Here is a 56509-nt window from a genome sequence, read left to right on the forward strand (position 1 = left end):
TGGGAGGACATCAAGGACGGCTTCGACGCGGCCGGCTGGGTGGACCTCACCAACACCCGCGGCCGGCTCAAGCTCCCGCAGGCGGACCTCGCGTTCACCGGCGTCGACGACCCCCACATCAAGCGCGACCGGTACGAGCGGGTGGCCGGCGGCCCCGACGCGACGGCCGACTTCTCGGTGGGCGTGGTCCACGCCCCGTACCTGCGCGCGCTCGACGCCTTCACGGGCGACGGGTACGAGCTGCTCCTCGCCGGGCACACCCACGGCGGACAGCTGTGCATCCCCTTCTACGGGGCGCTCGTCACCAACTGCGACCTGGACACCGACCGGGTGAAGGGCCTCTCCACCCACACGGTGGGCGACCGCACGTCCTACCTCCACGTCTCGGCGGGCTGCGGCACCAGCCGCTACACCCCGGTCCGCTTCGCCTGCCCGCCCGAGGTCACCCTCCTCACGCTGACCGCCCGCGCCTGACGCCCGGCGGCGGGGGCGTGGCCGGACCGCATCCGACCTGCGCCGCGACCGCCGGGAAACCGGATTTCGCCTCAGCGCGCGCGTGGGCTAAAGTAATCGATGTCGCCGCGACGTGAACAACAGAGCAGCGACATCGGGGTGTAGCGCAGCTTGGCAGCGCGCTTCGTTCGGGACGAAGAGGTCGTGGGTTCAAATCCCGCCACCCCGACAGCCGTAAGACCAGTTCAGGGGCCTGATCCGAGACATCGGATCAGGCCCCTGAGTGGTTTCCGGGGTCATGGCGCCACCCGGGGATCCGGGGTCCACCGGATCCACCAGAGGTGGGCGCGTCGGTGGGCCGCCGCCCGTGGGGCGGGCGGCGGCCTGTGGGTCAGATGACCGGCGGGCGGCCCAGGCGGGTCATGTGGCGGACCGTGGACCAGCGCATCGGGTGGCGGGGGCCGCACGAGCGGCGGACGCCCTCCGCGAAGCCGGCGAACCAGGACGCGAGGCCCGGCAGCGAGCGGGTGCGGGCCAGCGTGAGGAGGGTCCAGACGCCCAGGTAGACGGGGACCAGCAGGGCCGGCAGGTTGCGCTTGGCGAGCCAGACGCGGTTGCGGGCCGTCATCCGGTAGTAGACGGCGTGCCGCGCCGGGCTGGTCTTCGGGTGCTGGAGGAGCAGTTTCGGCTCGTAGACGACCTTCCAGCCCGCGTCGAGGGCGCGCCAGGCCATGTCGGTCTCCTCGTGGGTGAAGAAGAAGTCCTCCGGCCAGCCGCCGATCTCGTCGAGCATCGCCATCGACAGGCCGTGGCCGCCGCCCAGGAAGGTCGTGACCTCGCCGCCGCGCATCGGGTCCTTCGCTCCGAGGCGCGGGACGTGGCGGCGCTGCGTCTCGCCCGTCTCGTCGGCGATGCGGAACGACACGACGCCCAGGGCGTCGTCCCCCTCGTACAGGTCGGCCAGCCGGCGGAAGACGTCCGTGTCGACGAGCAGGCCGTCGTCGTCGAGGTCCACCAGCACGTCGACGTCGCCGAACGCGCGCAGTGTCTCGATCGCGACGTTGCGGCCGCCGGACACCCCCCGGTTCTCGGGAAGTTCGACCCCGGTCACGCCCTCGGGAAGCTCCGGCAGGGTCCCGGTGCCGTTGCCGACGACCACGATCCGGGTGGCGGCCTCGTCCTGCGCCGCCACGGCGTCGAGCAGGGCCCGCAGCTCGTCGGGGCGCGTGCCCATCGTCAGTACCGCCACACCCACACGCGGTCGCGCCACGGCTCTCTCCGTTCCACGGTCACCGGCGTCCGCCGGCACTCATTTCCGGACTCACTCCGGTCCGCGATGCTAACCGGCCGACGCCACCCTCCGTTCACCCGAGCCTCGGTTGTCGTCCATCACCCCGCCCGTATCACCGGGGCGGGCGTGCCGGACGTGGGCTTCTTCACTCGGGTCGGCGGACGCCCCGGGGGGAGCGCGGCGAACGGCGCCGCCCGGCGGCTCTACGCTGGTTCCCTTCCGTCAAGTTGATCGATCGTCGAAGGGGTGGTCTCCAGGTGCTGGTCGCGGACCGATATCGGCTTCATGTGTGTATCGGCCGGGGCGGCATGGGCGAGGTGTGGCAGGCCACCGACGAGGTGCTCGGCCGGGACGTCGCCGTGAAGCTGATGCTGGCGCACGGGACCGACCCCTCCGCCGCCGACCGGTTCCGGCTGGAGGCGCAGACCGCCGCCCGGCTGAGCCACCCGCACGTGGTGGGCGTCTTCGACTTCGGCACCTGGGACGGAAAGCTGTTCCTCGTCATGGAGTTGGTGGAGGGCGACAGCCTCGCCGACAGCCCGTCCGATCCGCTGCTGCTGCCCGCCGAGCGGGTCGCCGTGGTCGCCGCGCACGCCGCCGCCGGACTCGCCGCCGCGCACCGGCAGGGTGTCGTGCACCGGGACATCAAGCCGGGCAACCTCCTGGTCGACGCCGACGGGACGGTGAAGCTCGCCGACTTCGGCATCGCCCGCTTCGTCGACGACCCCTCGGCGGCGCTCACCACGACGGGCCAGATCGTCGGCACGGGGCTCTACCTCGCCCCCGAGCGGGCACTCGGGCAGCCCGCCTCGCCCGCCTCCGACGTGTACTCGCTCGGCTGCGTGCTCTACCAACTCCTGACCGGTCGGCCGCCGTTCCGCGCGGACACCGCGACGGCCCTGCTGTACCAGCACATCGACACCGCCCCGGTGCCGCCCGGCCGGCTGGGGGTGGCGCTGCCGCCCGAGTTCGAGACGTATCTGCTGACCCTGCTGGCCAAGCAGCCGGAGCAGCGGCCGCCGGCGCAGGCCATCGCGGACTGGTTCTCCTCCGGCGCCTGGCGCGCCTACGCCGCACCCGCCCCGGCGCGGCACACCCCGCACCACACCCCCGGCCGCCCGTCGGGCGCCGCCACCCGCTCCGCCCCGATGCCGGGGACCGGCCAGCTGCCGGGATCGGGCCAGATGCCGGGATCGGGTCGCATACCCGGGGCCGGCCCGATGTCCGGCTCCGGGCCCCTGCCCGTACCGGCGCCGATGCCCGGGCAGGGCGCCCGAAGAGCCGCGCCCGCGCCGGCCCGCAGACCCTCCTCCGCCGGGGCGCCCGCCTCCCGGCGGCGTGAGCGGCCCGGCAGCAGCACCAGCGGGCTCGCGGAGCTCTCCCGGCGCCGCCCGCGCAAGACGGCCGCCGTCGCCGGTGTCATCGCCTTCGTGGTCTTCATGATCATCGGGATGGCCTGGCTCTCCTGACCCCCGGCTCCCGGCCCCGGCTCCTTGCCCCGGCCCCGTACGGCCACCAGTACCGCCCCGGGCGGCTCAGTACGGCCTCGGTGCCATCGTCCGGGGCTCCCCGTCCGCCGTCGCGAGGAGCCGGCAGCTCGGCTCGTCCGGCCCCGTGGAGGCCAGCACGGTCACCGTCACCGGCGGATCGGTCGGCAGCTCGACCGGGACCGGGACCGGCTGGTCGCCCTTGATCGCGGCATGGCCGGTCTCCTTGCCGTCGACGAGTACCTCGACGACGGACCGGTGCCCGGTCTGCACGGTCGCGGAGACCGAGTGCCCGAGGTGGTCGATGTGGAAGTGGTGCCGTCGGCTCATGGGGTGACCTCCGTACCTCCAGAGTAGGTACGGACCCCCGATCCCGCCGCTCCCGCGGCGCCCGGGAGGGGCTACGGCCGGAATGCGGCCCCGCCGCCCCGGTGGTCAGATGGACCGGTACGCCGATCAGCGCCCCCGCGGAACGGAGCCCCCCGCATGTCCGAGCGCCGGCCTCAGCGGCTCGCCCAGACGAGTGCGCCGAGCAGGATCAGGGTCCCCAGCGTCCCGAGGTTGACCACCTTGTACTGGAGGAAGACCGCGGCGAACTCGCGCATGGTCGCCGACGGCCAGAAGTAGGCGGCGGTCGGCGAGCCCACCACCTGCCCGTCCACACCCGCGCGGCGGGCCAGGATGGCGGCCCTGAAGGCGTGGAAGTTGTTGGTGACGATCACGCACGAGGAGCCCGGCCGGTCCCGCTCCATCAGCTCCCTGCTGAAGAGCATGTTCTCCTCGGTGGTGCGCGAGCGGTCCTCGCGCACCAGCGCGTCCTCCGGGAAGCCCCGCTCGACGAGGTAGTCGGCCATCGCGTGGGACTCGGGCAGCTCCTCGTCGGGCCCCTGGCCTCCCGAGACGATGAGGACGGGAGCGCTGTCGCGCCCCTCGTACGCCGCCAGCCTCGCGTGCACCTCGCGCCCCCGGTCCAGGCGGCTCGCGAGGAGCGGGGGCACCTTGCTGCCGCCGATCAGGCCGGAGCCGAGCACGACGACGTAGTCGGCGGAGCGGCGGAGCCGCATGCGGCCGTACAGGAAGGCGTAGCCCACGAAGCAGACGAAGAGGAAGGAGACGTACCCGAGGACGAGGAGGAGGGTGACGACGACTATCCGCAGGGCCCACGATTCGGTGGCGGCGGCCGTCACCGCCAGGACCATCACGCCGAACATGCCGAGGCCGGCGAGGAGCGACAGCAGGTTGGACGGGCTCCGGCCCTCCTTGCGGACCATCTTCACGCCGTTCGCGGTGAGCAGTCCCGCGAGGACGACCGGACCGATGCCCAGCACCAGCAGCCCGCCGACCATCACCGTCTCGGCGACACCGGCCGGGGCGTCCTCGACCCCGGCGAGCAGACCGATCCCGAAGAAGGTGACGGCGAGGCCGAGGAGCACGGCGTTGCCGAAACGGCGCCGGTCCCGCCGTACACCGAGCGCGAACAACAGCAGGAAGACCGCGGCGACGGCGAAGGCGTACGACATGACGGCATCGTAGGCGGGCCCCGGCTCAGGCCTCTCCCGCCAGCGCGAACAGTCCGCGCCGCGCGCCCTCCTCGTAGGCGTACCGGAGCTCCCTGCCGCCGAGCAGCAGCCGCAGCGCCCGTTCGCTCCTGGCCCGGGTCACCACGCAGAACTCCGCCGGCCGGTACGAGGTGTCGAAGACCGAGGTCCGTAACAGGTCGACCGCGCCCAGGAGATGGGCCGCCGCGTCCCGCCGGCCCGCCGACACCCTGACCTGGGCGAGGAGTTCCGCCGCACCGGCCGCGCCCGCCGCCGACCCCATGCGCAGATGCTCCCGGAGCGCCCGCCGGGCGTGCTCGGCGGCCCGCTCCAGATCCCCGTCCCAGGCCGCGAGCTCGGCACGGGCGATGGACGCCCAGGCCTCGGCGTGCAGGTCGCGGCCCCGCCGCGACCACCGGCTCTCCCGGTCCAGGTCGGCCCGGTCGAGGGCCTCCTGCGCGGCCTCCGGGTCCGTGCGGCACAGGGCGAGCGCGATGCCGGCCCAGCACGCGTGCCGGGTCGGGCCGAACTCCGGGTACTCCTCCATCAGCGCGAGAGCCTCCCGGAACTCCTCGGCCGCCGCGCGCGTGCGCCCCTGGTAGAGCGCGGTCGAGCCGCGCAGATGGGCGAGGAGCCCCAGGGCCCCGCCGTCCCCGTCCCGTACGGCCGCCGCCCAGGCCCGCACGAGGAGCGGATCGGCCTCCTCCGGGCGGCCCGACTCCAGCTCCAGGAACGCGGCGAGCCACAGGGCGCGGGCCGTCGGCTCGCCGCCGAGCAGGGCGAGGGCGTGCCGCAGCCGTGTCCGGCCCTCGGCGACCCGCCCGCAGACCACCCACAGGAACCAGAGCGAGACCGCGATCTCGACGGCGGTGCCCGCCTCGTCGTCCCGCGCGTGCGGCGCGGTCGTCGGGTCCATGGCGGCGGCAAGGTCGGGGAGTTCGCGCAGGGCGAGGTCGCGGGCGTCGAGCTGCCGGCCGCTCTGCCACCAGTCGGCGGCCCGCCGGGCGAGCGTCACGCACCACCGGCGGTGGCGCAGGAGGAGGTCCGGGCGGTCGCCGCGTTCGGTGAGCCGGCGGGCGCCCACGGCCCGCATCGGGTGCGGCATCCAGTAGCGGGGGACGTCGTCCTCGCCGGCGAACAGGTCGTCGACGGGAAGGAGGGCGAGCGGCACGAGCCGGTCGAGGACGGCGAGGACCGTTCTCGGGGGCAGCGTCCACGACGCGCAGACCTCCAGGACGGCGTCCCGGCCGAAGGTGCCCTCGAAGACGGACAGCCGCTCCCACAGGATCCGTTCGGCGGGCCCGCAGCGGTCGTATCCGCGCTCGGCGGCGGCGAGCTGGTCGGCGCTCACGGGCTCGCCCCACAGCAGCCGCTCCTCGACCAGGGGCGCGTCCCACGACGGCCGTTCCTCGCCCACGGGCGCGCCCCACGGCGGCCGCTCCTCGGCCGCGGCGCCCCACAGCGGCCGCTCCTCCGTCACGGGCGTGCCCCGGAGCGCCGGTTCCCCGCCCGCCGGGCTGCCCCGGAACGTCCGCTCCGCGGCCTCGGGTGGATCCTCGAACCCCATGCGCATCGCCCCCGTCCTCTCCCCGTGTGTGACGTGTGCCCGAGTCCATGGCGGACGACCGCCGTTGCGACTTGAATGAAATTGCCTCGGTTCACCATCCTGGGGCGCTCCGGAACCCACACCCACGGTTTGCCGGGGATCGACCAGGGAGGGAAATGACGACCGGGGAATCCGTCCTGGGAGAGGCCGATCTTTCGCTGATCCACGCACTGCAGATGGCCCCGCGCGCCAGCTGGACCCAGCTCTCGGCCGTGCTGGGGGCCAGTCCCGACACCCTCGCCCGGCGCTGGGAGCACCTCACGGCAGGGGGGTACGCCTGGAGTTCGCTGCTCGCCGCCCGCCACGGCGCGGACGAGATGCTCTACTCCTGGGTCGAGCTGGAGTGCGCCGCGGGCACCTCCGAGGCCATCGCGACCGAGGTCGCGGGCGACCGGCAGACCCTCGGCGTCCACCAGGTGACCGGTGACGCCGACCTCGTCCTGCTCGTGATCAGCCCCGACCTGTACGCCCTCGACGGCTACCTCGCCGGACGCGTGCGGCGGCTGCCCGGGGTGCTCCGGTGCCGCACCCAGGTCGTCACCCGGATGCACAACCGCCCGTACCGGTCCAGGATCGAGCAGCTCACCCCGGGCCAGGTCCAGCTCCTCACGGAACTCACGGGCGGGGACCGGCGGACGCGCGCGCGTGCCTTCCCCAACCTCAGCGCACTCGACCTCCGGCTGATCGCGGAGCTGTCGGGCGACGCCCGGCGCAGCGCCGCCGAACTGGCCCGGCAGTGCGCCACGAGCGAGTCGACGGTACGGCGGAGGCTGGACGTCCTCGCGGCGGGCGGCGCCCTCCACCACCACTGCCTGCCGGCTCCCCGCTTCTCCGGGCGTCCGATGTGGGCGATGGTCACCACCGACGTACCGCCCCTGGAGGTGCCGGCGACGGTGGCGGCGCTCGCCCGGCTGCCCCAGACCCGTCTGGTCACCTCGGTCACCGGCCCGCACAACCTGGCCGTCGCCATGTGGCTCCGTACGGTCGACGAACTGCACGAGGTCACGTCCGCGTTCGTACGGGCCGCCCCGGCGCTGCGGATCGCGGGCACCTCGCTCGCGCTGCGCACCCACAAGATAGGGGCGCAGGTCCTCGGCCCCGACGGGCGGCGGACGCACCACATCCGCCCCGACGCCCGCTGACACGCGGGTCGGGGCGTGGTCTGATGGCGGTATGGAGTTCGCCGTGTTCGTGACGCTGCCCGGTCTGGTCGTCCTGCTTCCGTGAGCGGCGGGCACGACGGGTCAGCGGGCACGACGGGTCGGCTGGCCGGACGGGTCGGCGGGTCCGACGGGTCGGCGGGTCCGACGGGTCAGCGGGTCGCCTTGATCGAGTACATCATCGGGATGCGGGGCCGGTCCGCCGGGAAGCGGTAATAGCCGTCCTCGTGCCGCTGGAGCGCGCCGTAGCGCGGGTACAGCGAGGCGTCGTGCTCGTGCAGGAACTCGATCCGCAGACCGGCCCTGGCGAGCGCCGTGACGACCTCGCCGACCGGGTGCACCCATTCCACGCTGCGGTTGTGGACGGTCGCGGCGTCGAGCTCGGCGTAGGTGCCCGGGCTGGTGTCCACCCAGGGGTCGCGGACGAAGTAGTCGTTCACGATCCGACTGCCGGTCTCGTCGTCGAGCGAGTCGGTGAGCGGATGGAACTCGGCCACGTAGAGGAAGCCGCCGGGGGCGACGAGGGAGGCGGCGGTCTCCGCCCAGCGCTCGATGTCGGGCAGCCAGTTCAGCGCGCCGCAGCCCGTGTAGACGATGTCGTACGCGCTGTCCGGGACGGCCTCCGCCGCGTCGTACACGTCGGCCGCGACGAAGGCCGCCCGGTCCTGCGTGAGGCCCAGGTCCGCGGCGAGCGAGCGGGCGGTCTCGACGGCCGGCTCGGAGAAGTCGAGGCCGACGACCTGCGAGGCGCCGTGGCGGGCCCAGGAGAGGGTGTCGAGACCGATGTGGCACTGCAGGTGCAGCAGCGAACGTCCGGTGACGTCGCCGACCTCCGCGAGCTCGAAGTCCCGCAGGGCGTCCCTGCCCGCGCGGAACGCGTCGAGGGCGTAGAAGTCGCTCGCGGCGTGGATCGGGACGCGCTCGTCCCAGCGGGCGCGGTTGACCTCGTGCCAGTCTTCGGGCGTCGGGGAGTACATGTCGGCGAGGTTATCCACAGGTTGAGGGTGACGCGACCCGATTGTCCGCCGCGCGGAGCATCATGGATGCCATGACTGAGAGCAAGAACTCCGAGCCCGACGGCGAGCTCACCGACCAGGCCCCCGCGTGGCAGCGGCGCTTCCGCGCGCCGCGCGTCTCCCTGCCCGAGTGGGCGGAGGAGGCCCCGGACCGCTCGCTCTTCGTGTCGAACGCGACGGGGACGTACGAGCTGTACGCCTGGGACCGGGCGAGCGGGGAGCAGCGCCAGGTCACGGACCGGCCGAACGGCACGACGGACGGCACCCTTTCGCCGGACGGCGCCTGGATCTGGTGGTTCGCGGACACCGACGGGGACGAGTTCGGGGTGTGGATGCGCCAGCCGTTCGCCGGCGGCGCCGACGAGCCGGCCGTGCCCGGCCTCGACCCCTCCTACCCGGCGGGGCTCGCCATCGGCCGGGACGGCACGGTCCTGGTGGGCCGCTCCACGGACGAGGACGGCTCGACGGTCCATCTCGTACGTCCCGGGGCCGCGGCCCCGGTCGAGATCTACCGGCACCGCGAGTCGGCCGGGGTCGGCGACCTGTCCTACGACGGGTCGCTGATCGCCGTCGAGCACACCGAGCACGGGGACGCGATGCACTCGGCGCTGCGGGTGCTGCGCTCCTCGGACGCGAGCGTGCTCGCCGAGCTCGACGACACCAAGGGCGGCACGGAGGAGCTGGGGCTCGCGGTCCTCGGCTTCGCGCCCGTGGCGGGGGACGGCCGGCTGCTCGTCGGGCACCAGCGGCGCGGCCGCTGGGAGCCGATGATCTGGGACGTGGCGGCGGGCACGGAGACCGATCTCCGGCTCGACCTGCCGGGCGACGTGTCGGCCGAGTGGTACCCCGACGGCTCGGGCCTGCTGATCGTGCACAGCTTCGAGGCCCGCAGCGAGCTGTGGCGGTACGAGATCGCGACCGGCGCCCTGGTCCGGGTGGAGACCCCGGCCGGATCGGTGTCGAGCGCGACCGCCCGGCCGGACGGCAGCGTCGAGTACCTGTGGTCCTCGGCCGCCGAGCCGCCGGTGGTGCGGTCCACGGCCGGCGGGGTCGTCCTCGACCCGCCCGGTCCCAAGGCCCCGCCGTCGGTGCCGGTGGAGGACGTGTGGGTGGAGGGACCGGGCGGCAGGGTCCACGCGCTCGTGCAGCGCCCGGCGGGCGAGGGGCCCTTCCCCACGGTCTTCGAGGTGCACGGCGGCCCCACCTGGCACGACAGCGACGCCTTCGCGTCGGGCCCGGCGGCCTGGGTGGACCACGGGTACGCGGTGGTGCGGGTCAACTACCGGGGCTCCACGGGGTACGGACGGGAGTGGACGGACGCGCTCAAGCACCGGGTCGGGCTGATCGAGCTGGAGGACATCGACGCGGTGCGCGCCTGGGCGGTGGCGAGCGGCCTCGCCGACCCGGCCCGGCTGGTGCTCTCCGGCGGCTCCTGGGGCGGCTATCTGACCCTCCTCGGCCTCGGCACGCAGCCGGAGGCCTGGGCCGTCGGGCTCGCGGCGGTCCCCGTCGCGGACTACGTCGCGGCGTACGAGGACGAGATGGAGGCCCTCAAGGCCCTGGACCGGACGCTGCTCGGCGGCTCCCCCGATGAGGTGCCCGAGCGGTACGCCGCCTCGTCGCCGCTGACGTACGTGGACGCGGTGAAGGCGCCGGTGCACATCTCGGCCGGCGTCAACGACCCGCGCTGCCCGATCCGCCAGATCGACAACTACATCGCCCGGCTCGAGGCCGGGGGCGCGGTCCACGAGGTGTACCGCTACGACGCGGGCCACGGCTCGCTGGTGGTGGAGGAGCGGATCAAGCAGGTGGGCCTGGACCTGGCGTTCGCCGCGAAGCACCTGGGGGGTGGTCCGGTGGCGGGCTGAGGCGGCGGGGGACCCGGGGGCCGGTCGAGGCGGCCGGGGACCCGGCCGACGGGGGGCCGGGGCCGCTTGCGTACCGTGGGGGGCGTGTACCGGTTCCTGAGAACGCCCCGCTGGTGGGGGATCAACGTCTTCGTCCTGCTGGCGATCCCGTTCTGCGTGTTCATGGGGACCTGGCAGCTGGGCAAGTTCGAGGATCGCGTCGACTCGCACGAGGCGGCCGAGAAGCGGCCCGCGGCGAGCACCCTGAAGGCCGAGCCGCTGGACTCCCTGCTCCCGGTGGACACGGAGACCTCGGGCCGGTCGGCCGAGGCGCGCGGACGGTTCGGGGAGCAGTTCCTCGTCCCGGACCGTGATCTGGACGGCCGGACCGGCAGCTACGTGCTGACGCTGCTGCGGACGGACGGGGGCAGGTCGCTCCCGGTGGTCCGCGGCTGGCTCCCCACGGGCGCGAAGGCCCCCTCCCCGCCGTCCGGCGAGGTCGTGGTCGTCGGCGCGCTCCAGGCCTCGGAGAACGGCGGCAGCAAGGGTGTCAGCCAGGCCGGCGGGCTGCCCGAGGGCCAGCTGGGGATGATCAGCGCGGCGTCCCTGGTGAACGTGGTCGCGGATGACGTCTACGACGCCTGGATCACCCTCGCCGACTCCCCCGCCGGGCTCACCCCGGTCCCGGCGGCGGCCGCCGCGGGCACCAGCCTGGACGCGAAGGCCTTCCAGAACCTCGGCTACACCGCGGAGTGGTTCGTCTTCGCCGGCTTCGTGCTCTTCATGTGGTTCCGGCTGGTCCGCCGTGAGGCGGAGGCGACCCGCGACGAGGCGCTGGGGCTGTAGAACCGGGGGCCGGGGGCCGGTCAGGAGCCGGCCAGGACCCCGGTCCGGTAGATCGTGCCCGCGCAGGCGTTCGGGATGGTCGCCGACGCCGAGGGGCCGCCCGGCTCCGCGACATGGCTGACCAGGACGCTGCCGTCCGCCGGTCCTTCCTCGTGGAGCAGCTGGGGCGCGGCCCCTGAGCCGGTGTCCGGGCCGGTGCCCGGGTCGGTGCCGGTCCCGCCGGAGCCCGTGCCCTCGCTGGGGTCGGGGGTGCCCGTGCCGTTGGTCGGGGTGTCGGTCGTCGGCGGCGTGGTCGGCGGCTCGGTCGGCGGCGCCACCGTCGGGGGCGGGGTGGTGGGTGTCGTCGGACAGGTCTCGCTCGGCACCCAGACGAACTTCACCTCGTAGGAGGCGTTCGGCTTCAGGGCCAGCCTGGAGAACTCCTGGGAGGGGTCGGGCAGTCCGCCGCCCCCGTCTCCCGAGGTGTGCCGGATCACCGAGATCCGCGCCGGGTCGGCGGCGCCGCGGGCCTCGAAGCCGACGATTCCGCTGCCTTCCACGATGCACACCCGGTCGGAGACGTTGGCGACGCGGAAGGTGCCGTAGACCTTGCCCTCGCCGTCGGGTGCGCCGGCTCCGGCCGAGCTGACGCCGAGCTGCCCGGCCGCGCACGCCGGGAAGGATCCGGGCCGGGCCTCCTGCGCCTCCCGCTGGATCGTGGAGGACACGCCGGGGCCGGGTCGCTCGGGCTTGCCCTCGGAGCCGTCGGCGGTGCCCTGGCTGGGCGACACGGTGCTCGCGGGGGGCGCGGCGCTCTGGCCGCCCTCGATGCCGGTCTCGGCGCCGGTGCCGCCCTGGGCCTCCTCGCCGTGGCCGGCGTTCACCGGGTTGCCGGCGGCGGTGACGCCGCCGGAGGAGGCGACGTGCACGAAGGCGGGTACGGCGGTGCCGATGAGGACCGCGGCGGCGGCGGCGCCGACGACGGCCTGCCGCTTGCGGGCGCGGCGTGCGGGTACGGCACGGCGCAGGTGCTCGAGCGCGCCGTGGGAGGGCTCCAGGCCGGACACGGCGCCCTGGAACAGCCGCCGCAGCGCGAGTTCGTCGTCCCCGTCGCCCTCGCCGGGGCCGGGCTCGATGTTCACCATGCGCTGTCCACTCAGGTCGTCACGTTCATCAGGGACGTCGTTCTCGACGCCGTCGCCGCCGTTGTCGACGCTGCCGCCGTTGTCGACGCTGCCGCCGCCGTTCTCAGCGTTCTCGGCGTTCTCGGCGTTCTCGGCGTTCTCGACGTCCTTGCCGGGTGCCTCGCTCACGACGTCGCTCCCATCGCGACGCGCAGCGACGCGATGCCCCGCGAACCGTACGCCTTCACCGAACCCAGGGATATCCCGAGCGCCTCGGCGACCTGCACCTCTGTCATGTCCGAGAAGTAGCGCAGGGCCAGCACCTCGCGCTGCCGGCGCTGGAGTCCGCGCATCGCCTTGATCAGGTCCTCGCGCTCCAGCTGGTCGTACGCGCCCTCCTCCGCGCTGGCCATGTCCGGCATCGGCTTGGACAGCAGCTTGAGTCCGAGGATGCGGCGGCGCAGCGCGGACCGGGAGAGGTTGACGACGGTCTGGCGCAGGTAGGCGAGGGTCTTCTCCGGCTCGCGGACCCGCTTGCGGGCGGAGTGGACCCGGATGAAGGCCTCCTGGACGACGTCCTCGCAGGAGGCGGTGTCGTCGAGGAGCAGGGCGGCGAGGCCGAGGAGCGACCGGTAGTGGGCACGGTAGGTCTCGGTCAGGTGGTCGACGGTCGTTCCGGCCGCCTGGGCGCCTTCGCCGCTGGTCCTGGGCGAGGGGATGCCGTCCACGGAGCTCGCGCGGGATCCGGTGGGCACGGGGGCGATCACCGGCATGCCGCCGAGCGCGCGCGGCCGGCGGTAGGGGACGACCGCGGTGCCGCGTACGGGAACCACCGCGGAGCCGCGGGCCGGAACGACCGCGGTGCCGCGTACGGGGACGACCGCCGTGCCCCGGGCGGGAACGACTGCCGTGCCGCGAGCGGGGACGACGGCGACGCTCCGCGCGGGGAGCACAGCGGTGCCCGCCCCGCGCGGCGGAGCGACGGTCGCGATGTCGAGTACGTCTGCCACGCATGTTGGACACGCTTCCCCCCGGCAGGGTTGTACGCGCACGCCACCCTTTTCGACGGCGAGTTGTTTGTCCTCATGCGTAACCGTTCTCCCCCGATGCCCCGCTTCACAGCGTGTTCCACGCCACATTGGTGAGTGCACGCAGAGACGCCTCCCACCCAACTACTGGTTGCAGCAAGGGGGAAGAGCATCGTCAGCCACGGCATCATCGCAGTTCAAGAGGTATCTGACGCCTAATTGCTCACAGGTCGTTCACAGATCCTACAAATACGTGACAACCGATTCCGCGATCTGGAGGGCGTTGAGGGCGGCTCCCTTGCGGAGGTTGTCGGCGCAGACGAAGAAATCGAGCGCCCGCTCGTCGTCCATGGAGCGCCGCACCCGTCCGACCCAGGCGGGATCGGTGCCGACGACATCGGCGGGGGTGGGGAAGTCGCCCGCAGCGGGGTCGTCGTACAGCACGACTCCGGGCGCGGTCGCGAGGATCTCGTGCGCGCGGTCGAGCGGCACGGGGCGCTCGAAGCGGGCGTGCACGGAGACGGAGTGCCCGGTGACGACGGGCACGCGCACACAGGTGGCGGCGACCCGCAGCGCCGGGAGCGCGAGGATCCGCCGGGTCTCGTCCCGTACCTGCTCCTCCTCCGACGAGGCTCCGTCGGCGCCCGCCGTGCCCGACCAGGGCAGGACGTTGAGCGCGAGGGGGCCGGGGAAGGGCCCGGTGTCCTCGCCGACGGCACGCCGTACGTCTCCGGGGTGGGTGCCCAGGTCACCGTCGCCGGCCACCAGGCCGAGCTGGGCGCGGAGCGCGTCGACGCCGGCCTGTCCGGCGCCGGCGCCGCTGGCGGCCTGCTGGGCGGTGACGACCAGTTCGGAGAGCCCGAACTCGGCGTGCAGGGCGCCCACGGCGACGACCAGCGCGAGAGTGGTGCTGCCGGGGCTGGCGACGATGCCGCGGGGGCGTACGCGCGCCGCGTGGGCGTTGGTCTCGGGGACCACGAGGGGGACGTCGGGGTCCGCGCGGAAGGCGGCGGAGGTGTCCACGACGACGGCGCCCTTGGTGACGGCGACGGGCGCCCAGCGGGCGGCCACCGTCTCGGGCACCAGGAAGAGCGCCAGGTCGACGCCTTCCAGGGCCTCCTCGTCGAGCGCGAGGATCTCGCACTCCTCCCCGCGCACGGCGGCCTTGCGGCCGGCCGAGCGCGGGGAGGCGAGGAGGCGTATGTCGCCCCAGACGTCCGCGTGGTGCGTGAGCATCTGGAGCATCACCGAGCCGACGGCTCCGGTCGCACCGACGACCGCGAGTGTCGGCTTCGGCGTCATCGGCCGGTGCCTCCGTAGACGACGGCCTCGTCCGAGTCGCTGTCCAGGCCGAAGGCGCTGTGGACGGCGCGCACGGCCTCGTTGACGTCGTCGGCGCGGGTGACGACCGAGATGCGGATCTCGGAGGTCGAGATCAGCTCGATGTTCACGCCCGCGTCGGAGAGCGCGCGGAAGAAGTCCGCGGTGACGCCCGGGTTGGTCTTCATCCCGGCGCCGACCAGGGAGATCTTGCCGATCTGGTCGTCGTAGCGCAGCGAGTCGAAGCCGATCGCGGTCTTCGCCTTCTCCAGGGCGTCGATGGCCTTGCGGCCCTCTGCCTTGGGGAGGGTGAAGGAGATGTCCGTGAGGCCGGTCGAGGCGGCGGACACGTTCTGCACGATCATGTCGATGTTGATCTCGGCGTCCGCGACGGCCCGGAAGATGGCCGCGGCCTCGCCCGGCTTGTCCGGCACGCCGACGACGGTGATCTTCGCCTCGGAGGTGTCGTGGGCGACGCCCGAGATGATGGCCTGCTCCACCTTGCGGTCCCCTTGCGGCTCGTTGCTGACCCAGGTCCCCTGCAGGCCCGAGAAGGACGAGCGGACGTGGATCGGGATGTTGTATCGGCGTGCGTACTCGACGCACCGGTGCAGGAGCACCTTGGACCCGGAGGCGGCGAGCTCCAGCATGTCCTCGAAGGAGATCCAGTCGATCTTCTTCGCCTTCTTCACCACGCGCGGGTCCGCCGTGAACACACCGTCGACGTCGGTGTAGATCTCGCAGACCTCGGCGTCCAGCGCGGCGGCCAGCGCCACGGCGGTGGTGTCGGAACCGCCACGGCCGAGCGTGGTGATGTCCTTCTTGTCCTGGGACACGCCCTGGAACCCGGCGACGATGGCGATGTTGCCCTCGTCGAGGGCGGTGCGGATCCGGCCCGGCGTGACATCGATGATGCGCGCCTTGTTGTGGACGGAGTCGGTGATGACACCTGCCTGGCTGCCGGTGAACGACTGGGCCTCGTGGCCCAGGTTTTTGATCGCCATGGCCAGCAGGGCCATGGAGATCCGCTCTCCGGCGGTCAGCAGCATGTCGAACTCACGCCCGGCAGGGATCGGGGATACCTGCTCGGCGAGATCGATCAGCTCGTCCGTCGTGTCGCCCATCGCGGAAACCACGACGACCACCTGGTGGCCGTTCTTCTTGGCGTCCACGATCCGCTTGGCGACGCGCTTGATGCCTTCGGCATCGGCAACGGAGGAGCCTCCGTACTTCTGCACGACAAGGCCCACGTGCGCTCCTCGCTCAGTGTGTGCCGCAGCCGGCGCTGCGATCGGCTCAGTCTAACGAGGGACCCGGAAACGCCACCGTGATATCGAATGGTGAGACGCGGTGCTCAGGGAGTGATCACGAGAGCTCCGCGAGGGCCTCCACCACGGTGACGGTCATCGGGTGGTGCTCACCGAGGGCGCGGAGGCAGACGGGCAGCAGCTCCCGGAAGTCCGCCTGTGCCCGCTCGGTCCGCCCGGCGGCCCCGTAGAGAGCGGCCAGGCTGATCCGCGCCATGAGGGTTTCCAGGTGGTCCTCACCGAGCACGACCGACAGCTGGGCCGCGCCGTGCGCGCCCGCCGCGATGGCGTCGGAGGTCCGGCGCGCGGACCGGTAGATCGCGGAGATCTCGACGAACGCCTGCAGGGTCTCCGTGTCCCCCTCGCCCAGGACGCGGATCATGTCCCCGATGACGCCCTCGTGGAGGACGACCGCCTCGTCGACGAGACCGGTCAGCTGATGGGCCTGCGCGAGGGTCCGCCGCGCCAGGAACACGATCCGGTCGTCGGCCCCGTACACCTCGGTCAGGCTCCGCACCACCTCGGCCGCGAGGCCGATCGCCTCCGTTCCCCGTCCCGACTCGGCGAGGACCACGATCATCGCGCCGCGCACCCCGACGGTGTACGGGTGCTCCGGGCCGAGCAGTCTCTCGGCGCCGGCCAGCGCCCGTTCGTGCATGGCGACCGCTTCCGCGGGCAGTCCGCTGAGCGTCAGGTAGACGCCCGCCGCCACCAGCGTCACGATCAGCGACTGATCGTCTTCCGCCCGGTGCGAGAACCGCAGGTACGCCTCGATGTGCGGCAGGAGACCGCGCCACGTCTCCCAGTGCGCCGGATCCATGCTGTCCGGCGGCAAGGCCCGGACCAGCGCCGCCTCCGCCGCCAGCCGGGCCTCCGCGATCAGCCCCGGCTCCCGGTGCGGGTCCTCCGGGTCCGCCCTCCGGGCCACCGTCTGCACCAGCCGGTGCACGGACACCGACCCGTCCTCGTGGAGCGTGATCATGCTGTGCGCGGCCAGTTCCCCCAGCGCCTCCCGTGTGCCGGGCGCCGACGGCAGGAGCGATGCCGGGATCCGGTCGGGTCCGAACCAGCCGAGCACCCGCAGGACCTCCCCCGCGTACGGGGCCGAGTCGGCGAGCCGGTCGAGCGTCACGCGCAGGGTCCGGGCGACGGCCTCCTCCGCGTTGCCGGGTCCGCCGCTCCGGCCCAGTTCCGCCAGGTACGCGAGCGGGGCCGTGGCCGTACGACCGCAGTACGCGGCGGCGATCTCGACGGCCAGCGGCAGCTGCCCGAGGGTCTCGCAGAGCCGCTCGGCGCCGGTGGTGTCGCGGGGCCCCGCGTGGGTGGCGACCCGGGTGAACAGCTCGACGGCGTCGGCGGCCGGAAGCACGGGCAGCGTGAGGACCCGCCCGATCCCGTACCAGCCGTCCGTCGTCCGGCTCGTGGCGACGACCCGCCCCCGGCCGCCGGCCCTGGCCAGCAGGCCCTCCACATCACGGGGCTCGGTGACGTTGTCGAGGACGAGCAGCCAGCCGTCGTGCGCCGACAGCCACTGCAACGCCCTTTCCCGCAGGGCCTCCTGCGGGAGTACGTCGATCAACTCCGGCTGCATCGCGGCGGCCAGGCGCGCGAGCCCCGCGTCGACGTCCGCCCGGCTCTCCGCGGTGATCCACCAGACGGGGTTGCGGTGCGCCGTCTGCCGCAGCGCCCAGCGGGCGGCCAGCGAGGACTTCCCCACCCCGCCGAGGCCGCAGATCACCACGGTCTCCGGCTCCCCGTCGAGCAGGGCGCTCTCGGCGCCGCGCCCCACGAAGTGGGCAGCCCTGCGCGGCACGTCGACCAGTCCCGGCGGACACCGCACCGGCCCGAGGCCCGAGGGCGGCAGCACGGTCACCCGGTCCCCGGTGTGCACCCAGCCGATGTCCCGGCCCGCCGCGACGGACCGCTCCCCCGAGGCCTCGACGCCCCCGCTCACGCGTCGCCCGTGGAGGCGCTCCCGATGTCCCCGCCGGCGGCGACGGACCGCTCGCCGGAGGCGGTGACGGGCCCGGAGGCGGGGCCGGGGCCGCCGCCGGTCGGCGGGGCGGTCGGGGCCGGCTGAGCGGGCAAAGTCTGAGAGGCCGGCGGGGTCTGCGGGGTGGACGAGGTCGGCGGGGTCCGCACGCCGTCGCCGGTGACGACCGTCCCGATGCTTCCGCCGGCGGCGACGGAGCGGGTGCCGGACGCCTCGACCGGGGCGGCCCGGCCGCCCTGCCCGAACTGCGCCCAGAGGGAGAGCCCGAGGCCCGCGACGGCGAGGACGACACCGGTGACGCTGGCGATCTGGTCGGCCGTGCCGAGGTCGACGAACGCGACGACGAGGAGGGCGGCGACGCCGACCGCGGCTACGCCGACGCCGCTCCTGAGGAGGGTCTGTGACCGGGCCGTTGCTGCCATGACCACATCATGGGGCAAGCAGTCGTCGGACGGGAGCGGTTCGCCGTTCCTCAGCTCTTGAGCGTCCGGATGCCCAGCGGTGCGCCGATCTCCTCCGCCATCACGCGGCCCGCCTCCTCGGCGAGGTCGTCCTCGGTGAGGTCCTCGTCCGTGTCGAGGCCGTCGAGGGCCGCGAGCGGCTGGTCGAGGCGGACGTGGGCGACGAGGGACTGGAGGGCGCGGAGGGTGGCCGAGGCGGTGGGGCCCCAGTTGGAGAAGTACGAGAACTGCCACCACCAGAGGGCCTCGCTGGTGCGGCCGGCGCGGTAGTGGGCCAGGCCGTGGCGGAGGTCGGCGACGATGTCGGCGAGGTTGTCGGAGATACGGGCCGGGACCGGGGCCTTGCGGGGCTCGTACGGGTCGAAGACCTCGGAGAACACGTCGACCGGTTCGAGGAGCACGGCGAAGCGCTCGCGCAGGTCGTCCATGTCGGGCTCCGGGCCCGTGTCCGTCTCGTACCGCTCGTCCGGGACGATGTCCTCGTGCGCGCCGAGCCGTCCGCCCGCGAGGAGCAGCTGCGAGATCTCCAGGAGCAGGAAGGGGACCGCGCTGTCCGGCTCGTCGCCCTTGGCGACCTCGGTGGTCGCCACGATGAAGCTCTCGATGGAGTCGGCGATCTGGACCGCGAAGTCGTCGGGGTTCTGCGTGATCGCGTGCAGCGTGGGGTCAGACATCGAGGAGCCTCCCTGAGAGCGCACCGGCCCGGTCGTCATACATCTAGCAGCCTCCGTCCCTCGAAGGCACGGCCGAGGGTCACCTCGTCGGCGTACTCGAGGTCGCCGCCGACCGGGAGCCCGCTCGCGAGCCGGGTCACCTTGAGTCCCATGGGCTTGATCATCCGCGCCAGGTACGTCGCGGTGGCCTCGCCCTCCAGGTTCGGGTCGGTCGCGAGGATCAGCTCGGTGACCGTGCCGTCGGCGAGCCGCGCGAGCAGCTCGCGGATGCGGAGGTCGTCCGGGCCGACGCCCTCGATCGGGCTGATCGCGCCGCCGAGGACGTGGTACCGCCCCCGGAACTCGCGGGTCCGCTCGATCGCGACGACGTCCTTCGGCTCCTCGACCACACAGATGACGGTCAGGTCGCGGCGCGGGTCCCGGCAGATGTTGCACTGCTCCTGCTGTGCCACGTTGCCGCAGACCGCGCAGAACCTGACCTTCTCCTTGACCTCCAGGAGCGCGTGCGCGAGACGCCGTACGTCGGTCGGCTCCGCCTGGAGGATGTGGAAGGCGATCCGCTGCGCGCTCTTGGGACCGACGCCGGGCAGCCTGCCCAGTTCGTCGATGAGGTCCTGAACCACGCCTTCGTACACGGAACGCCCTTTCAAGGGAGTGCTTGATTCTTACGGTAGTGGCTTAAAGCGAGGCTAAGAAGCCCACGGGAGGAGCGGCCCGGGAAGGCCGGCGCCCGGAAGGCCTCAGAAACCGAGGCCGGGCATGCCGCCCATGCCCTGGGCCAGCGGGCCGAGCTTGGCCTGCTGGAGCTGCTGCGCGTTGTCGTTGGCGGCCTGCACGGCGGCCACGATCAGGTCGGCGAGCGTCTCGGTGTCCTCCGGGTCGACCGCCTTGGGGTCGATGACCAGGCCGCGCAGCTCTCCGGAGCCGGTCACGGTCGCCTTGACCAGGCCGCCGCCCGCCTGTCCGTCGACCTCGGTCGCCGCCAGCTCCTGCTGGGCGCGGGCGAGGTCCTGCTGCATCTTCTGGGCCTGCTGGAGAAGCTGCTGCATGTTGGGCTGACCACCACCGGGAATCACGGTCACTCCTGAGGTTCGGTACGTCCGTATGTCGGTACGCCGAGCCTACGTGGTCCCCGGCCCCCCTGCTCCACCACTCTTTCGGGTGAGAAACCGCGGGCTCCTCTACCTGATCAAGACCCCCTTGCGGGCGGAAATCCTGGGATTCCGGGCCCGCCGCCCACCATTCGGCGGTAGGAAGGGCAGGCACCACGTGCACCGCACGTCACAGAAGGACACGAGTACTGAGCTGAACAGAGGAGTCCCCCGGTGAGCCAGCAGCCGGATATGCAGCCACCGGGGCCCCCCGGGGGAGACGTCCACCGCGATCTGACCGGTACGGCGTTCCCCCTGGGCGACTGGGGCGAGCCCGCCGAGCGGCTCGACGAGCTGTACCGCTGGGTGGAGTCCCATGCCCTGCGCACCGCCGAGTGGTACCTCTCCGACCGCGTCGGGAAGCGCCGCAGCGCCCGGATCCTGCGGATCGGCACGGCCGCCGGGGTGATCGCGGGCGCCGCGCTCCCGCTGCTCGACCTGACCGGCGTGGCGGAGGGCACCGCCGGCTGGGGCTACCTCTCGCTGCTGCTCGGTGCCGCCTGTCTGGCCTGCGACCGGTACTTCGGTCTGACGTCCGGCTGGATGCGGGACGTGGCGACGGCGCAGGCCGTGCAGCGGCGTCTGCAGGCCCTGCAGTTCGACTGGGCCTCGGAGAGCGTCCGGGAGGTCCTGGGCCCCACGGAGGGCACCGCCAGCGAGGCCGCCGAGCGCTGTCTGGGCGTGCTGCGCCGCTTCTCGGAGGACGTGACCGAGCTGGTGCGGGCGGAGACCGCGGACTGGATGGTCGAGTTCCGCTCGGGCCCGGCGCCGCTGGCGCTGCAGTCGGTCGGCGTGATGCCCGCGCGGGCCGAGAGCCATCACCCCTCGGGGCGTTTCCCGCTGCCTCCGGGCACCCGGCCGAACATGCCGCGGCAGCGGCCCCCGGAGGCCCGCTGACGCAGGCCTCCGGGGCCCTTCGGGGCCGTGGGCGCGGTGCGGCCGGCTCGGGCCGGGCGCGCGGAGCTCAGCTCAGGATGATCATCGATCCCTGGGCCAGGCTCCGGGTCGCCGCCGCGTGCAGCCCCAGCCACACGTGGCGCTCCCGGGCGAAGGGGCCGCCGTCCAGCGGAATCGGTACGGCCGGTTCCTCCAGGGTGGTCGGCCGCTCCGGGGGTACGGGGGGCGCCGGCGGGTTCGACGGGTCGATGCCGATCGAGGGCGCGACGAACTCCAGCTCGCGCAGCAGCCCGTACGAGGAGCCGAGCGGCCCGCCGCCCTCCAGGAGCTCGTCGCTGGCGAGCGGGACCGGGAAGTCGACCGGCACGTACGCGCCCGCGTGGTCGTAGTGCCACACCAGGTGCGACTGCTGGGCGGTCGCCTCGAACATCTCCAGGAGCTGTTCGTAGTCCCCGCCGAGCTCGCCGACCGGTTCGACCGGCAGTCCGCACATCTGGAGGAGGTAGGCGCGGCGCAGGAAGTGCAGGGCCTCGTAGTCGAAGCCGGCGATCGGGGCGACGTCGCCGGAGAGCCCCGGCATGTAGGCGTAGACGGGCACCGTCGGGAGACCGGCGGCGCTCAGTACGGCGTCGTACGCGGCGATCTCTTCGGCGAAGGGGTTGTCGGGGCTGTGGCACAGCACGTCGACGAGGGGGACCAGCCACAGGTCACAGGCCAAGGGAGGCTCGCTCTCCGTCAGTTGCGGGGGACGCTCGCAGGGCGTACGCCAGGCTTTTGCAGGGACGGCCAGGTTAGTCGGCGCCCCAGGACACCGCCCACCCGCTGAGGAACTGCCCGGGGAGGCCCGGCCTCAACCCGAACTCCGGCCCCGGCCCGCCGCGCCCCGCGCCTGGTGCACGCCGGCCGGCCCCGGCCTCAGCGGGCCCGCCGCTCCAGCCGGTCCGCCCATTCCATCGAGTGCGCGTTGTACTCCCGTACGACCGCGACGGCCGCCTGGGCGTCGCCGCGGGTGATGGCGTCGACCAGGTCGACGTGCCCGCTCCACAGCCAGCCGAGGACGTCCCGCTCGGATCGCAGGTAGGGGACGGAGAACACCCAGGCCTGGACGCGGAGCCGGTGGAGGAAGTCGGCGATGTACTCGTTGGCGGCGACCAGCCGGGCGAGTTCGCGCCAGTACCGGATGTCGTACCCGATGAGGATGTCGAGGTCGCCGGCGCGGGCGGCGCGGGCCGCGGCCTCGCCCCTGCGCCGGATGGAGACGAGGGCGACGCCGATCCCGAGGTCCGGTTCGGTGACGGCGGAGCGGGGCGGCACCATGGCGGCGTCGCGGCGGAAGATGCCGTCGACGACGAGCATCCGGGCCTCGACCATGCCCCGGTAGTCGTCGACCGAGTACTGGTGGACGCGGAAGCCGCGGTGCTGGTCGGAGTCGAGGAGGCCCTGCGCGCAGAGGTCGACGAGGGCTTCGCGGACCGGTGTCGCGGAGACGCCGTACTGGTCGGCGATCTGCTTGACGGTGAATTCCTCGCCGGGTTGGAGACGGCCCGCGAGCACCTCGTCACGCAGCGCGTCCGCGATCTGCTGTCGCAAGGTGTTGCGGGTGACAGCTCCGCTCGCGGGCATGGGTCGGCCCCCTCCGTCCGGCTCCGGACACCCTAGTCCAGACGGAAGGGGACGCCCCGTTTCGCGGTTACGCGGTGTGCTCGTCGGCCACGGTGAGGGCCGCGTCGAGGGCGGCGAGGCCCTCCTTGGCCTCCGCCTCGGTGACGTTGCAGGCGGGGACGGCGTGGGTGCGGTTCATGTTGACGAAGGGCCACAGGCCGTTCTTCTTCGCCGCGGCGCCGAAGGCGGCCATCGGCGCGTTGGCCTCGCCGGCCGCGTTGTACGGGACGAGCGGCTCGCGCGTCTCGCGGTTCTTGACCAGGTCGAGGGCCCAGAAGACGCCGAGGCCGCGGACCTCGCCGACGGACGGGTGGCGCTCGGCGAGCTCGCGCAGGCCGGGGCCGAGGACGTTCTCGCCGATGTGGGCGGCGTTCTCGACGACCTTCTCGTCCTCCATCACCTGGATGGTGGCGACGGCGGCGGCGCAGGCCAGCGGGTGACCGGAGTAGGTCAGTCCGCCCGGGTAGGGCCGCTTGTCGAAGGTGGCGGCGATCTTCTCGCTGATGGCGACGCCGCCGAGCGGCACGTAGCCGGAGTTCACGCCCTTGGCGAAGGTCATCAGGTCGGGCACGACGTCGAAGTGCTCGGCGGCGAACCACTTGCCGGTGCGGCCGAAGCCCGCCATGACCTCGTCGAGGACGAAGACGATGCCGTACTTGTCGCAGATCTCGCGGACGCCGGCGAGGTAGCCGGGCGGCGGGGTCATGATGCCGGCGGTGCCGGGCACGGTCTCCAGGATGATCGCGGCGATCGTCGCCGGACCCTCGAAGGCGATCGTGTCCTCCAGGTGCTGGAGGGCCCGCGCGCTCTCCTCCGCCTCGGTGGTGGCGTAGAAGGGCGAGCGGTAGAGGAACGGCGCCCAGAAGCGCACGACGCCGGCGGAGCCGTTGTCGGAGGCCCAGCGGCGCGGGTCACCGGTCAGGTTGATCGCGGTGGAGGTGGCGCCGTGGTACGAGCGGTAGGCGGAGAGCACCTTCGTACGGCCGGTGTGCAGCCGGGCCATGCGGACGGCGTTCTCGACGGCCTCGGCGCCGCCGTTGGTGAAGAAGATCTTGTCCAGGTCGCCCGGGGTGCGCTCGGCGATGAGGCGTGCGGCCTCGGAGCGGACGTCGATGGCGAAGGCGGGCGCGAAGGTGGTGAGCTTCGCGGCCTGCTCCTGGATGGCGGCGACCACACGGGGGTGCTGGTAGCCGATGTTGGTGTAGACGAGGCCGCTGGTGAAGTCCAGGTAGCGGTTGCCGTCGTAGTCCCAGAAGTACGAACCCTCGGCGCCGGCGACGGCGAGCGGGTCGATCAGGCCCTGGGCGGACCAGGAGTGGAACACGTGCGCGCGGTCGGCGGCCTTGACGGCGGCCCCGGCCTGGGGATCGGGTTCGATGACATGAGGGGTCATGGGGTCGAGGGTAAGGAACCGCAGGTAGGGCGGGCCATGGCCATCTTGTCCACCGAGACCGGGGCGGACGCGACACCTTGTTCCGTCATGCGGAATGCGCCTCGGAATCCGCCTCGGAATCCGCCTTGGCATCCCCTCGGCATCACCCCCCACCATTGACAGCGTGCTGTCGTCATGACAGTCTTCTGTCATCAGGGGAACCAAGGGATCGCCCACACCGACCAAGGGGTCAGCCATGGGAACGAACACCGCAGCGAAGACCGTCCACCTCGCCGTCTACGACACGCTCGCCGACTGGGAGACGGGCCACGCCACCGCCTGGCTCGCCCGCGCCGGCTACACGGTGAAGACGGTCGGCACGGTCGCCGGGGAACCCGTCACGACCCTCGGCGGCCTCCGGATCGTCCCGGACCTCGCGCTCGCCGACCTCCGCCCCGAGGACAGCGAGCTGCTGATCCTCCCGGGCGCCGAGACCTACGACGAGGGCGACGGGCTCGCCGCCTTCCCCGCCGCGGCCCGCGCCTTCCTCGACGCCGGGGTGCCGGTCGCCGCGATCTGCGGCGCCACCGCCGGGCTCGCCAAGGAGGGCCTGCTCGACGACCGCCCGCACACCAGCGCGGTCTCCTTCTACCTGGCCGCCACCGGCTACAAGGGCGGCGAGCACTACGTCGACGCGGACGCGGTGACCTCCGCGGGCGAGGCCGGGACCGGCGACCTGATCACGGCGGGCCCGACGGAGCCGGTCGCGTTCGCCCGCGAGATCTTCGCGGTCCTCGGGGCGTACGAGGGCAAGCGGGACGCCTGGTACCGCCTCTTCCACGACTCGGACCCGGCGGCGTTCGTCGAGCTGAACTCATGAGCCGCCCGCAGCAGGACGCCCTCTCGCGCACGGCCCTGGGCGTCTTCCGCCTCAACGGCCAGTTCCTCGCCGTCTCGGAGAAGCTGGCCGAGCCGGCGGGTCTGACCGCCGCGTGGTGGCAGGTCCTCGGAGCGGTCCTCCCCGAACCCCTCCCGGTCGCCGGGATCGCCCGGGCCATGGGCATCACCCGGCAGAGCGTCCAGCGGATCGCGGACCTGCTCGTCCGGGAGGGACTCGCGGCGTACGAGCCGAACCCGGCCCACCGCCGCGCCAAGCTCCTCACCCCGACCGGGGCGGGCCGGGCGGCCATCGCCCGCATCGACCCGGGCCACGCGGAGCTGGCGGCCGCGCTCGTCCGGGAGCTGGGCGGCCAGGAGGCGTTCGACGAGACGGTCCGGGTCCTGGACCGGCTGTCGGCGGCGCTGGAGGCGGTCGAGGCCGGTCACCGGTAGGCAGCCGACAGCGCTCAGAGCGGAAGGTCGTCGGGCAGCATCCGGAACGCCTTGTGCCGCCCGAGAGGGCGGACGGCACGGAAGTCGCGACGGTCGAGCGTGAGGATCGCGTCCGTGTCGTACTCGGCGGCCAGAGCGACGTTGACGGCATCGGCCAGGTCGAGGTCGAGCGCCGCATAGCGCAGCCGGACCATCTGGGCAGCGCCCAGATGGTCCTCGGTGATCTCCGGCATGGAGACGCGCCCCCGGCGCATCCAGTGCCGGATGTCGTCCACCGCGCTCAGCGCGGCTTCGCGGCCGATTTCACGCGTGGCCACATGGTCGAGCTCGGCCAGCAGCAGCGGGGACATCACGAGCAGCCCCGCCGCCTGGATCGCCTCGGTGGCGGCCGCGTTCTCGGGGTGGGTGGAATCGAGAGCGGCCAGCAGCCCGGAGGTGTCGGCCACGACGATGATCACGCAGCCGTCCCCGATTCGGTGTCCGCCTCGCGCCGGGCCGCGTCGGCCACGACATCGCGGACCTCGGCCTTGGCCAAGGTCCGGCCGCGCCCCTCGAACGTGCGCGAGAACAGAGGCTCGTCCCAGACCCGGTTGGCCATGGCCGCGAGGTGGATCCCCTGCCGGATGATCTCGGCCTCGCTTATGCCGCGACGCTTGGCGGCCTCCTTGATGATCGCCAGGTCCTCGGGGTCGGCGTACACGTTCGTGCGCTTCATGGACATGTACCAACCTTAACCCATGTACCAGAGTGATGTACGTGACCTCAGGACACGCCGTTGAACTGCTCGGTCACGGCGCTCCTCAGCAGCAGCGGGTGGACGAAGCGGTCCGGCGACGACGGCGGGAAGCGCCAGGACAGCGGCCAGGTCCTGCCCGTCAGCGCCGGCACCGGCACGTAGCTCACGTGGGCGGGTCCGGAGTTGAACCGGGTCACCCCGCGCGGCCACGCCTTCCGCGCCGTCGACCCCGGCGGCACCAGGAAGTAGACCCCGCGCCGCCCGTTCGCCTCGATCACGACCGGCCCCGGGTCGCCCCCGGTGAGGGCCTCCATCCGGTCGGCGAGCAGCCGCCCCTCGTCCCCGTCCACCCGAACGGCGTCGAATTGCACCCCCGCCTTACGGAGTTGGAATCCGGAAGCAGGAATCCAATCCACGTTTACGTCCCGATTCTCTTCATTCACGAGGACATGCTCCCGCGCCGACGCTAGCGTTTTCCACGACTGCGGCGGGCGCGTCGACAACCCCTTGACCTGCATCAACGCGCCTTGCGGGCAGTCGAATTCGGCGGGGAGCAGTTGAGACCGGTTGAGATCGGTTGAGTCCGAATGGGGAGCGGGAATGGCGCGAGCGGAGAACAAGGAATCGGTCGGCCCTGCGGCCAGGATGGCAGCGGCGGTGGCCAGGAAAACGCGACTGAAGAAGGGACTGACACAGGAACAGCTGGGCTCGCAGATGGGCTTCACGGGTGCGGCGATCAGTGCGATGGAACGGCTCATCCACCCGGTGAGCGACGAGATGCTCGTCCAGCTCGAACGCGTCCTGGGCGGCGGCACGGGCATCTTCGAGGAGATGCGGGAGCTCGTACGGCTGGAGAAGCTGCCGGAGCAGTTCCGCGGGTACGCGCCGATCGAGCAGAAGGCGGTGGCGCTGTGGCTGTACGCGAACCACGTCGTCCACGGGCTGTTCCAGACGGAGGCGTACGCGCGGGCGCTGATCGCGGGTGGCTACCCGGAGCCGACGCCGGAGCGCGTCGAGGAACTGGTGGTCGGCCGGATGGCACGGAAGGAGCTGTTCGACCGGAAGCAGGTGTGCGAGATCGAGCTGGTCCTCGACGAGTCGGTACTGCGGAGGCCGATCGGCGACGAGGAGGTCATGCGGGAGCAGTTGGCGCACTTGGCGGAGTGCACGCGGAGGAGGAACGTGAACCTTCAGGTGCTGCCGCTGGATGCGGGACTGGAGGGTGAGTACGTGGCCGACCGCGGGAACCTGACAGTCATCGAAACCACGGTCCACGACCACGTCACCTACCTGGAGATCCAGGGCGAGAGCCTGCTGATCACCGACCGGACGAAGGTCAGTACGCACCGGCAGCGGTATGCGAAGATCCGGGCACAGGCCCTGGATCCGCGCAGGTCGCTGGGTCTCATCGAGGAGTTGGCGGGAGTACAGAGATGAGCGACACCACCCTGCACTGGTTCAAGTCCAGCTACAGCGACAGCGGTGGCGGCGAGTGCGTCGAGGTCGCCACCTCCCCCCACGCCGTCCACCTCCGCGACTCCAAGCAGAGCGACGGGCCCACGTTCGCCGTGGAGCCCGTCGCCTGGAGCGTGTTCGTCGCGTGGCAGTAGCCGACTAGCAGGACAGGTTCGACCCCGCGGGGACGCCCAGGATCTGCGTGAACTGCTGGTACTTGGTGACCCGGCTCTGGACCTGGGCCGGGTTGCGGCCGTTGCACTCCAGGCTGCCGTTGATCGCCCAGATCGTCTGGCCGAAGCCGGCGCCGTTGACCATGGCGTTGTGCGCGGTCATCGTGCCGGGGCCGCTCTGGGTGTTCCAGTACCAGAGGCCGGTCATCATGGCGACGGCCGGGTCCTGCTCGACGCGCCAGGGGTTGTTCAGCAGGTCGATGCCGAGGGCGTCACCGGCGGCCTTGTAGTTGAAGTTCCAGGAGAGCTGGATCGGGCCGCGACCGTAGTAGGCGGCCTGGCCGGCCGGGCAGCCGTAGGACTGGCTGGTGTCGCAGTAGTGCGGGTAGTTCGCCGTGTTCTGCTCGACGATGTGGACGAGGCCGCCCGTCTCGTGGGAGACGTTCGCGAGGAAGGCCGCGGCCTCCTGCTTCTTCACCGTGTCGCTGCCGGTGTTGGCGAAGCCGGGGTACGACTTGAGGGCGGCGGTGAGGCCCGCGTACGTGTAGAAGGAGTTCCGGTTCGGGAACATCTGGTTGAACTGGGCCTCGGAGACCACGAATCCGGAGGTCGGCGGCGTGGTCGGCGGGGTGGTGGGCGGCGTGGTGGGTCCGCCGCCGCAGACGCCCTGATCGGCCCAGACGCCCCACTCGCCGGTCGTGCCGGGGGTCTCGTTCTGGGTCCACCACTTGGCGGACCAGTTGTGGCCGTTGTGCGAGGCCGTCATCCCGCCCGTGTAGACGGCGGAGGAGTTCCACGCGGCGGCGCAGGCGGCGGCCGCGCCGGCGGAGGCGGTGGGGAGGAGGAGGACGGCGAGGCCGACGGCCGTACAGAGCGCGGCCAGCGAGGTGACCAACTTACGCAGCATGCGTAACTTCCTTCCGGGTGGGGCCGGGTGGAGCCGGATGGGAAGCACAGCGAAGCGCGATTGGTCTGGACCTGTCAAGGTCTAGACCAGAAATCGTGACGGTCGGGATTCCGCTTACGCGGAGCGCAAAAGGCGGCCCCGGGCTCGGAGTTCCGAGCCCGGGGCCGCCGTCATACGGTCACCACGCAGGTGGGACGGGTACGACTAGAACAGGTTGTACTTCTGGAAGCCGCTGCCGGCCTTGACCGGCGCCTTGAACGGAGCCGAGGCGTTGCCCGTACCCAGGTACTTGAACAGGTCGCCGTTCGCCTTGCGGGCGAGCAGGTCGGCCTTGCCGTCGAGGTTGATGTCACCCGTCGACAGCACCCGGTCGTAGGTGTTCCAGCCGGAGCCGACCTTGGTGCGGCCGGTGAAGGGGGCCTTGTAGTTGCCCGTGCCCTTGTAGAGCCACAGGACACCCGTCTTGTCGCGGGCGACGACGTCGGGCTTGCCGTCACCGGTCAGGTCGCCCTGGCCGGCGATCTGGGTGTACGCGTTCCAGCCGCCACCGACCCGCACGCGGGGGGTGAGGGTGCCGTTCGGGTACGAGAGGTAGCTCCACAGCACACCGGTCTTGTCGACACCGAGCAGGTCGGCCTGCTTGGCACCGCCGACGTTGCCCGGCGAGAGGACCGTGGTGTAGATGTTCCAGCCGCGGCCGACGACGCTTCCGTCGATGTCGCCGCTGTCGGGCGAGTAGAAGTCCAGCCGCCCGTTCTTGTAGACGGTCCACTCGGCTTCGCCGTGGCCGTCGTTGTCGTTGTCCGCGACGATGATGTCGGCGACGTCGGCGACCTTGTCCAGCGGACCGATGGTGTCGATGTCGTTGCCGATGGGGAACCAGACCTGCAGTTCCTGGGTCGTCTTGTTGGCCCCGTACATCTCGAAGGTGGGCTGCACCGGCAGCTCCGTGCCGGCGGCGGAGGCCGTACCGGCCACCGTCGCGGTCGCGACCGCGACGGCCGTGGCGACGAGCGCGCCCTTGAGCGCACGACGACGTCGAAGGATGGTCATCAGGATTCCCCCCTGGGACTCTACGGCGGCGCGCCGCGCGCGCCGCTGATCTTGAAATCTTGCCACAGCTGTTCGAAATTTGGCGAAATCTTGAAGAGCCTGTGGGCAGGGCGTGAAGGTGCTCAAGGAGCCTGCGCCTAGAGCAGGTTGTAGATCTGGAAGCCGTGGCCGATCTTGACCGGCTTCTGGAACACGGCCGGGGCGCTCCCCGCGCCCGAGTACCGGAACAGGTCGCCGTTCGGCTTGCGCGCGATCAGGTCCGTGCGGCCGTCGGCGTCGAGGTCGCCGACCGACAGCAGCCGGTCGTAGACGTTCCAGCCGGAGCCGATCTTCGTACGGCCCGCGAAGGGGGCCTTGTAGTCGCCGGTGCCCCGGTAGAGCCACAGCACACCGGCCTTGTCGCGGGCGACGATGTCCGGCCTGCCGTCACCGGAGAGATCGCCCTGGCCCGCGACCTGGTCGTACTGGCCCCAGCCGCCGCCGACCCGGGTGCGCGCGGTGAGCGAGCCGTCCGGGTAGGCGAGGTACGACCACAGGACGCCGGTCTTGTCGACGCCGAGGAGGTCGGCCTCCGCGGCACCGCCGATGCTGCCCGGCGAGAGGACCGTGCGGTACGTGTTCCAGCCCTTGCCGACCTGCTTGGAGTGCCGCTGCATGTCCTCCGGGGACAGCCAGGTGTGCCAGAGGCTCCCGTCCTTGTGGAGGAACCAGGTGTCGTCCGCCCACCCGTCCTTGTCGTCGTCGACGTCGATCACGTCGGCGAGGTGGTCGTAGGAGATCTCGAGGTGGTGGCGGGGGCCGAAGCCGCCTTGCCGGTCGGGGAAGTAGAGGTAACCCTCGGTCGTCTGCTTGTGGACACCCATCATCGAGAAGGTGGGCGTCTGCACCGGGGCGTCCGCGGCGCCGGACGCCCCGGCGCGACGGTCGTCCCCGGCCCGGCGCTCGGCCGGGTTCCCGGCCTGGCGCTCCGCCACGGCGCCGGCACGCGCCCGGTCGGCGGCGGCCGGGTCGCCGGAGGCGAAGGCGGTGCCCGCGGTGGCGGCGAGGGCGATCGTGGCGGCGGTGGCGGCGAGGGCGCCGCGCAGGGCGCGCCGACGACGGACGTCGGTCATGAAGGTTCCCCCCTGGGATCCACTGGGCTGAGCTACGGGCTCGACGGCGGGCGCATGGTCTGTGGCGCCGCCGGAGGCCAGAAGCGTCTCACGAGGGTGCGACAAGGCCCGGACCAGGGGGCCCGGGTGCGACGAGGCCCGGACCAGGGGTCCGGGCCTCGTCCCCGTGCAACCGGGGGGTGACGCGCGAGGGAAGGGCCGTCCCTCAGATCAGGAGCACGATCCGCCCCGGCCGGTGACCGGCCTCCGCGCGGCGGTGGGCCTCGGCGACCTCCTCCAGCGGCATGACGTCGGCCACCCGGGTGATCAGCTCGCGGTCCGCCACCTTCTGCAGCGCGTCCTTCAGCCGGTCGGCGTCCGGGCGGGCGCGGACGGCCTCGACGCGGATGTTCCGCTCGGCGGGCGGAACCCGGTCGGGAGCGATCGCGACGAAGACGCCGTCGTCCTTCAGGAGCGGGAGGAGCTCCGCCCCGACGAGCGCCCCGTCGAAGATGCCGTCCACCGGCTCCGGGACCACCTCGGCCACCCGGGCGCGCACCTCCTCGGGGGTGCCGCGCGGGACGGCGTGGTCCGCTCCGAGGATCCTCAGTTCGCTCTCGTCGCCCTCGTGGGCGACGGCCACGACCCGCAGCCCGGCCGCATGGGCGTACTGGACCGCGAAGCGGCCCACCACGGCGCTCCCGCCGGTCACGAGCAGCGTCGACCCCACCGGCAGCCCGAGCCGGTCAAGGCCCTGCTGGGCGGTGTCGGAGGCCAGCGGGACGGACGCGGCCACGGTGAACTCCACGTCGTCCGGGATCACGGCCAGCCACTGCGGGTCGACCCAGATGACCTCGGCGTACGTGCCCTCGCCGGTCAGCAGCTCGTACCAGGGGATGTGGCCGGCCACCCGGGCCCCGGGCTCCATGCCGGGCGCCGGGTCCAGCAGCTTTCCCGCGAAGTCCGTGCCCAGCACGAACGGGGGCTTGAGATCGCCGACCGCGTCGGCGTACCGGCCGGCCCGGATCCGGATGTCCGCCTGGTTCACACCGGCGGCCTTGAGCCGCACCCGGACCATGCCCGGGACCGCTCCGGCCTCCGGCTCCGGCCGGCGGGCCATTCTGAGGACCTCGGGTCCGCCGTAGGCGGTCACTTCGACGACACGCATGGGGTTCTCCTCAGACTGAAGGCCCCCTCGTGGCCATTACACCCACGCTCCACAGCCCCGGCAACCTCTGTTGACCCGCCCGCGCAACGCCCGCCCGACGGAAGGACGAACTCCAGGCGGCGGGACGCGACGTACCCACCGGCACCGCACACACGTCCGTACCGTCGCGCGGGTGGACTGGCTTACCGCTGAGAACATCATCGCCGTGGTCACCGCACTGGCCGGTGTCCTCGTCTCGATCGCCGCCATCTGGGTCCAGTGGTGGGTCCCGCGCCGGCGCCGGATCGGCTACCGCGTCCAGCTCGACACCTCCATCGGCGCCGGCGCCGCCGCCAGCAGCGCCCTGACCGGCCCCGGCGCGACCGTGCGGCGCGGGTTCTTCGACACGACCCAGGAGCTGACCGACGCCACCATCGTCCTGCTCCGGATCGAGAACGACGGCGGCCTCGCCATCGGCGGCGACGACTACACGGACGGCGGCGGCACCGGGCTCACCGTGCGGTTCTCCCACCCGGACGGCACCGGCCCCGGCCGCCATCTGAAGGCCATCGTCGTGACCGCCCCCGGCCACCCCGGGCTCCTGACCCACTTCGACGCCGCCTGGCAGCCGACCATGGGCGCCGGCTCCATCCGGCTGCCCAAGGTGCCGCTCAACCGGGGCGCCCACTACAAGCTGCTCGTCCTGCTCACCGGTGGTCCCACGGGCGGCCCCGTCACCGTCGAGGGCACCCTCGACGACGGCGTCGTCCACGTCAACCACAGCACGACCCCCGACGACAAGGCACCCCTCTTCAGCCGGGTCGCACGGACCGTCACCCTCACCCTCACGCTCTGCATGATCGCCCTCGCCGTGATCATCGTCCGGGAGCGGACCCCGCCGCCGATCGGCTGCGCCGAAGGCAGTCTCACCGTCACCGGGTCGACCGCCTTCGCACCCGTCGTACGGGATCTCGCGAAGCAGTACGAGAAGGACTGCGAGGGCGCGACCGTGAGCGTGGAGGCGCACGGGTCGACCTCCGGGATACGGCGGCTGGCCGACGAGGGCGCGAAGAAGGCCAAGGGCTCCCCCTCGGTCGTCGCCCTGTCCGACGGGCGCAAGCCGGGCGGCTTCCCCGAACTGCGGGAGAGCATGGTCGCCGTCTCCCTCTACACCCTCGTCCTCAACGACGACGTGCCCGTGGACGACCTGACCCTGGACCAGATCCGGCGGATCTACCGGGGCGAGATCAGGAACTGGGGCGAGCTGGTGCCCGGCACCGACCTGCCGGTCCTGCTGGTCAGCCGGGACGCCAACTCCGGTACCAGGGAGGTGTTCCAGCGCCGGGTCCTCGGGCGCAACGAGCCCGCCAACTCCTCCCTGGACTGCCGGACCAGCAACGACCCCGAGTCGCGGGTCGTCCGCTGCGAACTCGACTCCACGGAACAGGTCCTGTCCACGGTGGCCAGACTGCCCGGCGCGATCGGCTACACCGAGGTGCGCGAGGGCACCGGCCTGAAGGGCCTGCACCGGGTGGCCATCGACGGCCGCCGACCGGTCCTGGCAGAACTGGGCGAGTCGAGCTACCCGTACCGGGAGATCGAGTACGCCTACACCTGGCGCGAGCCGGGGGCCGGTTCGCCGGCCGCCAGCTTCCTCGCCTATCTGCGCTGGGGCAGCGGCCAGGACATCATCCACGCCCACGGGCACCTGCCCTGCTCGACGCCGAAGGGGCTGAGGATCTGCGGGGAGGAGTGACCCGCGCGGCGGAGACGGGCACCCCTCGGTCCGGCACGCGAACGGTGGGGACTGCCGACCCACGGTCTGGCATGCTCTGACGACGTGGATCCTTTGAACGCGGAAGACCCGGTCAGCATCGGCCCGTTCCGCCTGCTCGGCCGCCTCGGGGTCGGAGGCATGGGCCGGGTGTTCCTCGCGCGTTCGGCCGGCGGGCGGACCGTCGCGGTGAAGGTCGTGCACGCCGAACTGGCCGCCCAGGAGGAGTTCCGGCGCCGGTTCGCCCGCGAGGTCGCCTCCCTGGAACGGGTCGGCGGCACGGGCACCGCACCCGTCCTCGGCTCGGACACCGCGGCCGACGCGCCCTGGGTGGCGATCGGCTACGTACCGGGGCCCTCGCTGCGGGCCGTGGTCGGCGACGAGTTCGGGCCGCTGCCGCCCGCGACCGTGAAGGCCCTGGCCTCCGGCCTCGCCCGCGCCCTCGTGCACATCCACGCCGCCGGGCTCGTGCACCGCGACCTCAAGCCCTCCAACGTCCTGCTCACCGTCGACGGGCCGCAGATCATCGACTTCGGCATCGCACGGGCCGTCGACACCGTCGCCGAAGGCGGCAACCTGACCACCACCGGCGCGGTCGTCGGCTCCCCCGGCTTCATGTCGCCCGAGCAGGTGCGGGGCGACCGGCTCACCCCCGCGTCGGACGTCTTCTGCCTCGGCTCGGTCCTCGCGTACGCGGCGACCGGGCGCTCCCCCTTCGGGACGGCGGACAGCGGCGTGCACGCGACCATGTTCCGGATCGCCCACGACGAGCCCGACCTGACGGATCTGGCGCCCGAGCTGACCGGGGTGATCCGCGCCTGCCTCGCCAAGGACCCGGCCGCGCGGCCCTCCGCCGCCGAGATCGCGGAGACGCTGCCGATCCCCGACCCCTGGCTCCCGGCGGACGTCCTGGCCCGGCTCGGCCGGCACGCGGCGCGGCTCCTGGAGGCGGAGACGGAGAGCCCGACGGGAACGGGGAGCGGGGACGCCCGTCCCGGCGGCGGCGCCCGTGGCGGAGCCGGTGGCGTCGTCCGCGCCGACGGTGACCCGGCGACGCCCGCTCCCCTCCCGTCCACCGCCGCCACGGCTCCCCAGCCCCGGGCCGGGCGCCCGCGCCGGACGGCCCTGGTCGCCGGACTCGCGGCCCTCGCCGTGGCGGCGGCGGCCACCCTCACATACGTCTTCCGGCCCGACCCGAACACCGGCATGGACGACCAGAAGAACCGGGCCCCGAGCGGCACCGGCAACGTCGCTGCCCGGCCCGCCGGCATCGTCCCGGCGGCGTTCCTCGGCGCCTGGGAGGGCGTCGTCCAGGGCTCCCAGGACCACCCGCGGGAGACCGCCCGGTTCGAGATCAGCCAGGGGGCGGCGGGCTCGAAGAACGCCGTCTACGTCCAGGTCGCGGAGAACCGCCTGTGCATGGGCCGCTCCCGGCTCGTCTCCGCCGACGAGGACAAGGTCGTCCTCGGCGAGTCCGACGTGACGACCAGCGTGCCCGCCCAGCGCTGCGTCCCCGCCGCCCACCAGACCCTGACACTGCGCTCCCCCGACGTCCTGGAGTGGACCTCGGGCACGGCCAGGGCCACCTTCCGCAAGGCCCCCACCGGCACCGAGGTCGTCCCCGCCCGCTTCCTCGGCCGCTGGACGCGCATCCCCGCCCCGGAGATCTACGGCGAGAACGACGACCGCTACACCTCGCAGGTGACGATCACCCAGGGCCCGGTCGGGTCCCCCGTGCTCAGCGTCCTCGACGGCTTTCCGCGCACCGTCGACGGCGTGCTCCTGGACGAGGACTGGTCCTGCGGCACCACGGCCGTCCTCGCCGGCGTCGGCAACCTGCTGATCGTCGGCCCCGCCACCCGGGACACCAACGCCTGGGACCGCGAATGCCAGGAGGGGCTCTCCCGCTACCTCCTCGTCGACAAGCTGAACGGCAAGGACCGGCTCCTCGTCTACCCGATGCTCGACGGCGAACCGAACGAGTACTACCGCTCCTAGGCGCCCGGCCGCCCGGTCCGCTCCGGCCGCCCTGCCCCCGCCTGCCCCGGCCGCCCGGTCCGCTCCGACGGCCCCGCCGCCGCCTCGGCGTACGCGCGGACCAGGGGGCGGGTGTCGTCCGCGCGGTGCGCGAGGACGAGGTGGCTGGGGCCGACGCCGTCGACGGGCCGGGTGACGACGCCGTCGCGGGCCAGGAGCGGGGCGTTGCCGGCCGCGACCAGGCAGATGCCGAGGCCGCCGACGAGAGCCTCGTACGTCTCGTCGGCGCTGGCGATCTCCGCGCCGATGACCGGCGGACGGCCGCCCCGTGAGTCCAGCGCCAGCCAGTGGTCCCGCAGTTCGGGTCCGGTGGCCGGCAGGGCGAGGAACGGTTCGTCGAGGAGGTCCGCGAAGTCGACGCGCTCGCGGGCGGCCAGCGGATGGCTCTCCGGGAGGGCGACGAGCCGGGGCTCGGCGGCCACGACGACCCAGCGGAAGCGCTCCGCCGCGGGCAGCGGCAGCCAGACGAACGCCACGTCGCTCGCGCCGTCGGCGAGTCCGGCCGTCGGGTCCTCCCACCCCACCTGGCGCAGCCTGAGCACGGCCTCCGGGTGGGCCTCGGTGAACCGGGAGCGGATCGCGGGCAGCAGCCCGCCGCGCCCGGGGCTGGTGGACATGCCGACGACGAGCGTGGACCGCTCGGCCGCGCGGGCCCGCCGCACGGCCCCGTCCGCCTCCGCCCAGGCGGCGAGCACGGCGCGGGCGTGCGGCAGCAGGGCCGTACCGACGGGGGTCAGGCGGACGCCGTGCCGGTCGCGGTCGAAGAGGGGGGCGCCGAGCTGCCGCTCCAGGGCCCGGATCTGCTTGCTGAGCGCGGGCTGGGAGACGTACAGCCGCTCGGCGGCACGGGTGAAGTGCAGTTCCTCGGCGACGGCGACGAAGTACCTCAGGTCCCGCCCGTGCACGTCCATGGTCATCACCATGGGCTATCACAGCAGGTCTTGGACCGGCAACGGCCCGGTGGCACAGGCTGGTCGGGACGGGAACGGGCACGAGGAAGAGGGATCCCCATGAACAAGGTCTGGCTGATCACGGGCGCCAACAGCGGATTCGGCCGCGCCTTCGCCGAGGCGGCGATCGCGGCCGGCGACGTCGTGGTCGCCGCGGCCCGCCGCACCGAGACCCTGGAGGACCTGGTCGCGGCCCACCCCGACCAGGTCGACCCGGTCGCCCTCGACGTCACCGACACGGCGGCCGTCGACCGGGTCGTCGCCGAGGTCGCCGGGCGCCACGGCCGCATCGACGTCCTCGTCAACAACGCGGGCCGCACGCACGTCGGTTCGGTCGAGGAGACCTCCGACGCCGAGCTGCGCTCCCTCTTCGACGTGCACGTCTTCGGCCCCGCGGCGCTGGCCCGCGCCGTCCTGCCCCACATGCGGGCCCGCCGCTCGGGCGCGATCGTGCAGCTCAGCAGTGTCGGCGGACAGATGTCGATGGCCGGCTTCGGTGCGTACAGCGCGACGAAGTTCGCCCTGGAGGGCCTCTCGGAGGCGCTCGCGGCGGAGGTACGGCCGCTGGGCATCGACGTCCTGATCGTCGAACCGGGCGCCTTCCGCACGAGCCTCTTCGGCAATCACAGCCTGAGCGGCGACGGCATCGCGGACTACACGGAGACGGTGGGCGCGACCCGCGCGTTCGTGGAGACGGGCGGGGGCCTGCAGGAGGGCGACCCGGCGAAGGCCGCGGCGGCGGTGCTGGCCGCGCTGGACGCGGACGAGACGCCGCTGCGGCTGGCCCTGGGGGACGACTCGATCGACACGATCCTGGGGCACCTGGACCAGGTCCGGGACGACCTCAGGACCTGGGAGAAGGTCGGCCGGGACACGAAGCTGACCGGCTGAGGGGCGTCGGGGCGTCGGGCTGTCGGGGCTCCGGGCCGTCGGGCCGTCGGGCCGTCGGGGCGTCGGGGCGTCGGGACGCCGGGGAAGAGCTCGGGGGCAGGCGTTCCGCGCACGGAACGCCTGCCCCCGACCCGTCCGCCTACAGGAACGAGTTGATCTCGATGGTCTCGGTGCGGCCGGGGCCGACGCCGATCGCGGAGATCGGTGCGCCCGACATCTCCTCCAGCGCCTTCACGTACGCCTGCGCGTTCTTCGGCAGGTCCGCGAAGGTCTTCGCCTTGGTGATGTCCTCGGACCAGCCCGGCAGCATCTCGTAGATCGGCTTCGCGTGGTGGAAGTCGGTCTGCGAGTACGGCAGCTCCTCGACGCGCTTGCCGTCGATCTCGTACGCGACGCAGACCGGGATCTGCTCCCAGCCCGTCAGCACGTCGAGCTTGGTGAGGAAGAAGTCCGTCAGGCCGTTGACCCGGGTCGCGTAGCGCGCGATGACCGCGTCGAACCAGCCGCAGCGGCGGTCACGGCCGGTGGTGACACCGCGCTCGCCGCCGATGCGGCGCAGCGCCTCGCCGTCCGCGTCGAAGAGCTCCGTCGGGAACGGGCCGGCGCCGACACGGGTCGTGTACGCCTTGAGGATGCCGATGACCCGGCTGATCTTCGTCGGGCCCACGCCGGCGCCGGTGCAGGCGCCGCCCGCGGTCGGGTTCGAGGAGGTGACGAAGGGGTACGTGCCGTGGTCGACGTCGAGCAGCGTGCCCTGGCCGCCCTCGAACAGGACGACCTTGTCCTCGTCGAGCGCGTTGTTCAGGATCAGCGTGGTGTCCGCGACGAACGGCTTGATCTGCTCCGCGTACTGGAGCATCTCCTCGACGATCTGCTCCGCGTCGATGGCCCGGCGGTTGTAGAGCTTGGCGAGCAGCTGGTTCTTGCCCTCCAGCGCCGCCTCGACCTTCTGGGTGAGGATCGACTCGTCGTACAGGTCCTGGACCCGGATGCCGACGCGGTTGATCTTGTCGGCGTAGGTCGGACCGATGCCGCGACCCGTGGTGCCGATCTTGCGCTTGCCGAGGAACCGTTCCGTCACCTTGTCGAGGGTGACGTTGTACGGGGTGATCAGGTGGGCGTTGCCGCTGATCAGGAGCTTCGACGTGTCGACGCCGCGCTCGTTCAGCCCACTCAGCTCGGAGAGCAGGACCGCCGGGTCGACGACGACACCGTTTCCGATCACCGGGGTACACCCCGGCGAGAGGATTCCGGAAGGGAGAAGATGCAGCGCGTACTTCTGGTCGCCGACGACGACGGTGTGGCCGGCGTTGTTGCCGCCCTGGTAGCGCACTACATAATCAACGGATCCACCGAGGAGGTCGGTGGCCTTTCCCTTGCCCTCGTCACCCCACTGAGCACCGAGCAGCACAAGTGCGGGCACAGGCGTACACCCCTTCCGGGTGGGGCATGTCCAAGGTCAGGGGGCGTACGCCGCCTCACCGGTGTGCCCCGGAATAGACGAAGCCCCTGGCGCAATAGCGCAAGGGGCTCTTGCACAAAGATGCTACCCGAGGAAGGACCGAGGTGTCGGATCACGACCAGCTGCTGGTCATCGTCGACCCGGTCGCCCGCCGAAGTGACGGCGAGTCCGTACGGATCGCGAAGGATGTCCTGTCCGCAGGCGCGACAGCGAAGATCTGCCTGCCGGACAGTCCGGAGGAATTCAACCGCGCCCTGGCCAGGCGCGGCTCCCGCCGCCCCGTGGTGCTCGGCGACGACCGCGCGCTGCTCCGCACGGTGGCCCTCCTCCACCGGGAACGGGAGCTCGCCGCCGGCGCCGTCTCCCTCGTCCCGATCGGCGCCCCGGGCGCCCTGGAACTCGCCCACGCACTCGGCGTGCCGCGCTCCACCCCGGCGGCCGCCCGCGCCGTCCTCGACGGGACCGTGCGCCGCCTCGACCTGCTGGTCGACGACAGCGACGGCGTCGTCCTGGGCGACCTCGAGGTGCCGGCCTCACCGGCCCTCGCCCCGGCGTCGGCGACCGTCTGGGGCACCTGCCGCTCCCTCGTCCGCACCCTGGTCCGCCCGGCCCCGACGGCCCTCGCGGTCCGCGCCCACCGGCTGCGGGTGGAGGCGGACGGGGTGCTGCTCACCGATGTCGACACCCCGCTGGAGAGCCTGACGGTCCGCTCGGTCGCCGGTGCCGCCGAGGTGGTCGTCCACCCCGCGGCCGCCCCGCCCCGGCACACGACCGCCCGCGTCCTGACCGTCTCGGGCCCGGACTTCCGGTACCGCGCGGACGGCCGCGTCTCGGGCCCGGTCCGCCGCCGGACCTGGACGGTCCTGGGGGAGGCGTGGGGGCTGACGCTGCCGCGGGGCTGACGCTGCCCCGGGGCTGACGCTGCCGAGGGTGCCGCCCTCTAGAGTGCCCGGATGGGTCGGGTGCCGTCCGGCGCCCCTGGGGGAGGGGGCTCTTCATGGCGCACGCGGCGGATCTTCCGGAGACGGTCCGGGCGCTGGACCGGTACCGGCGAAGAGCGGTCGAGCTGACGGTCTCGGGCATCGTGGTGATCGCCCTGGCCGTGGGGGTCGGGGCGATGTTCCCGGGGAACCGGACGGGCGACGTGGCTGCCCCGCTCGGCGGGCTCGGAGCGGTGGCCCTGATCGGCGGGCTCGGAGCGTGGCGGATCGAGCGGCGGATGCGGTACGTCCTGCGTGCCGGGTCCTGGTCGGCCCATGCCGCGGTCGCGGTGGAGCGGACCTGGTCGTCGGCGACCGTGGTCCTGAGCGCTCCGCGGCACGAGGAGGTCTGGCCGCTGACCGTGGTGGCGCTCCGGCACCGGTACGACGCCGTGCGGCCCGGCCCGCACGGCGTGCTCTGGTGGTGCGGCGATCCCCACGCGGGCGGGGTGCTGACCCCGCCCGGCGGCGGCGAGCTGATCTGGGCGAAGCCGGTGCGGGGAAGCGGCAGCCGGCTGAGGGTCGTCCGACGGGCGGAGGAGGCCGGTCTTCGGGGGCGCCCTGAGCCCTTGCAGCCCCGGCCGTCGGGCGAGCCCCGGCCGTCCGGCGAGCCCCGGCCGTCCGGACGGTCGCAGGGGGCCGGTCAGCCGCAGGGGGCCGGTCAGCCGCGGCCGACCCTGCGGCGGCGGGGGCGGCGGGGGCTGTGGCGCTGGGTCGCGGTCCTGGCAGCCGTCGCCCTCGGCCTCGGCATCTACGGCACGGAGGCCTCGGACAGCGACCCGCAGGTCGACCTCATCGTCCTGGACAAGCAGAGGAACGGCAGCTGCACGGTCGCCTGGCATGACCCCTTCGACGGCACCCGGCGGACCGGCCCGTACCGCTGCACCCAGGATCTGGACCCGTCCCTCGATGGCTGGGACACCGGGTTCGTCGTCTCGTACGGCCCCTGGAAGGGCGACCTGTACAACGCCGAATGGGAGGGCACCCCGGCGGGCACGGTGAACGAGGTCCTCGGCCTCGGCGGTGTCCTGGGGCTGCTCGTGGGCCTCGTCGGTGGCGGGGTCGCCTGGTGGCGGCGCCGGCCCGCGGCCCCGATCCCCCACGCGCACGCCGGCACCTCGGACTCGGCCGGCACCTCAGACTCCGCCGGCACCTCGGCCGTGAGCCTCTCCAAGTCGCCCCCGGCAAAGCCCGCGGCCTCCGCGCTGAGGTACGCACGGCTCGCCGCCATGGCCGAGCGGGACCCCCTCGTGCAGACCCGAACCGCTCGCCCGGAGCCGGACATACGCCGGGTGCCGTGGTGGCGGGTGCGGGCGCTGCGCCGGGCGTCCGGGCTGCCGGAGGTGCTGCTCGGCGCGGGCGCCTGCGCGGGCATGGCCGCGGTGATCCTGGCCGGACCCGACGGTTTCGCCGAGATCCAGTCGAGTGTGATGGGGGTGCTGGTGCTCGGCGGCACGCTCGCCTCCGGCTACCGCTTCCTGACCGGCGGGCGCCCCGCGGCCGTGGTGCTCGCCCGGGCCGCGCGGGCGCCCGTGCCCGTCCCCCGGCGGTACGTCCTGCTGCACGACCCGTACGGCGGCGCCCCGGTCCTGGCCGTCTTCCCGGTGGGGGACGGCGCGGACGACGTGCCCGAGGCCCTGCTCGTCCTCGCCTCCCCGGGGACGGGCAGGCACCCGTGGATCGGGCTCCCCTCCGCACCCACCGGCCAGGTGGAGCTGCGGGGCTGGCTGGACCGCGCGGCGAACGGGGCGCCGGTCGTGGTGGCCCGGATCGAGGACCGGGCGCTGTGGCCGCAGGAGCCGTACCTGGAGGCGGGCACGCCGGAGTTCGCCGATCTCGCCGACCGCCTCGCGGCGGCGGCGGGCCCGGAGCCCGTCCCTCAGGACCCGGCGCGCGACTCCTTGTAGGCCGCCCAGCGGTCCATGATCGCGAGCATCTCCCGCTGGAGGAACGCGAAGAACTCGGCCGTCTCGGCCGTCCGCGCGCCCGCCGCCGTCTCCGGGCCGAGCAGTTCGGAGCCCTCGCGGAGGACCTTCTCCCAGCGGACGAGGATCTGGTCGCGGCGGGTGAAGGTCTCGTACCAGAGCTCGTTGTGCAGGACGTACCGCTCGCGCCGGGTGCCGGGGTCGCGCTCGCGGCTGACCATGCCGACCTGGCTGAGGTAGCGGATCGCGCCGGAGACCGCCGCCGGGCTGATCTTCAGCTGCTCGGCGAGCTCGGCGGAGGTCATCGAGGCGCCCTCGGAGGCGAGGAGCGCCGCGAAGACGCGGGCGGCCATGCGCTGCATGCCGGCTTCCGTGAGTTCGGCGGCGAAGCGCTCCACGAAGCGGGACACGCCCTCCTCGTTGCCGTCCCTGCTCGCCTCGGTGGTCGTCATGCCGGTCATCGTCTCCCTCGTCCGCTCCGCCACCCCGACTTTATACGGTTCCTTAACTTCACAACTTTGTGAAATGAGCGTACGTTCTGAATCATGACGAAGGCAATCAGCATCGCCGGACTGCACAAGTCCTTCGGGCGGACCCACGCGCTCGACGGCCTCGACCTCGCCGTCGAGACCGGCGAGGGCCACGGCTTCCTCGGCCCCAACGGCGCCGGCAAGTCCACCACCATCCGGGTCCTCCTCGGCCTGCTCCGCGCCGACTCCGGCGGCGTCGCGCTGCTCGGCGGGGACCCCTGGCGGGACGCCGTCGCCCTGCACCGCCGGATCGCGTACGTCCCCGGCGACGTGACCCTGTGGCGCAACCTCTCCGGCGGCGAGGTCATCGACCTGTACGGAAGGCTCCGCGGGGGCCTGGACCGGGCGAAGCGCGCCGAGCTGATCGAGCGCTTCGAGCTCGACCCCACCAAGAAGGGCCGCACCTACTCCAAGGGCAACCGGCAGAAGGTCGCCCTGGTCGCGGCCTTCGCCTCCGACGTCGACCTGTACGTCCTCGACGAGCCGACCAGCGGCCTCGACCCGCTGATGGAGGAGGTCTTCCAGAGCTGCGTCCAGGAGGCCCGCGACCGCGGCCGGACCGTGCTCCTCTCCAGCCACATCCTCAGCGAGGTCGAGACCCTCTGCGACCGGGTCAGCATCGTCCGCAGGGGCCGGACCGTGGAGTCCGGTTCGCTCACCGAGCTGCGGCACCTGACCCGTACCAGCGTCACCGCCGAACTCGCCGCCGCGCCGAACGGCCTCGCCCACCTCCCCGGCGTCCACGACCTCGACGTCCAGGGCCTGCGGGTGAGGCTCCAGGTCGACACCGACAAGCTCGACGCCGTCCTGCGCTCCCTGACCGCCTCGGGCGTACGGAGCCTGACCAGCACCCCGCCCACCCTGGAGGAGCTGTTCCTCCGGCACTACGAGGACGAGCACCCCGCGAGCGGGGTGACCGCGCGATGAGCACCCCCGCCCGCACCCGCACCGGCACCACGGCCGGCCCCGTCACCGGCACCCCGGCCGGCCCCCTCACCGGCACCGGCGCCCTCACCCGGCTCGCCCTGCGCCGCGACCGGCTGACGATCCCGCTCTGGGCGCTCGTCACCGGCGGCCTCGTCGCCAGCGGCGCCGGCTCGCTCGAAGGCGTCTACGGCACGGCCGCCGCACGCGCCGAGGCCGCCGCCGCCATGACCGCCAACAGCTCGATGCGCGCGCTCTACGGACCGGTCTTCGACGACTCCCTCGGCGGGCTCGTCGCCTGGCGGTTCGGCACCTTCGCCGCCGTCCTCGCCGCCGTCGCGAGCCTGATCGTGGTCGTCCGGCACACCCGCGAGGAGGAGGAGACGGGCCGCCAGGAGATGCTCTCCGCCGGCGCGGTCGGCCGCCGGGCCCCGCTCACCGCCGCCCTCCTCGCCGCGCTCGTCGTCAACACCGCCGTCGCGCTGATCGTCACGGCGGGACTCGCCGGACAGGGCGCGGCCGGGGCGCTCGCCCTCGGCCTCGCCCTCGGCGGCACCGGCATGGTCTTCGCGGCCACGGCCGCGCTCGCCGCCCAGCTGACGGAGAGCGCCCGGCTCGCGAAGGGCCTGACGGGAGCCGCCGTCGGCCTCGCGTTCGTCCTGCGGGCGGCCGGCGACTCCGGCCGCTCCCCCGTGCTGACCTGGCTGTCGCCGATCGGCTGGGCGGAGAACGTCCGCGCCTTCGCCGGCGAACGCTGGTGGGTGCTCCTCCTGATCGCCGCGGCGGCCCTGGCCCAGACGGCGGCGGCGTACGCGCTGGCCGGCCGTCGCGACATCGGCGCGAGCTTCCTCGCGACCCGGCCGGGCCCCGCGGAGGGCGGTCTCGCGACGGCGGGCGCGCTCGCCTGGCGGCTCCAGCGGGGCACGCTGCTCGGCTGGTCGCTGGGGTTCCTGCTGGGCGGGCTCGTCTTCGGCGGGATGGTCGAGGGCGCGGCCGACATCGTCGGCGACAACGCGCAGGCCCGGCAGATCATCGAGCGGATGGGCGGCCGGAGCGCCCTCACCGACGCCTTCCTCGCCACGATGGTGTCCCTCTTCGGGATGGTCGCGGCCCTGTTCGCGGTCGGCTCGGTGCTGCGTCCGCACGGCGAGGAGACCTCGGGCCGCGCCGAACCGCTCCTCGCGAACGCCCTCGGCCGGATCCGCTGGGCGGCCGGCCACCTGCTGATCGCCTTCGGCGGCTCGGCCCTGATCCTGGCCCTCAGCGGCATCGGCCTCGCCCTCTCGTACGGCCGGGACGCGGGCCCGGTCCTGGGCGCGTCGCTCGCCCAGCTGCCGGCGGTGTGGACGCTGGCCGGGCTCGCGGTCCTCCTCTGGGGCGCGGCCCCGAGGGCGGCGACCGCCGCGTGGGGCGCGGCCGGCCTGTGCCTGGCCCTCGGCTGGATCGGCCCGGCGCTCGACCTGCCGCAGGCGGCCCTGAACCTCTCCCCGTTCGGCCACCTGCCGAAGCTCCCGGGCCCGGACACGGCCTGGACCCCGGTCCTGGCCCTGACCGCCTTGGCGGCGGCCCTGGTGGCGGCGGGGCTGGCGGGGCTGCGGCGGCGGGACGTGATCGGCTGAGGCGGACACGGACCGAGAGCACTGCTGCCGTGCCGGAGCGGTGCTCTCGGCCATGCCGGAGCGGTGCTCTCGGCCATGCCGGAGCGGTGCTCTCGGCCGTGCCGGAGCGGTGCTCGGCGCGGGTGCGGGCTCACACCTCCACGAGCAGTTCCTCGACGCCCCGGATCACGTACCCCGGCTTCCGCACGGGCTCCGCCGCGAGCCGCAGGTCCGGCGCCTGGCGGAGCAGCTCGCCGAAGACCGCGGTCAGTTCGAGGCGGGCGAGCGGGGCGCCGAGGCAGTAGTGGATGCCCGCCCCGAAGGTGACGTGCGGGTTGTCGGCCCGGGTGAGGTCGAGTGCGTCGGCCGTCGGGCCGAAGCGGGCCGGGTCGCGGTTGGCGGAGCCGAAGAGGAGGGCGACCTCGGAGCCGCGCGGGATGACCTGGCCGCCGATCTCGATGTCGTCGAGGACCCAGCGCTCGAACATCTGGAGCGGGGTGTCGTAGCGCAGAATTTCTTCCACAGCTGTGGACAACTTCCCGGGGTCCGGACGGACGCCGTGCTTCAGGAGGGTCCACCAGCCGGTGACCGTGGTGTTCACGGTGGCCTCGTGGCCCGCGTTCAGGAGCAGGACGCAGGTGGAGACCATCTCCTGCTCCGTCAGCTCCTCCACCCCGATCAGCGCCGAGATCAGATCGTCCCCCGGGCTCTTCCGCCGCCGCGCGATCAGCTCGCGCAGATAGTCCGAGAACTCGACGGAGGCCTCGACCGCCCGCCGGGCCGTCTCCTCCGAGGGGTTCAGCTCGAACATCCCGCAGATCGCCGCCGACCAGGGCCGCAGCCGCCCCCGCTCCTCGTCGTCCTCGGGAACGCCCAGCATCCGGGCGATCACCGCGACCGGCAGCGGCTCGGCGACCGCCGCCTGGAGGTCGCCGCCGCCCGCCGCCACCAGATCCCCCACCAGATCCGCGGCGAGCCGCCGTACCGTCGGCGCCAGGTTCTCGACGGTCCTCGGCGTGAACGCCTTCGACACCAGCCGCCGGATGCGGGCGTGGTCGGCCGCCTCCAGATCGAGCAGTCCGTGGTCGTTGAGCGTGTGGAACGGCTCGTACGCCGCGTCCGGAGCCTCCCGCCCGAACTCCTCGTGGCTGAAGCGGTGGGTGTACGTCCGGCCGAGCCGCCGGTCCCTGAGGAGCGCGGACACGTCCTCGTGGTGCGGGATCAGCCACTGGCGGGTCGGGCCGTGCCAGTGGGCGCGGCCCGCCGCCCGCAGCGCGGCGTAGGCGGGGTAAGGATCGGCGACGAACTCCGGGGAGAAGGGGTCGTAAACAGCCTCGGCAGCGTCCATGCCCGGACGCTACCCGCGCGCCCGGGCCATGATCCGCCGGACGGGCCCGCGCCCGGCCCATGATCCGCCGCACAGGCCCCGCGCGCCCCGGCCATGATCGGCAGGACAGGCTCTAGCCGCCGACGCGCACCAGGCCCGCCTCGTACGCGAACACCGCCGCCTGCGTCCGGTCCCGCAGCCCCAGCTTCACCAGGATGCGGCTCACATGGGTCTTGATGGTCGACTCGGCGACGACGAGGTGCTCGGCGATCTCGGAGTTCGACAGGCCCTGCGCGATCAGCACCAGGACCTCCGTCTCGCGCTCCGTCAGCTCCCCGATCTGCGCCATCGCCGGCGGGCGCGGAGAGCTCCCCGGCGCCTTCGCGAACTCGGTGATCAGCCGCCTGGTGACGGTCGGCGCGAGCAGCGCCTCGCCGGCCGCGACGACCCGCACCCCGTCGGCGAGCTGCCGGGCGGAGGCGTCCTTGAGGAGGAAGCCGGAGGCGCCGGCGCGCAGCGCCTGGTAGACGTACTCGTCGAGGTCGAAGGTGGTCAGGACGAGGACCTTCGCGTCCGCGTCGGCGGCGACGATCTCCCGGGTGGCGTCGATGCCGTTCAGCTCGGGCATCCGGATGTCCATGAGGACCACGTCGGGGTGGAGGGCGGCGACCTGGGAGACGGCCTCCCGGCCGTTGACGGCCTCGCCGACGACCTCGATGTCCGGCATCGCGCCGAGCAGCACCGAGAAGCCCTCGCGGACCATCATCTGGTCGTCGACGATCAGCACGCGGATCACTGGTCACTCTCCTCACGGCTCACGGGGACGAAGGCCGTCACCTCGTACCCACCGTCCTCGGTGGCCTCGGCCGTCATCTCCCCTCCGAGCATCGTCACACGCTCCCGCATGCCGGTGATGCCGTGGCCCGCGCCCGGCGAGGGCTTCACGAGGCCGCGGGCCGGACCGTTCGCGATGCGCAGGCCCAGACCGCCGAGGACATAGCTGACCTCGACCTTCGCGGCGGCGCCCGGCGCGTGCCGCAGCACGTTCGACAGGGCCTCCTGGACGATGCGGTACGCGGAGAGCTCGACGCCCTGCGGCAGCTCGCGCACGGCGCCGGTCACGGTCTTGTCGACGACGAGCCCGGCGTCCTGGACGTTGCGGACCAGCGAGTCGAGGTCGGCGAGGGTCGGCTGCGGGGCGTCGGGGGCCTCGTAGTCCTCGGCGCGGACGACACCGAGGATGCGGCGCAGCTCGGTGAGCGCGGCGACCGCGTTCTCGCGGATGGTGAGGAAGGCCTGCTCCAGCTCCGGCGGCGGGTTCTCGACCCGGTACGGGGCGGCCTCGGCCTGGATGGCGACGACCGACATGTGGTGGGCGACGACGTCGTGGAGCTCGCGGGCGATGGTGGTGCGCTCCTCCAGGAGGGTCCGCTTCGAGCGCTCCTGGGCGGTGACGGTCTGCTGGGCGGTGACCTCGCGGTCGGCCTGGCGGCGGACCTGGAGGACGGTCACGGCGAGGAGGACCAGGGCGGCGACGAAGAGCAGCGGGACGCTGTCGGAGCTGCGGCCCATCCCGAGGAACATCTCCGTGAAGAGGGAGAAGCCGGCCGTCACGAGCCACATCCACACCGAGGTGCGGGGCCGGGAGCGGGCCGCGACCACGCCGAGGACCACGAGGTGGGAGAAGAACGTGATGTGCGACCAGGGCCACCCGGCGACGTAGCCGCTGAGGTAGCCGATGACGGGCGCGGTGGCGAGCGAGGCCCAGAAGGCGAGGACCGGCCGCACCAGGGTGAGCAGCACGACCGCGGGCGGCGTGCAGACGACCATGAGCGTCAGCGGGGCGAAGCGGGTGTCGAACTCCTCGTAGCCCAGCGCGAAGGCGATCAGGGCGAAGAACGCGACGACGGCGTGCGGGAACAGCCCGAGGTGCGGCCGTATCGCCTTCGGCAGGAAGCGCGCCACCTTGGGGTTCACCTCGGCGGGCTGGAGCGGCCGGTAGGCCGACGCGTCGCGGAAGAGGTCCTGCCGCAGTCCGCCGAGGACGACCTGGACCAGGTGGAACTCGGGGGCGCGGCTCGTCTCGGGGGTCTGTGTCTGGGTCACGTCGACCACGGTACGGGCGGCGGGGAACCCGGTCGTCCCGCTCGATGCGGATCCTTCCGGGTCCCCCTTGAGGACTATGGCGTGTCCGGGGCGGGCCTCAGGACACGCTGCTGTACGCGCTGCCCTGGTACTTGAACAGGTCCGTCGTGCGCCGGTTGAACGGTACGGTGACGACTCCCGTGGAGCGGTTGTCGTTGAAGTCGTACGGATTGAAGGCGCGGCCGATGCTCATCGGCGAGCTCTTGGAGACGGGCGCGCCGGCACCGTCGTCCAGCGTCGCCTTCACCGCGACGGTGTACGCGCCGTTCGGCGCGTCCACCTCCCACAGGCTGCCCTCGTCCTGTTCCTCGAAGATCGGCTCCCAGGTGAAGGAGCTGCCGTTGGTCTTGTCGATCTCCGCCACGGCGGGGACGCCGACCCGGTCGATCGTGAGCGGGAAGACCGCCGTGCCCGTCTCCGCGACCTTGGTGAGCTTCGGGGTGCCGTCCGCCGCCGCCTCGACGCGGAACAGGCCGTCACCCTCGTCCCGCCCGCTGCCGGACAGCACCGCGCCGCCGTCGGGCAGGGGCACCGAGCCCGACGCTGTGATGCCGAGCTCGCGAGTCTCGCCGCTGGTCAGGGGGACGGCCTGGGCGGGCGTCCGGGGGGCGCCGTACGGAAGACCTCCCCTTCGCGGCAGCGGCCTCGACTCACCAGGCGAGTTGGGCGATCTCCTCCGCCACCACCGCGCACGCGTCCGCCGCCGGGTCGATCAGGGGGAAGTGGCCGACCTCCTCCAGGAGCGTCACGCCGACCGTCTCGCCCGCCTTCGAGGCCGCCTCGGCGTAGGCGTCGGCGACGGCGTACGGCACGTCGATGTCCGTGCGGCCCTGGACGACGGTGGTCGCGATGCCGGTCGGCAGCAGCAGAGCGGGGTCGGTGTGGGCCGCCCGCTCCTCGTACGCGGACGGGTCGCCGAGCAGTTCGGTGACCGCGCCGCCGCACACTCCCAGCTCGACCGCCCGTCCGAAGTGGGCGATGGGGGCGAGGGCGACGACCCCGCGCAGCTCGGGCGGGGCGGGCAGGCGCCAGGGGGAGCCGGCGGGCAGGACGTGCCGGGCGGCGGCCCAGAGGGCGAGCTGGCCGCCCGCCGAGTGGCCGGTGAGCACGATCCGGCCGGTGTCGGCCTGCGGCAGGTGGGCGGCGGCGAGTCCGGGCAGGGCGTCGAGCGCGGCCGCGACGTCGTCGAAGGTCTCGGGCCAGCGTCCGGCGACCGGGGCGGCACCACCCTGCCGGGGGATGTCGCTGCCGCGCCGGTACTCGACGTTCGCCACGGCGAAGCCGCGCCGGGCCAGGAAGTCCACGAACGGGGTCAGGTGCCGCCGGTCGTACGGCGCCCGCCACGCCCCGCCGTGCAGCGCGACGACGAGCGGCACCCGGTCGCCTCCGCCGCGCGGGGCGTAGAAGTCGACGACCTGGTCCGGGTGGTCGCCGTACGCGGCGGAGGCGTCCGGGGGGACGGCCGGGTGCGAGAGGGCCGACGCCTCTTCGGCGGCATCGCGCGCGGCGGGGTCCGGCATGCTGTTCCAACCTCTCGGATACGGGGCCGAATTGGCCTGACCTGCGGGGACGGTACCAGGAGCGGAGCCCCCGCAGGTCAGGCGATCATCGGACCGTACGAGACCGCGCGCGGCCGCGCGGAACCCGGTCGGGGCCTCAGCCGGGCAGGTCCGCCAGGACCTCCGCGAGCACCCGCGCCGCCCGCTCCGCGTCCGCGAAGCCGACGTACAGCGGGGTGAAGCCGAACCGCAGGATGTCGGGGCGGCGCAGATCGCCGACGACACCGCGCTTGATCAGCTCGGCCATGACGGCGGGCGCGTTCTCGCAGGCCAGCGCGGTCTGGCTGCCGCGCTCGTCGTGCGCGTCCGGCGTCACGGAGGTGACGCGGCCCTCCGGCACGTACGCCCGCACGCACTCCAGGAAGAAGTCCGTGAGCGCCAGGGACTTGGCCCGTACCTCCTCGATGGCGACGCCGTCCCAGACGTCGAGCGCCGCTTCGAGGGCCAGCATCGAGAGGATGTCGGGCGTCCCGACCCGGCCGCGTACGGCGCCTGCGGCCGCCTCGTACCCGGGGGTCATGGCGAACGGGTCGGTGTGCGAGTTCCAGCCGGGCAGCGGCGAGTCGAAGGCGGCCTGGTGGCGCTCGGCGACGTACAGGTAGGCCGGCGAACCGGGCCCGCCGTTCAGGTACTTGTACGTGCAGCCGACGGCCAGGTCGACCCCGTGCGCGTCCAGGCCGACCGGCAGGGCGCCCGCGCTGTGGCACAGGTCCCAGACGGCGAGCGCGCCCGCCGCGTGCAGCGCGGCGGTGATGCCGGGCAGGTCGTGGCGGCGGCCGCTGCGGTAGTCGACGTGGTTGACGAGCGCGGCGGCCGTCCGCGGGCCGGCCGCGGCGGCCATGGCGGCCGGGTCGACGGGCACGATCCGGTGACCCGTCATCCGCGCCGCGGACTCCGCGATGTACCCGTCCGTGGGAAAGGTCGTCGCGTCGACGAGGATCTCGTCGCGGTCGTCGGCGCTCAGCCGGGCCGCCGCGACGACCGCCTTGAAGACGTTCACGCTGGTCGAGTCGCCGACCACGATCTGTCCGGGAGCGGCGCCGACGATCGGGGCGATCCGGTCGCCGATCCGCTCGGGCGCGGTCCACCAGCCGGACTCGTCCCAGGAGCGGATGCGGAGCTCGCCCCACTCGCGGGTGATGACGTCGGCCATCCGGGCGGGGACGTGGGCGGGCAACGCGCCGAGGGAGTTGCCGTCGAGGTAGACGGTCCCGGCGTCGAGGGCGAACTTCTCGCGGTGCTTGCCGAGTTCGTCCGCGGTGTCCAGTTCCTGGGCCCGCTTCCGGAGGTCCGCCCGGTGGGCGTCCGCCTGCTGGAGTTCCGCCCGCCGGGCGTCTGCCTGCTCGAGGTCTGCCATGGCTTCAGTGTCAGACATGGCTGCGCGCCGTCCAGAGCTCCGGGAAGACGTTCTTCTGCGCCCGCTTCTCCAGCCAGGCCACGCCCGCCGAACCGCCGGTGCCGGTCTTCGAGCCCATCGCGCGGCGGGTCGCCACCAGGTGGTCGTTGCGCCATCGCCAGACCAGTTCGGCGACGTCGCTGAGCGCCTCGCCGAGCCGCACGAGTTCGCCGTTCTGGTCGGCGTCCGCGTAGATCCCGGCCCAGACCGCCTCGACCTCGGCCGAGGGCTCGTACCGCTGTCCGAGGTCGCGGCCGAGGACGGCGGCCGGGACGGGCAGGCCGCGGCGGGCGAGCAGCCCGAGGACCTCGTCGTACAGGCTCGGCTCGGTCAGCGCCTTCTCCAGCTCCGCGTGGACGCGGGGCGCGCCCCGGTGCGGGACGAGCATGGACGCGGACTTCTCGCCGAGCAGGAACTCCATCCGCCGGTACATCGCGGACTGGAAGCCGGAGCCCTCGCCGAGCGCGGCGCGGTAGGCGTTGAACTGGGCGGGGGTGAGCTGGGCGAGCGGCCGCCAGGAGTGGTTGAGGGCCTCCAGCTCGCGCACGGAGCGCTTGAGCGCGTCCATGGCGACGGGGACGCGGTCCTCGCGCAGGGCGCGGCTCGCGGTCTCCCACTCGTGGACGATCACCGTGAACCACAGCTCCATGACCTGGGTGGTGACCAGGAAGACCATCTCGCCGGGGTCGTCCGAGCGGAGGTGCTGGAGGTGGGTCAGGACGTCCGCCTGGACGTAGTCCTCGTACGGCGTCGTGCCGGCGAAGTCGAGGTTCGGGTCGTTGGCGACCGAACCGGCTCCGGAATCGGGAGAACCCGGGGAGAGTGACATTGCTGTCTCCTCGATACGAACTACCGGGTAGCGGTCTGCTCCACCGTGCGCACGGTCGTCCGTACGTCACGGGAGCCCCGGTCCCCTCGGGAGGCGGGCTTCGTCGCGCGCCGTCCCAAGCGCATCATGACACGATCGGCCCGGTGATGTAGCTCCCGTCTTCGTCATACGGAAATGCGTTCGACCGGCATCCGTCGAGGCCCTTGATCTGCTGCATCATCGCGGGCGCGGGCCTGCCCGGACCCGGGCAGCCCATGTGCTGCCGGATGCCGATCTCGTGCCCGACCTCGTGGTTGATGATCAGGTGCCGGTACTCGGCGGCCTCCCCCGCGAAGGTCGGCGAGCCCAGCATCCACCGTCTGAGGTTCACCACGACCCCGTCGGTGGTCTCGCAGTTCAGCTCGCCGCGGGTGTCCAGGCCCTGCTGCAGGCAGAGCGCGTCGGCCGTGTCGGGGGTGGCGATCCGGATGACGAAGTCGGCGTCCTCCGAGACCAGCTGGAAGCGGCCCCGGCCGTGCGCGGCCCAGCCGCGCGGATGCGCCAGGATCCGCTGGATCTCGGCGGCCGTGTCACGCGCCGACAGCGCGATGCCCTCCTCGACCTGGACCTGGTAGCGGCGCAGTTCGCCGCCCTCGCCGACGGGTGCGCCGGAGGCCTGCGCGGTGACGAACGTCCCGGCGCCGGACTTCGGCACGGTGGGCGGCTTCACCGGGACCGACGTCGGTTTCGGCGTGGGTGTCGGTGTCGGTTTCGGCGTCGCCTTCGGCGACGGGGGCGGGGTCGGTCGCACGGCCGGCGGCTTCGGTTTCGCCCGTGGGGGCCGGGGAGCGGGGGTGGTCGTCCTCGCTGCCGGGTTCTCGGTGGTCGCCGTCGGTACGGGGGCGGTGGCCGGGGCCGCCGTGACCTCGGCGGGCGGGCCCTCGAAGTGGGCGAGGGCGACTCCGGCGCCGAGCGCCGCCGTCATCAGGACCAGCGTCGGGAGGACGAGCCGCCGCCCGGACCCGCGCCCGGACCCGCGCCTCCTGGAGCCTGTTCGGCGCCGTCCTGCGGTCGTACCACGCTTGCCCACGACAGACTCCCCCCTCGGGTCCTGCGGTCCCGGGGATCGTACCGGGCGTTTCGAACGCCCTTTCCCCACGCGGGAGGAAAGGGCGTTCGGCAGGTACGGGGGGAGACGTCAGCCGAGCGTCTCCGCCGCGGTCTCCGAGGAGTCCCGCAGGAAGGTCGTGCAGCGCTCGAACTCGTCCTTCTCGCCGATCTCGCCGGCCGCGCGGGCGAGCGAGTGCAGGGCGCGCAGGAAGCCGCGGTTCGGCTCGTGCTCCCACGGCACCGGGCCGTGGCCCTTCCAGCCGTTGCGGCGCAGCGCGTCGAGGCCGCGGTGGTAGCCGGTACGGGCGTAGGCGTACGACTCGACGACCGAACCGCGCTCGTACGCGTCGTCCGCGAGCTGGGCCCAGGCGAGCGAGGAGGTCGGGTACTTGGCGGCGACTTCCGCCGGCGCCGTCCCGTTCGCGAGCAGCTCGCGCGGACCCGGGTCGTCGGGCAGGTGGGTGGGGGCCGGTCCCCCCAGGAGGTTCTCATGCATGGCCATGGGGCCAGTCTGCCTCAGTCCCGCCCCCGGAAGGCCCCGTGGCGGGGAAGGACCGGCCCGGGGCGGGGGCCCCGGACGCCCTGCGGCCGGCCCCGCGGCGGGGAAGCACCGGTCCCAGGGCAGCGGCGAGGCAGGGGAGCACCGGCCGCGGGCACGCGGACGCCCCGCACGCCCCGCGGCGGCACCGGCTCCGCTCAGGCCGACGCGTCCCGCCGGCCCGGGTCGAGCGGCGGGGACGTCACCCCGCAGTGCACCTTGCACTCCGGGTGGCAGCCCGCCCGCGCGGGGGTCCGCATCGTCGTCCACGCCACCACCGCGCCCACCACCAGGATCCCCGCGCACATCGGCATCGCCCGCCGGAACGTCGACCCGAACTCCTCCGCCGAGCGGTACGCCTCCGGGCCCATCCCGGCGAGCATCGGCAGCGCGGCCACCGCGAGCAGCCCGGCCGCCCGCGCCGCCGCGTTGTTGATGCCGCTGGCCAGACCCGCCCGGGACACGTCCACCGACGCGAGCACCGTCGCGGTCAGCGGCGCGACCAGGGCCGTCATCCCGAGCCCGAGCACCAGCAGCGCCGGCAGCACGTCCCGTACGTACGAGGCGTCCTCGCCGACCCGCAGCATCAGGAGCATGCCCGCGGCGCACAGCAGCGGCCCCACCGTCAGCGGGATCCGGGGCCCGATCCGCTCCCCCAGCTCCCCGGACTTCGCCGAGAGCAGCAGCATCAGGACGGTCGTGGGCAGCAGGGCCGTACCGGCACCGAGCGCCGAGTAGCCGGCCACCACCTGGAGCTGGAGGGCGGCGAGGAAGAAGAAGCCGCCGAACGCGGCGTACACGCACAGCGTGACCAGGTTGACCGCGGTGAACATCCGGGACGCGAAGATCGACGGCGGCACCATCGCGCGTTCGCCGCGCCGCCGCTCCACGACCACGAACCAGGCCCCGACGAGGACCCCGGCCGCCCCGGCCCACCAGGCCTCGCCGATCAGCGCGTACGTCACGAGCGCGAGCGCCGCCGCCCCCAGGACCGCGCCGAGCACGTCGAAGCGACCGTGCGCGGTCTCGTCCCTCGATTCGGGGACGTGCCGCAGCGCGACGGGGACGCAGAGCGCGGCGAGCGGCACGTTCAGCAGGAACACCCACCGCCAGCCCGGCCCGTCCACCAGCCAGCCGCCCACGAACGGCCCGATCGCCGCCCCCACCCCGCCGAAACCGGACCACAGCCCGACCGCCCTGGCCCGGTCGTCCTCGTGGAAACTCGCCTGGATCAGCGCCAGGGACCCGGGGGTGAGCAGCGCCCCGCCCACGCCCTGGAGGGCGCGGGCGGCGATGAGCACCCCGGCGTTCGGGGCGAGGCCGCACAGGAGCGAGGCGAGCGCGAACCACACCACGCCGATCACGAAGACCCGGCGCCGTCCGAACCGGTCGCCGAGCGAGCCGCCGAGCAGGATCAGCCCGGCCAGGGTGAGCATGTAGGCGTTGACCGTCCACTGCAGAACGGCCAGGTCGGCGCCCAGGTCCTCGCCGATGTGCGGCAGCGCCACATTGACGACGGTGGAGTCGAGCAGCGCCATGCCGGAGCCGAGGACGGTCGTGAACACGATCCATCGCCCGGTCCTGGAGCCCATCCGCACGTCACGCTCGCCCATGCCAGCCATGGTCCTCGCGGAGGCCACCCTGTGCACCCCGGTGCGGGCGTCCGCCGCCCCCGGGACGTCCGTGTCAGGCGGTCCGCAGCCGTGCCGCCGCCCGGACCAGGGCGGCCGCGCCCCGCTGGGCCTTCTCCCGCCGGCAGCCCACGTTCAGCCGGACGAAGCCGGGCGTGCCGTACACCCCGCCCGGCATGATCGCGACCTTCTCGACGGTGATCAGCTCCTCCTGCAGCCGGGTCTCCTCGATGCCGAGGGGCCGCAGGTCGATCCAGGCGAGGTAACCCGCCTGCGGGGGTGACCAGCGAAGATCGGGAAGGCCCGCCGCGAGCTCCTCCCGGACCATGTCCATCGTGCCCGCCACATAGGCGCGCAGCTCGTCCAGCCAGGCCGCGCCGTGCCGGTACGCGGCGATGTGGGCGGTCAGCGAGAGCACGGCGGGCGAGGCGAGCCCCTCCCCGGTCTCCATCCGCCGGACGAAGGCCGCGCGCTCGTCGGGGTCGCCGATGATCCCGTACGAGCCGGAGAGCGCGGGGAAGTTGAACGCCTTGGTGGCCGAGGTGATCAGCGCCCAGCGCCGGCCCCGGCCCCGCTCGGCGATCCGGGTCCACGGGATGTGGCGGTGGCCCTCGGTGGTCAGGTCGGCGTGGATCTCGTCGCTGACGACGGCGGCGCCGTGGCGCTCGGCGAGCGCGGCGAACTCCCGGAGCTCGTCCTCCGTCCACACCCGGCCGGTCGGATTGTGCGGGGAGCAGAGCAGCAGGACCGTGCTGTCCGGCCGGGCCAGCTCCCGTTCGAGGGCTTCGGTGTCGTCGAGGGGGACGCCGCGCAGCTCG

Annotated in this window: 55 protein-coding genes and 1 tRNA gene (2 of these 56 running past the window's edge); 18 read left to right on the forward strand and 38 right to left on the reverse strand. The window is 73.2% G+C overall.

The window, feature by feature from the left end; all coding sequences use genetic code 11:
* Both AMK27_RS17025 and AMK27_RS17030 read left to right on the forward strand, forming a co-directional pair.
* A protein-coding gene (locus AMK27_RS17025) for a metallophosphoesterase (protein WP_073908109.1) crosses the window boundary here: on the forward strand, positions 1–474 show its 3' portion. 465 nt of this gene lie to the left of the window's left edge; the window shows 474 of its 939 coding nt (coding positions 466–939); the start codon falls outside the window, past its left edge; it ends in the stop codon at positions 472–474.
* A 134-nt stretch (positions 475–608) separates the two neighbouring features.
* Positions 609–682: transfer RNA gene (locus AMK27_RS17030), tRNA-Pro, on the forward strand.
* A 162-nt stretch (positions 683–844) separates the two neighbouring features.
* Here the strand turns inward: AMK27_RS17030 and AMK27_RS17035 are convergent.
* Positions 845–1723: a glycosyltransferase family 2 protein gene (locus tag AMK27_RS17035; protein WP_030323475.1), complete on the reverse strand. Its 879-nt coding sequence runs from the start codon at positions 1721–1723 to the stop codon at positions 845–847.
* A 278-nt stretch (positions 1724–2001) separates the two neighbouring features.
* Between AMK27_RS17035 and AMK27_RS17040 the strand changes: the two genes are divergently transcribed.
* Positions 2002–3213, forward strand: a complete 1212-nt coding sequence (locus AMK27_RS17040) for a serine/threonine-protein kinase (protein ID WP_073908112.1) — start codon at positions 2002–2004, stop codon at positions 3211–3213.
* Between the two features lie 66 nt (positions 3214–3279).
* Here AMK27_RS17040 and AMK27_RS17045 read toward each other — a convergent pair whose 3' ends face one another.
* The 3 genes from AMK27_RS17045 to AMK27_RS17055 form a co-directional block, all read right to left on the reverse strand.
* Entirely contained in the window at positions 3280–3561 is a 282-nt protein-coding gene (locus AMK27_RS17045; RefSeq protein ID WP_073908114.1) for a hypothetical protein, read from the reverse strand.
* A 173-nt stretch (positions 3562–3734) separates the two neighbouring features.
* Positions 3735–4751 (reverse strand): YdcF family protein, encoded by a 1017-nt coding sequence (locus AMK27_RS17050; protein WP_073908116.1) that lies wholly within the window; start codon positions 4749–4751, stop codon positions 3735–3737.
* 25 nt (positions 4752–4776) lie between these two features.
* A complete protein-coding gene (locus AMK27_RS17055; RefSeq protein WP_241847527.1) occupies positions 4777–6342 on the reverse strand; it encodes a tetratricopeptide repeat protein in 1566 nt (521 codons plus the stop codon).
* Between the two features lie 149 nt (positions 6343–6491).
* Here AMK27_RS17055 and AMK27_RS17060 point away from each other — a divergent pair, with 149 nt between their 5' ends.
* A complete protein-coding gene (locus AMK27_RS17060) occupies positions 6492–7517 on the forward strand; it encodes an Lrp/AsnC family transcriptional regulator (protein ID WP_073908118.1) in 1026 nt (341 codons plus the stop codon).
* Between the two features lie 170 nt (positions 7518–7687).
* On the opposite strand, the gene AMK27_RS17065 is transcribed toward AMK27_RS17060, so the two are convergent.
* Entirely contained in the window at positions 7688–8512 is an 825-nt protein-coding gene (locus AMK27_RS17065; RefSeq protein ID WP_073908120.1) for a class I SAM-dependent methyltransferase, read from the reverse strand.
* Between the two features lie 62 nt (positions 8513–8574).
* Here AMK27_RS17065 and AMK27_RS17070 point away from each other — a divergent pair, with 62 nt between their 5' ends.
* Together AMK27_RS17070 and AMK27_RS17075 are read left to right on the forward strand one after the other, a co-directional pair.
* Positions 8575–10419 carry a S9 family peptidase gene (locus tag AMK27_RS17070; RefSeq protein ID WP_073908122.1) on the forward strand — a complete coding sequence of 615 codons (1845 nt, stop codon included), beginning with the start codon at positions 8575–8577 and terminating at the stop codon, positions 10417–10419.
* Positions 10420–10503: 84 nt separating this feature from the next.
* Positions 10504–11244, forward strand: coding sequence for an SURF1 family protein (locus tag AMK27_RS17075; RefSeq protein WP_073909429.1), 741 nt, complete (start codon positions 10504–10506; stop codon positions 11242–11244).
* A 20-nt stretch (positions 11245–11264) separates the two neighbouring features.
* On the opposite strand, the gene AMK27_RS17080 is transcribed toward AMK27_RS17075, so the two are convergent.
* The 9 genes from AMK27_RS17080 to AMK27_RS17120 all read right to left on the reverse strand — a co-directional run bounded on the left by AMK27_RS17080 (position 11265) and on the right by AMK27_RS17120 (position 20206).
* Positions 11265–12536 carry a hypothetical protein gene (locus AMK27_RS17080; RefSeq protein WP_241847528.1) on the reverse strand — a complete coding sequence of 424 codons (1272 nt, stop codon included), beginning with the start codon at positions 12534–12536 and terminating at the stop codon, positions 11265–11267.
* Positions 12533–13357, reverse strand: a complete 825-nt coding sequence (locus tag AMK27_RS17085) for a SigE family RNA polymerase sigma factor (protein WP_107425598.1) — start codon at positions 13355–13357, stop codon at positions 12533–12535. The genes AMK27_RS17080 and AMK27_RS17085 overlap by 4 nt, the downstream gene beginning before the upstream one ends.
* A gap of 261 nt (positions 13358–13618) precedes the next feature.
* Positions 13619–14677, reverse strand: coding sequence for an aspartate-semialdehyde dehydrogenase (locus tag AMK27_RS17090; RefSeq protein WP_073908124.1), 1059 nt, complete (start codon positions 14675–14677; stop codon positions 13619–13621).
* Positions 14674–15945 carry an aspartate kinase gene (locus AMK27_RS17095; protein ID WP_073908126.1) on the reverse strand — a complete coding sequence of 424 codons (1272 nt, stop codon included), beginning with the start codon at positions 15943–15945 and terminating at the stop codon, positions 14674–14676. Before AMK27_RS17095 ends, AMK27_RS17090 begins: the two co-directional genes overlap by 4 nt.
* 115 nt (positions 15946–16060) lie before the next feature.
* On the reverse strand, positions 16061–17956 hold the full coding sequence (locus tag AMK27_RS17100; RefSeq protein WP_073908128.1) for a tetratricopeptide repeat protein: 1896 nt from the start codon (positions 17954–17956) through the stop codon (positions 16061–16063).
* The gene (locus AMK27_RS17105) at positions 17953–18417 is read right to left on the reverse strand and encodes a hypothetical protein (protein WP_073908131.1); all 465 of its coding nucleotides are present in this window, start codon (positions 18415–18417) and stop codon (positions 17953–17955) included. The genes AMK27_RS17100 and AMK27_RS17105 overlap by 4 nt, the downstream gene beginning before the upstream one ends.
* Before the next feature lie 50 nt (positions 18418–18467).
* Positions 18468–19130 (reverse strand): DUF5063 domain-containing protein, encoded by a 663-nt coding sequence (locus tag AMK27_RS17110; RefSeq protein WP_073908134.1) that lies wholly within the window; start codon positions 19128–19130, stop codon positions 18468–18470.
* Between the two features lie 35 nt (positions 19131–19165).
* Complete coding sequence (recR, locus tag AMK27_RS17115) at positions 19166–19765, reverse strand: recombination mediator RecR (RefSeq protein ID WP_041662562.1); 600 nt, start codon at positions 19763–19765, stop codon at positions 19166–19168.
* A gap of 105 nt (positions 19766–19870) precedes the next feature.
* Positions 19871–20206: a YbaB/EbfC family nucleoid-associated protein gene (locus tag AMK27_RS17120; RefSeq protein ID WP_015034576.1), complete on the reverse strand. Its 336-nt coding sequence runs from the start codon at positions 20204–20206 to the stop codon at positions 19871–19873.
* Between the two features lie 267 nt (positions 20207–20473).
* Here AMK27_RS17120 and AMK27_RS17125 point away from each other — a divergent pair, with 267 nt between their 5' ends.
* Positions 20474–21178, forward strand: a complete 705-nt coding sequence (locus AMK27_RS17125; protein ID WP_241847543.1) for an SLATT domain-containing protein — start codon at positions 20474–20476, stop codon at positions 21176–21178.
* 67 nt (positions 21179–21245) lie between these two features.
* Here AMK27_RS17125 and AMK27_RS17130 read toward each other — a convergent pair whose 3' ends face one another.
* From AMK27_RS17130 to AMK27_RS17140, 3 genes are all read right to left on the reverse strand, one after another.
* A complete protein-coding gene (locus tag AMK27_RS17130; RefSeq protein ID WP_073908140.1) occupies positions 21246–21896 on the reverse strand; it encodes a hypothetical protein in 651 nt (216 codons plus the stop codon).
* A 197-nt stretch (positions 21897–22093) separates the two neighbouring features.
* Positions 22094–22801, reverse strand: a complete 708-nt coding sequence (locus AMK27_RS17135) for a GntR family transcriptional regulator (RefSeq protein WP_073908143.1) — start codon at positions 22799–22801, stop codon at positions 22094–22096.
* 67 nt (positions 22802–22868) lie between these two features.
* On the reverse strand, positions 22869–24233 hold the full coding sequence (locus tag AMK27_RS17140; protein ID WP_055602519.1) for an aspartate aminotransferase family protein: 1365 nt from the start codon (positions 24231–24233) through the stop codon (positions 22869–22871).
* A gap of 235 nt (positions 24234–24468) precedes the next feature.
* On the opposite strand from AMK27_RS17140, the gene AMK27_RS17145 reads away from it, so the two are divergent.
* Positions 24469–25092, forward strand: coding sequence for a DJ-1/PfpI family protein (locus AMK27_RS17145; RefSeq protein ID WP_073908146.1), 624 nt, complete (start codon positions 24469–24471; stop codon positions 25090–25092).
* Positions 25089–25544: a MarR family winged helix-turn-helix transcriptional regulator gene (locus AMK27_RS17150; RefSeq protein ID WP_073908149.1), complete on the forward strand. Its 456-nt coding sequence runs from the start codon at positions 25089–25091 to the stop codon at positions 25542–25544. The genes AMK27_RS17145 and AMK27_RS17150 overlap by 4 nt, the downstream gene beginning before the upstream one ends.
* Before the next feature lie 14 nt (positions 25545–25558).
* Here the strand turns inward: AMK27_RS17150 and AMK27_RS17155 are convergent, their stop codons facing one another.
* Genes AMK27_RS17155 through AMK27_RS17165 form a run of 3 tightly spaced genes read right to left on the reverse strand, consistent with a single transcriptional unit; the run spans position 25559 to position 26723 of the window.
* Positions 25559–26002 carry a PIN domain-containing protein gene (locus AMK27_RS17155; protein WP_073908152.1) on the reverse strand — a complete coding sequence of 148 codons (444 nt, stop codon included), beginning with the start codon at positions 26000–26002 and terminating at the stop codon, positions 25559–25561.
* Positions 25999–26265, reverse strand: a complete 267-nt coding sequence (locus AMK27_RS17160) for a ribbon-helix-helix domain-containing protein (protein ID WP_073908155.1) — start codon at positions 26263–26265, stop codon at positions 25999–26001. The genes AMK27_RS17155 and AMK27_RS17160 overlap by 4 nt, the downstream gene beginning before the upstream one ends.
* A gap of 41 nt (positions 26266–26306) precedes the next feature.
* Positions 26307–26723, reverse strand: a complete 417-nt coding sequence (locus AMK27_RS17165) for a hypothetical protein (protein ID WP_073909438.1) — start codon at positions 26721–26723, stop codon at positions 26307–26309.
* 157 nt (positions 26724–26880) lie between these two features.
* Between AMK27_RS17165 and AMK27_RS17170 the strand changes: the two genes are divergently transcribed.
* Together AMK27_RS17170 and AMK27_RS17175 are read left to right on the forward strand one after the other, a co-directional pair.
* Entirely contained in the window at positions 26881–27717 is an 837-nt protein-coding gene (locus tag AMK27_RS17170; RefSeq protein ID WP_073908158.1) for a helix-turn-helix domain-containing protein, read from the forward strand.
* On the forward strand, positions 27714–27890 hold the full coding sequence (locus AMK27_RS17175) for a DUF397 domain-containing protein (protein WP_073908161.1): 177 nt from the start codon (positions 27714–27716) through the stop codon (positions 27888–27890). Before AMK27_RS17170 ends, AMK27_RS17175 begins: the two co-directional genes overlap by 4 nt.
* A gap of 4 nt (positions 27891–27894) precedes the next feature.
* Here AMK27_RS17175 and AMK27_RS17180 read toward each other — a convergent pair whose 3' ends face one another.
* The 4 genes from AMK27_RS17180 to AMK27_RS17195 form a co-directional block, all read right to left on the reverse strand.
* Positions 27895–28815 (reverse strand): glycoside hydrolase family 19 protein, encoded by a 921-nt coding sequence (locus AMK27_RS17180; protein ID WP_073908164.1) that lies wholly within the window; start codon positions 28813–28815, stop codon positions 27895–27897.
* Between the two features lie 204 nt (positions 28816–29019).
* Positions 29020–29868 (reverse strand): FG-GAP repeat domain-containing protein, encoded by an 849-nt coding sequence (locus AMK27_RS17185; protein ID WP_073908167.1) that lies wholly within the window; start codon positions 29866–29868, stop codon positions 29020–29022.
* Between the two features lie 137 nt (positions 29869–30005).
* The gene (locus AMK27_RS17190; protein ID WP_073908170.1) at positions 30006–30980 is read right to left on the reverse strand and encodes an FG-GAP repeat domain-containing protein; all 975 of its coding nucleotides are present in this window, start codon (positions 30978–30980) and stop codon (positions 30006–30008) included.
* A 205-nt stretch (positions 30981–31185) separates the two neighbouring features.
* A complete protein-coding gene (locus AMK27_RS17195; RefSeq protein ID WP_073908173.1) occupies positions 31186–32127 on the reverse strand; it encodes an NADP-dependent oxidoreductase in 942 nt (313 codons plus the stop codon).
* Positions 32128–32299: 172 nt separating this feature from the next.
* Here AMK27_RS17195 and AMK27_RS17200 point away from each other — a divergent pair, with 172 nt between their 5' ends.
* Positions 32300–33862, forward strand: coding sequence for a substrate-binding domain-containing protein (locus tag AMK27_RS17200; RefSeq protein WP_073908176.1), 1563 nt, complete (start codon positions 32300–32302; stop codon positions 33860–33862).
* A gap of 84 nt (positions 33863–33946) precedes the next feature.
* Complete coding sequence (locus tag AMK27_RS17205) at positions 33947–35878, forward strand: serine/threonine-protein kinase (protein ID WP_073908179.1); 1932 nt, start codon at positions 33947–33949, stop codon at positions 35876–35878.
* Here the strand turns inward: AMK27_RS17205 and AMK27_RS17210 are convergent.
* The gene (locus AMK27_RS17210) at positions 35875–36834 is read right to left on the reverse strand and encodes a LysR family transcriptional regulator (protein WP_073909441.1); all 960 of its coding nucleotides are present in this window, start codon (positions 36832–36834) and stop codon (positions 35875–35877) included. The two genes, AMK27_RS17205 and AMK27_RS17210, sit on opposite strands and share 4 nt — an antisense overlap.
* A gap of 93 nt (positions 36835–36927) precedes the next feature.
* Between AMK27_RS17210 and AMK27_RS17215 the strand changes: the two genes are divergently transcribed.
* A complete protein-coding gene (locus tag AMK27_RS17215) occupies positions 36928–37758 on the forward strand; it encodes an oxidoreductase (protein ID WP_073908182.1) in 831 nt (276 codons plus the stop codon).
* 139 nt (positions 37759–37897) lie between these two features.
* Here AMK27_RS17215 and AMK27_RS17220 read toward each other — a convergent pair whose 3' ends face one another.
* A complete protein-coding gene (locus tag AMK27_RS17220; protein ID WP_055600217.1) occupies positions 37898–39181 on the reverse strand; it encodes an adenylosuccinate synthase in 1284 nt (427 codons plus the stop codon).
* Between the two features lie 143 nt (positions 39182–39324).
* On the opposite strand from AMK27_RS17220, the gene AMK27_RS17225 reads away from it, so the two are divergent.
* Complete coding sequence (locus AMK27_RS17225) at positions 39325–40122, forward strand: diacylglycerol kinase (RefSeq protein ID WP_073908185.1); 798 nt, start codon at positions 39325–39327, stop codon at positions 40120–40122.
* A 95-nt stretch (positions 40123–40217) separates the two neighbouring features.
* On the forward strand, positions 40218–42107 hold the full coding sequence (locus AMK27_RS17230) for a hypothetical protein (protein ID WP_073908188.1): 1890 nt from the start codon (positions 40218–40220) through the stop codon (positions 42105–42107).
* Here the strand turns inward: AMK27_RS17230 and AMK27_RS17235 are convergent.
* Entirely contained in the window at positions 42080–42586 is a 507-nt protein-coding gene (locus tag AMK27_RS17235; RefSeq protein WP_073909444.1) for a GbsR/MarR family transcriptional regulator, read from the reverse strand. The genes AMK27_RS17230 and AMK27_RS17235 overlap by 28 nt on opposite strands.
* Before the next feature lie 84 nt (positions 42587–42670).
* On the opposite strand from AMK27_RS17235, the gene AMK27_RS17240 reads away from it, so the two are divergent.
* Both AMK27_RS17240 and AMK27_RS17245 read left to right on the forward strand, forming a co-directional pair.
* Positions 42671–43582 (forward strand): ABC transporter ATP-binding protein, encoded by a 912-nt coding sequence (locus tag AMK27_RS17240; protein WP_073908191.1) that lies wholly within the window; start codon positions 42671–42673, stop codon positions 43580–43582.
* The gene (locus tag AMK27_RS17245; RefSeq protein WP_073908194.1) at positions 43579–45198 is read left to right on the forward strand and encodes an ABC transporter permease; all 1620 of its coding nucleotides are present in this window, start codon (positions 43579–43581) and stop codon (positions 45196–45198) included. Before AMK27_RS17240 ends, AMK27_RS17245 begins: the two co-directional genes overlap by 4 nt.
* A gap of 130 nt (positions 45199–45328) precedes the next feature.
* On the opposite strand, the gene AMK27_RS17250 is transcribed toward AMK27_RS17245, so the two are convergent.
* The 11 genes from AMK27_RS17250 to AMK27_RS17300 all read right to left on the reverse strand — a co-directional run.
* Positions 45329–46525 carry a cytochrome P450 gene (locus AMK27_RS17250; protein ID WP_073908197.1) on the reverse strand — a complete coding sequence of 399 codons (1197 nt, stop codon included), beginning with the start codon at positions 46523–46525 and terminating at the stop codon, positions 45329–45331.
* 112 nt (positions 46526–46637) lie between these two features.
* The gene (locus tag AMK27_RS17255; RefSeq protein ID WP_073908200.1) at positions 46638–47300 is read right to left on the reverse strand and encodes a response regulator; all 663 of its coding nucleotides are present in this window, start codon (positions 47298–47300) and stop codon (positions 46638–46640) included.
* A complete protein-coding gene (locus tag AMK27_RS17260) occupies positions 47297–48619 on the reverse strand; it encodes a sensor histidine kinase (protein ID WP_079188486.1) in 1323 nt (440 codons plus the stop codon). Before AMK27_RS17260 ends, AMK27_RS17255 begins: the two co-directional genes overlap by 4 nt.
* A gap of 88 nt (positions 48620–48707) precedes the next feature.
* A complete protein-coding gene (locus AMK27_RS17265) occupies positions 48708–49181 on the reverse strand; it encodes a hypothetical protein (RefSeq protein WP_073908203.1) in 474 nt (157 codons plus the stop codon).
* A 118-nt stretch (positions 49182–49299) separates the two neighbouring features.
* Entirely contained in the window at positions 49300–50169 is an 870-nt protein-coding gene (locus tag AMK27_RS17270) for an alpha/beta hydrolase (RefSeq protein ID WP_073908206.1), read from the reverse strand.
* Between the two features lie 136 nt (positions 50170–50305).
* On the reverse strand, positions 50306–51565 hold the full coding sequence (gene kynU / locus AMK27_RS17275) for a kynureninase (RefSeq protein ID WP_079188487.1): 1260 nt from the start codon (positions 51563–51565) through the stop codon (positions 50306–50308).
* Positions 51566–51575: 10 nt separating this feature from the next.
* Positions 51576–52433 carry a tryptophan 2,3-dioxygenase family protein gene (locus AMK27_RS17280; protein ID WP_073908208.1) on the reverse strand — a complete coding sequence of 286 codons (858 nt, stop codon included), beginning with the start codon at positions 52431–52433 and terminating at the stop codon, positions 51576–51578.
* A gap of 124 nt (positions 52434–52557) precedes the next feature.
* On the reverse strand, positions 52558–53397 hold the full coding sequence (locus AMK27_RS17285) for a DUF3152 domain-containing protein (RefSeq protein ID WP_079188488.1): 840 nt from the start codon (positions 53395–53397) through the stop codon (positions 52558–52560).
* 213 nt (positions 53398–53610) lie between these two features.
* Positions 53611–54024 carry a DUF3151 domain-containing protein gene (locus AMK27_RS17290; protein ID WP_030323572.1) on the reverse strand — a complete coding sequence of 138 codons (414 nt, stop codon included), beginning with the start codon at positions 54022–54024 and terminating at the stop codon, positions 53611–53613.
* A 194-nt stretch (positions 54025–54218) separates the two neighbouring features.
* Positions 54219–55673: an MFS transporter gene (locus tag AMK27_RS17295; RefSeq protein ID WP_073908214.1), complete on the reverse strand. Its 1455-nt coding sequence runs from the start codon at positions 55671–55673 to the stop codon at positions 54219–54221.
* A gap of 73 nt (positions 55674–55746) precedes the next feature.
* Positions 55747–56509: the 3' portion of a MalY/PatB family protein gene (locus tag AMK27_RS17300; RefSeq protein WP_073908217.1), read on the reverse strand. It continues 428 nt past the right edge of the window; 763 of the gene's 1191 nt are visible here — the last part of the coding sequence; the start codon falls outside the window, past its right edge — the gene reads right to left on this strand; its stop codon occupies positions 55747–55749.

This window comes from Streptomyces sp. CB02009 (assembly GCF_001905825.1).
In the GTDB taxonomy this organism is placed as follows: Bacteria; Actinomycetota; Actinomycetes; order Streptomycetales; family Streptomycetaceae; genus Streptomyces.

Coding starts and splice junctions, on each gene's coding strand:
- AMK27_RS17140 (WP_055602519.1), bottom strand. CDS start 24,233: ATGACCCCTCATGTCATCGAACCCGATCCCCAGGCCGGGGCCGCCGTC.
- AMK27_RS17055 (WP_241847527.1), bottom strand. CDS start 6,342: ATGCGCATGGGGTTCGAGGATCCACCCGAGGCCGCGGAGCGGACGTTC.
- AMK27_RS17160 (WP_073908155.1), bottom strand. CDS start 26,265: ATGTCCATGAAGCGCACGAACGTGTACGCCGACCCCGAGGACCTGGCG.
- AMK27_RS17105 (WP_073908131.1), bottom strand. CDS start 18,417: ATGGCAGCAACGGCCCGGTCACAGACCCTCCTCAGGAGCGGCGTCGGC.
- AMK27_RS17245 (WP_073908194.1), top strand. CDS start 43,579: ATGAGCACCCCCGCCCGCACCCGCACCGGCACCACGGCCGGCCCCGTC.
- AMK27_RS17285 (WP_079188488.1), bottom strand. CDS start 53,397: ATGACGGCGGCGCTCGGCGCCGGAGTCGCCCTCGCCCACTTCGAGGGC.
- AMK27_RS17270 (WP_073908206.1), bottom strand. CDS start 50,169: ATGCCGGACCCCGCCGCGCGCGATGCCGCCGAAGAGGCGTCGGCCCTC.
- AMK27_RS17250 (WP_073908197.1), bottom strand. CDS start 46,525: ATGGACGCTGCCGAGGCTGTTTACGACCCCTTCTCCCCGGAGTTCGTC.
- AMK27_RS17135 (WP_073908143.1), bottom strand. CDS start 22,801: ATGCCCGCGAGCGGAGCTGTCACCCGCAACACCTTGCGACAGCAGATC.
- AMK27_RS17170 (WP_073908158.1), top strand. CDS start 26,881: ATGGCGCGAGCGGAGAACAAGGAATCGGTCGGCCCTGCGGCCAGGATG.
- AMK27_RS17210 (WP_073909441.1), bottom strand. CDS start 36,834: ATGACCATGGACGTGCACGGGCGGGACCTGAGGTACTTCGTCGCCGTC.
- AMK27_RS17175 (WP_073908161.1), top strand. CDS start 27,714: ATGAGCGACACCACCCTGCACTGGTTCAAGTCCAGCTACAGCGACAGC.
- AMK27_RS17065 (WP_073908120.1), bottom strand. CDS start 8,512: ATGTACTCCCCGACGCCCGAAGACTGGCACGAGGTCAACCGCGCCCGC.
- AMK27_RS17185 (WP_073908167.1), bottom strand. CDS start 29,868: ATGACCATCCTTCGACGTCGTCGTGCGCTCAAGGGCGCGCTCGTCGCC.
- AMK27_RS17145 (WP_073908146.1), top strand. CDS start 24,469: ATGGGAACGAACACCGCAGCGAAGACCGTCCACCTCGCCGTCTACGAC.
- AMK27_RS17050 (WP_073908116.1), bottom strand. CDS start 4,751: ATGTCGTACGCCTTCGCCGTCGCCGCGGTCTTCCTGCTGTTGTTCGCG.
- AMK27_RS17195 (WP_073908173.1), bottom strand. CDS start 32,127: ATGCGTGTCGTCGAAGTGACCGCCTACGGCGGACCCGAGGTCCTCAGA.
- AMK27_RS17045 (WP_073908114.1), bottom strand. CDS start 3,561: ATGAGCCGACGGCACCACTTCCACATCGACCACCTCGGGCACTCGGTC.
- AMK27_RS17280 (WP_073908208.1), bottom strand. CDS start 52,433: ATGTCACTCTCCCCGGGTTCTCCCGATTCCGGAGCCGGTTCGGTCGCC.
- AMK27_RS17060 (WP_073908118.1), top strand. CDS start 6,492: ATGACGACCGGGGAATCCGTCCTGGGAGAGGCCGATCTTTCGCTGATC.
- AMK27_RS17180 (WP_073908164.1), bottom strand. CDS start 28,815: ATGCTGCGTAAGTTGGTCACCTCGCTGGCCGCGCTCTGTACGGCCGTC.
- AMK27_RS17190 (WP_073908170.1), bottom strand. CDS start 30,980: ATGACCGACGTCCGTCGTCGGCGCGCCCTGCGCGGCGCCCTCGCCGCC.
- AMK27_RS17090 (WP_073908124.1), bottom strand. CDS start 14,677: ATGACGCCGAAGCCGACACTCGCGGTCGTCGGTGCGACCGGAGCCGTC.
- AMK27_RS17110 (WP_073908134.1), bottom strand. CDS start 19,130: ATGTCTGACCCCACGCTGCACGCGATCACGCAGAACCCCGACGACTTC.
- AMK27_RS17290 (WP_030323572.1), bottom strand. CDS start 54,024: ATGGCCATGCATGAGAACCTCCTGGGGGGACCGGCCCCCACCCACCTG.
- AMK27_RS17235 (WP_073909444.1), bottom strand. CDS start 42,586: ATGACCGGCATGACGACCACCGAGGCGAGCAGGGACGGCAACGAGGAG.
- AMK27_RS17150 (WP_073908149.1), top strand. CDS start 25,089: ATGAGCCGCCCGCAGCAGGACGCCCTCTCGCGCACGGCCCTGGGCGTC.
- AMK27_RS17230 (WP_073908188.1), top strand. CDS start 40,218: ATGGCGCACGCGGCGGATCTTCCGGAGACGGTCCGGGCGCTGGACCGG.
- kynU (WP_079188487.1), bottom strand. CDS start 51,565: ATGGCAGACCTCGAGCAGGCAGACGCCCGGCGGGCGGAACTCCAGCAG.
- AMK27_RS17125 (WP_241847543.1), top strand. CDS start 20,474: ATGCAGCCACCGGGGCCCCCCGGGGGAGACGTCCACCGCGATCTGACC.
- AMK27_RS17295 (WP_073908214.1), bottom strand. CDS start 55,673: ATGGGCGAGCGTGACGTGCGGATGGGCTCCAGGACCGGGCGATGGATC.
- AMK27_RS17240 (WP_073908191.1), top strand. CDS start 42,671: ATGACGAAGGCAATCAGCATCGCCGGACTGCACAAGTCCTTCGGGCGG.
- AMK27_RS17070 (WP_073908122.1), top strand. CDS start 8,575: ATGGATGCCATGACTGAGAGCAAGAACTCCGAGCCCGACGGCGAGCTC.
- AMK27_RS17215 (WP_073908182.1), top strand. CDS start 36,928: ATGAACAAGGTCTGGCTGATCACGGGCGCCAACAGCGGATTCGGCCGC.